Source organism: Providencia xihuensis (assembly GCF_041953405.1).
In the GTDB taxonomy this organism is placed as follows: Bacteria; Pseudomonadota; Gammaproteobacteria; order Enterobacterales; family Enterobacteriaceae; genus Providencia; species Providencia vermicola.
Genome location: NZ_CP169565.1, coordinates 57,672 through 115,342, shown reverse-complemented (window position 1 = coordinate 115,342; position 57,671 = coordinate 57,672). Strand labels below are relative to the sequence as shown.

Here is a 57,671-nt window from a genome sequence, read left to right as displayed (position 1 = left end):
TTATACCAAGCGTATAAATCCTTAAAAGAAAGTGCTGAGTTTAATTCACTTAGCCAATCACAACGTAAATCTATCGAAAACACCTTACGTGATTTCGAATTATCAGGTATCGGCTTACCTGCTGAAAAACAGCAACGTTACGGTGAAATTGTTGCACGTTTGTCGGAAATCGCGTCTAAATTCGGCAATAATGTGCTTGATGCCACCATGGGGTGGACTAAACTCATTAAAGATGAAAAAGAATTAGCGGGTATGCCAGAAAGCGCCATTGCCGCCGCAAAAGCCATGGCGGAAGCCAAAGGCGAAGAAGGCTACCTCTTAACTCTCGACATGCCAAGCTACCTGCCTGTCATGACCTACGCGGATAACGCAGAACTGCGCCGTGAAATGAGCCATGCATACAGTACTCGCGCCTCAGACCAAGGACCAAATGCGGGCAAATGGGATAATAGCGAGCTTATCGATGAGTTAATGGCGTTACGCCACGAGCTTGCCCAACTGCTTGGCTTCAAAAATTACGCAGATAAATCCCTAGCAACAAAAATGGCAGAATCACCAGAGCAAGTTTTAGGCTTCCTCAATGACTTAGCCGATCGCGCCCACCAGCAAGGTAAAGACGAACTGGCTGAGCTCACCGCTTTTGCTAAAGAACATTATGGTATTGAGTCTTTAGAATCGTGGGATCTAGCGTATTACAGCGAGAAACAAAAACAGCATAAATTCTCATTAAGTGATGAGCAATTACGCCCTTATTTCCCTGAACAACGCGTTCTAAATGGTTTGTTCGAAGTTGTTCACCGAATCTATGGTTTAACCGCCAAAGAACGTAATGACGTCGAAACATGGCATAAAGATGTGCGTTTCTTCGAACTGTATGATGATACTAATACCCTGCGTGGTAGCTTCTACCTTGACCTCTATGCACGTGAACACAAACGTGGCGGAGCTTGGATGGACGATTGTGTTGGCCGTATGGTGCATAAAGATGGTTCACTGCAAAACCCAGTGGCTTACCTGACATGTAACTTTAACCAGCCATTAGGCGATAAACCCGCTCTCTTCACCCATGATGAAGTCATCACCCTGTTCCATGAATTTGGTCACGGCTTGCACCATATGTTGACGCAAATCGATGTCGCTGATGTTGCAGGGATCAATGGTGTGCCTTGGGATGCCGTCGAATTACCAAGTCAATTTATGGAAAACTGGTGTTGGGAGCCTGAAGCGCTGGAATTTATATCTGGCCACTATGAAACTGGCGAACCATTACCAGCCGAAATGTTAAGTAGCATGTTAGCCGCGAAAAATTACCAATCCGCAATGTTTGTCCTACGCCAATTAGAGTTTGGTCTGTTTGATTTCACCTTACACGCAGAGTATGACCCTGCAAAAGGTGCGCAAGTCATGCCGACGCTATATGCGATTAAAGATAAAGTCGCGGTGGTACCTTCACCGAAATGGGCTCGCTTCCCACATGCCTTTAGCCATATTTTTGCAGGCGGTTACGCAGCAGGTTACTACAGCTATTTATGGGCTGATGTACTCGCAGCAGATGCTTACTCACGCTTTAGTGAAGAAGGCATTTTTAACCGCCAAACAGGCCAATCGTTCCTCGACAATATTTTAAGTCGTGGCGGCTCTGAAGAGCCAATGGCGTTGTTTGAACGTTTCCGTGGCCGTAAACCAGAACTTGATGCGATGTTGAAGAGCTACGGTATTCATGGCTAATCACATTAAGATCCAGTTGATCTGTGAAGAGGGTGCCGATCAAGGCACCCTTTCTCAACTTTCTGAAAAATGGCAGCTTTCCCATACACCAGATGCCACTATGGCACTGGTGCTTACCCCCGAAAATTTGCAGCTCCGCAAACTTGATGAACCCAAACTCGGTGGTATTTTTGTCGATTTTGTTTCGGGAGCAATGGCTCATCGCCGAAAATTTGGCGGTGGACGTGGTGAAGCAGTCGCAAAAGCGGTTGGGATTAAAAAAGAGTATTTGCCTGATGTAATTGATGCCACCGCAGGGTTAGGCCGAGACGCCTTTGTGCTCGCCGCTCTTGGTTGTCACGTTCGGATGTTAGAGCGTCACCCTGTGGTTGCGGCATTGCTAGACGATGGCTTACAACGTGGTTATCAAGATGCCGAAATCGGCCCGTGGCTACAAGAACGTATGTCCTTGATCCACACATCAAGTATAACCGCATTGAGTGAAATCACTCCTGCACCAGATGTTATCTATCTTGACCCGATGTATCCACATCGGCAAAAAAGTGCGTTAGTTAAGAAAGAGATGCGGGTATTTCAGTCGTTGGTGGGAGCAGATGATGATGCAGATGCATTATTAGCGCCTGCAATTGCCTTGGCAAAACGCCGTGTAGTGGTCAAACGCCCTGACTATGCAGAGCCCCTTGCGGGACAAAAAGCACCGTCAGCGGTTACAACAAAAAGCCATCGATTCGATATCTATCCGTGCATTAAAAATAACGATTAAACGTAACGGCGAAGGGCGTATGTACAGGTGAATTATCAGTATGATACAACCGCCCTTTCGCGTACGTTTTTTTGTCAGAGGATTACAACACACCCTGCCCAAGCATTGCATCAGCGACTTTTACAAAGCCCGCGATGTTCGCACCTTGAACATAGTTGGTTTGTTTTCCTTCACCACCAAACTCAACACAGTGGTGATGGATATCCAACATGATGTGGTGTAAGCGCGCATCGACCTTCTCTGCTTTCCAGCCAAGACGAGCCGCATTCTGCGCCATTTCCAAACCTGATGTTGCCACACCGCCTGCGTTAGCAGCTTTACCTGGAGCAAACAACACGCCAGCTTCAAGGAACAGCTCTGTTGCAGGGATCGTCGTTGGCATGTTTGCGCCTTCTGCGACCGCTTTAACGCCATTTTTGATTAACACTTTCGCTGCTTCAACATCCAGCTCATTTTGTGTTGCACATGGCAATGCGATATCAACAGGGACATTCCATGGTTGCTGACCCGCTAAGTAAGTTAAACCAAACTCTTTCGCGTATTCTTCAACACGGCCATAATTGTTTTTGATTTCTTCTAAGCGTGCGAGTTTTTCTGCAGTGAAGCCAGCCTCATCAACTACCGTACCGCTAGAATCCGATGCAGTAACCACTTTCGCACCCAGTTCCATACATTTTTCAATGGTGTACTGTGCCACGTTACCTGAACCAGAGACCGCAACTCGCATACCATCAAAGCTTAAACCATGGCGCTGTAACATTGCATTAGTGAAGTACACTAAACCGTAACCCGTTGCTTCAGGGCGAATTAAGCTACCACCAAAAGACAAGCCTTTCCCTGTAAATACACAAGAGGTGTCGTTAGACAGCTTTTTCATCATACCCGTCATAAAGCCAACTTCACGCGCACCCACACCAATATCGCCTGCAGGTACGTCAGTGTTTGAACCAATATGGCGATACAGTTCCGTCATCAATGCTTGGCAGAAACGCATGACTTCACCCGTGCTTTTTCCTTTCGGATCAAAGTCTGAACCGCCTTTACCACCGCCCATTGGTAAGGTAGTTAGTGCGTTTTTCAGTGTTTGTTCGAAGCCTAAGAATTTCAGAATGGATAAATTAACAGATGGGTGGAAACGCATACCGCCTTTGAATGGACCGATGGCTGAGCTAAATTGCACACGCCATGCGCGGTTAACTTGGACCTTGCCTTGGTCATCCATCCAACATACGCGAAATTGGATAACCCTTTCAGGTTCAACAAAGCGCTCAAGCAGTGCTTGGTCACGGTACTTTGCATTTTGCTCAAGGAAAGGCCAAAGGGAAGTGAATACTTCACGCACAGCTTGTAAAAACTCTGGCTGTGAAGGGTCTCTTTTTTGGACAGACTCCAAGAATGAAGATAGTGATTGTGTCATCTATGTCTTCCTTTTTAACATGTGGTTGTTGTGATGTGCCTCACTCTTTCTTGTCATTATTTTTAGGAAATGTGAGGTTGATTTGTGTTTTGCCTATTGAATATATCATTAGTTTGTATTCTAAATTCAAGGTTTTTTTTCACTATAATGCAAAAAAAATTGCTTGACCTGCCAATATCTACCCTAAATGTCATATTTTGACACAAAAAAAACGCCTGCATAAGCAAGCGTTTTTAGTGAATAATATTTCAAACAAGAGAGAATAGATTACTCTTCATCGTCATTTAACGGAACAATCAACATATCCACATGAACTGTATTGATTAACTGACGTGCAGATGACATCAGTTTGCTCCAAAAGTCTTGGTGATGACCACAGACCACTAAGTCCATGTCGTATTTTTTAATGGCATCAACCAGTACTTGACCAAGATCGCCGCTACCACTCAGCGTTTCTTGAATATCATAACCCGCACCTGCAGATAAATCTTTCAGCGCATTACGCGTCTCATCAGTGATACGCTGCTGCATATCACCCAAATTGACATCAATAAGTCCGGTGTACAGGTCTGAATAGTTAACATCAACATGGATCATGGATACTTTGGCACCGTAAGGTTTTGCCATAGAGACAGCCTTATCCAGTAATACTTTACTTTCAGGTGATAAATCTACCGCAACAAGAATATGTTTGTAAGCCATAAGTAAACTCCTTCCGAATGCTGATTAATCCAGTGGTTATGCCTTCACCACATCTTAATAATACTATACCTGCTAACTGTGATAATTAAGTGTTGCACTGATCACATCTAAGCAGATTAACCTTAAAACCATAAGTGTATATAACATTTTATAAAACAATAACATCATTCCTTCAATATTAATATATTCACCTAAGTAATTCGAGTTATGGCTACACTTCCACAGACAAGAAACAACATAATTTCACACTAAAGTGTGATATCCAATGATAAGCAGCAATGAAGTATTTTTTTCAATATAAACAAAAAGTAATCAAAAATTTGCAGGGATTGCACTTTTTTTAAACAATAATTTATCCTACAATGAAATGACTGAGTATAAATAAAATATCTTGCTGTATTTCCTTTTTGACAAGTGCTGTGAGCTGGGTTTCTAAGGAGGGGATTATGTTCAGTATGATTGCTTTATTTTGGGCACTCTGCATTTTATGCATCTTGAATATGATGCGTTATTTTTCGTCCATTCGTGTTTTATTATCTATTTTGCGGGATTCCGATCCGTTACTCTACCAATCCGTTGATGGGAATGGTTTTTTCACCACCCATGGTCAACTGAACAAACAACTTCGGCTTGTCCGATATATCAATAGCAAACAGTATCTTGAGCACTATGACCCTGAAGTCATTGCGCGTTGTGAACGAATCCGTAAACAATTTATGACAATAAGCCGGCTCAGTATTCTTGTTGTCGTGAGCTTAGTTTATCTTTTAATGACGGGTTAACCCGCTTTCTTGACGTAAAAAAATAGTGATGACCTTACGATCATCACTATTTTGTATTCTTATATCACTGTGTTCATGTCACTTTCGACGGCTTCACAACAGTGAAGCCAAGTGAAGTGCTGTTAGATAAACAGCAGAGATAACCAGTACAACCCACCAGATAAAACAATCGAGACAGGTAAAGTCAGTAACCACGCTAACGCAATACTTTTGATTGTTTTAGTTTGTACACCGCCGCCATCAACAACCATGGTTCCCGCAACAGCGGAAGATAAAACTTGGGTTGTTGAAACAGGCATACCCGTATAACTCGCCACACCAATTGACACTGCCGCAGTCACCTGCGCAGAAACACCTTGTGCGTAGGTCATGCCTTTCTTACCAATCTTCTCACCAATCGTGACTGCAACACGCTGCCAACCAAACATGGTGCCTAAAGACAGGGCTAAAGCAACCGCAATGATGATCCACAGAGGTGCATACTCAACAGTATACAGTAGGTCATTACTGAGTTTTTTCAGTAAACTTGCATCTTTCGAGCTCGTCTCTGGTAATTTAGCTACCGCATTCGCTGTATCAGAGATACACATCAATAAACGGCGCGCATGGTTACGCTGGTCAGGCGTTAGCTCTTCGTAGCTCTGAATGCCGTTTAGCATCGTCTGAGCTTGATTTAAAATTGCACCTGTACGTGAACTATCGCAATGGAATTCGCCACCAGGCTCATTACTACTTTCAGCAACTGCAGGGGCATTTTCTATCGCGTGGTTTAACGCAGGTTTATGTGTTTCATAGTATTGTTGCAGGTGGACTACAGCATCATGAGTTCTCGCGATATCATAACCGTTCGAGTTCATATTCATGACGAAACCAGCTGGCGCAACACCAATCAGCACAAGCATGATAAGACCGATACCTTTCTGCCCATCGTTCGCACCGTGCGAGAAACTGACGCCAACCGCGGATAAAATCAGCGCGGTACGGGTCCAGAATGGCGGCTTACGCTTACCATCCTTTTTCTCACGTTCTGCAGGTGTTAAGTGAATACGGCGACGTTTCTTTGTTCCGCTCCAATAACGGCGTAAAAAGAAAATCATCAAACCGGCAATCACGAAACCAATCGCTGGAGAAAGAATTAACGACATGAAAATACTGATCATTTTCGGTATATTCAGAGCGTCAACCACTGATGAGTCTGTCACTATCGCATTGGTTAAACCTACCCCGATAATGGCACCAATCAGTGTGTGGGAACTGGATGCAGGGATACCGAGGTACCACGTTCCAAGGTTCCAAATAATTGCAGCCAGTAGCAATGAGAAAACCATTGCAAGGCCGTGAGCAGAGCTCACATTAAGCAAGAGGTCTGTTGGTAAGAGGTGGACAATCGCGTAGGCAACGCTCAACCCTCCCAGCAAGACACCAAAAAAGTTAAAAACCCCTGCCATGACAACTGCGAACTGTGCCCGCATTGCTCTGGTATAAATAACCGTTGCTACCGCGTTAGCGGTGTCATGGAAGCCATTTATAGCCTCATAGACCAGCACAAATAACAGTGCTAGAACTAATAATAGACCTGTATGAAATTCTAAACCTGTAAAAAGATGTAGCATAGACGTTAAGCCATTATATGTTGGACATGAACGCGGCGCATTATCAGTGACAAACGCTGGCGGTGGAAGCAAAATCTAACCTTTTTTTGATTTAACTACCCATCAAAAAAGTACCTCATAGCAATTACCCCATAAATATCAATGCATTAGCTAAAACAAACTTATTCTGAATTTTTGAAACTTTTTTAACGATTTTTCCCGAAAATAAAAGTTATTTGCTCTTTTTGCGCGAATTTTTCTAATTATAATACGTCTTACACACTTTTCATCCGATCTCGCTCGAACCTTTACATTACAACCACCGCAAGATGACGTAAAATACCCATACTCATAATTTAATTGTGCTAAAAATCAAATAGCTATAGAGAAAGCCATTGTGAAAAACATCGACGTTATTATTTTAGGTGCAGGTGCCGCGGGTCTATTTTGTGCCTCACTCGCAGGTAAACGCGGACTCAACATACTTGTCCTTGATAACGGCAAAAAATTAGGCAGAAAAATATTGATGTCCGGAGGCGGACGCTGCAATTTCACGAATATGTACGCTGAGCACAGCAACTATCTTTCCACGAACCCACATTTTTGTAAGTCAGCACTTGCTCGCTATACACAATGGGATTTTATCGGGTTAGTTGCCAAATATAATATTCCTTATCATGAAAAAACCTTAGGGCAGCTTTTTTGCGACAATAGTGCGCAAGATATTGTCGATATGCTGCAAAATGAGTGTAATTTACCGAATATTTCGATCAAACTTCGCAGTGAAGTCACCGAGGTCGAAAAAACGCCAGAGGGCTTTCTCGTCACCGTGAATGGAAGCCAAGTAAGTGCTCGCTCACTAGTTGTAGCAACGGGTGGGTTATCGATGCCAGGTCTTGGTGCCACACCATTCGGCTACCGCTTAGCAGAACAATTTGGCCACTCGATTATTCCAACCCGTGCAGGCCTTGTCCCATTTACACTGCACAAGCCCCTTTTAGAAGCGCTGCAAGTGCTATCAGGGATCTCTGTCGCGGCAACTGTGACAGCGGCTGACGGAACGCTATTTAAAGAAAATATCCTCTTTACTCATCGCGGCCTCTCTGGCCCTGCTATCTTGCAGATTTCTAACTATTGGAACCCTGGAGAGTATGTAAGTATTAACTTACTTCCGACCCTTTCGCTCAGCGATTTTTTAATGGAAGAAAAACAAGAGCACCCGAATCAATCTTTAAAAAACACCCTCGCAAAATTATTACCTAAGCGGTTAATCGAAATCATGCAAGCGCAAGGGCAAATCCCTGAATGCGCCCTAAAGCAATTGAACCACCCACAAGTTGAAGCGCTGCATAACACACTACATGCTTGGCAAGTTCAACCTAATGGGACTGAGGGCTACCGTACAGCTGAAGTCACTCTAGGTGGTGTTGATACCCATGAAATATCATCAAAAACAATGGGTTCACTGAAAACAGAAGGGTTGTATTTTATCGGTGAAGTTGTGGATGTGACAGGTTGGTTAGGCGGTTATAACTTCCAATGGGCATGGAGCTCTGCGGCAGCTTGTGCAGAAAGTCTGCCAGTTAACCATAAATAATTTAAGGTTAATAGTTATCCGCAATGTTTTGTTGTTAACATCTTTTTAGGAAAAATCCCTTAATCCATTGAAAAATAATGGTTAATATTTAACTTCATAGAAATCATATAATTGCAGTATTAATTATAAGATATATTATTTTGGTTAAAAATAATGCTTTACAAACGATAGTGATAAGCATTATCATTATCATCACTTCCTCGATAAGGTTACTTAGTCACTTATTGTTGGGAGTACGACATTGCTCACATTGCTTCCAGTGTTTACTTTAGCCAGCCTTGTGCTGGCTATTTTTTTATCTGCATCAATTGGTTAATTGACTAAAACTCCCCCCGTCCCTTTCTCCATCCATTTTCTTAACTTATCTCAAATACACTTATTCAAATTTTTTGGATCCTATGGTTAATGGCGGCTACTTTTCTCTCTTAGCGAAACGGTTAAACTGTTTGCAATTGATTTAGAGAGAAGTTCAACCACGGTTGGGTATCCAACTAGGAGATAACACAATGATCTATTTACGCAAAGCAAATGAACGAGGTCATGCTAACCATGGTTGGCTTGATAGCTGGCACACTTTCTCATTCTCTAGCTATTATGATGAAAAATTTATGGGTTTTTCAGCTCTGAGAGTGATTAACGAAGACTTTATTGCCGCAGGCCAAGGCTTTGGTACTCATCCCCATAAAGACATGGAGATTTTGACCTATGTGCTTAATGGTGCCGTCGAGCACAAAGATAGCATGGGCAATATGGAGCAAATTCCAGCGGGTGAATTCCAAATCATGAGTGCAGGTACGGGCATTCGCCACTCAGAATACAACCCGAACAGTGATAAAGAGCTGCATCTTTACCAAATTTGGATCATTCCTGAGAAAACAGGTATTGAGCCACGTTATGAACAAAAACGCTTTGATTCACTTGATGGTAAACAGTTGGTTCTGTCACCAGACGCCCGTGACGGTTCACTGAAAGTGTATCAAGACATGGAATTATGGCGCTGGGCATTGCCTGCAAACGACGTACAAACCCACGAGATCGCCGAAAAACGAGTGGTGTGGATCCAAGTCGTCAAAGGCACCGTTGAAATTAACGGCCAAAAAGCCTCTACCAGTGATGGTTTAGCGATTTGGGAAGAAGCTCGCTTAGCCATCAAGGCAGATGAAGACAGCGAAATTCTGTTATTCGACCTGCCTTCTGCTGAGTAATCACTAACAAAAAAGGCGCTACAACGTAGCGCCTTTCTCTATAACACAAAACGCATTCGCAAATTACAGTTTTGGACCTGCTTTTACTAAAGCAGCACCTGCTGGCGTGTCTGTGTATTTATCGAAGTTATTCACGAAACGGTTCGCTAAATCCTTCGCCTTCTCATCCCACTGCGCTTTATCTGCATAAGTATTACGTGGGTCGAGGATATTGGTATCCACGCCTGGTAATGCTGTAGGGACTTCTAAATCGAAGACTGGCAGCTTAATGGTATCGGCTTTTTCGATGTCGCCACTTAAGATTGCATCAATGATGGCACGGGTATCTTTAATCGAGATACGTTTACCTGTTCCGTTCCAACCTGTGTTCACTAAGTATGCTTTTGCACCCGCAGCTTCCATACGTTTAACTAATACTTCCGCGTATTGTGTTGGGTGCAGTGATAAGAATGCTGCGCCGAAACACGCTGAGAACGTAGGAGTTGGTTCAGTAACACCGCGTTCTGTACCTGCTAATTTCGCAGTAAAACCAGACAGGAAGTGATACTGTGTTTGCTCTGGGGTTAAACGAGAAACAGGTGGTAACACACCAAACGCATCTGCCGTCAGAAAGATAACTTTTGTTGCATGACCTGCTTTAGAAACAGGTTTTACAATGTTTTCAATGTGGTAAATCGGGTAAGAAACACGCGTGTTTTCCGTTTTAGAACCATCATTGAAATCAACGGTACCATCTGCCAATACCATCACGTTTTCAAGTAGTGCATCACGCTTGATTGCGCCGTAGATATCTGGCTCAGCTTCTTTAGACAGATTGATAGTTTTTGCGTAGCAACCGCCTTCAAAGTTGAATACGCCGTCATCGTCCCAACCGTGCTCATCATCACCGATTAACTTACGTTTAGGATCGGTAGACAGCGTGGTTTTACCAGTACCCGATAAACCGAAGAAAATCGCAACGTCGCCTTTTTCGCCTACGTTCGCTGAACAGTGCATTGATGCGATGCCTTTTAATGGCAGCAGGTAGTTCATCATTGAGAACATCCCTTTTTTCATTTCGCCGCCGTACCAAGAGCCACCAATTAACTGCATACGCTCAGTTAAGTTGAACGCCACAAAGTTTTCTGAATTCAAACCTTGTGCTTTCCAGTTCGGGTTCGTACATTTTGCACCGTTCATCACGATAAAATCAGGCTCAAAGCCAACTAACTCTTCATCTGATGGGCGGATGAACATGTTTTTAACGAAGTGCGCCTGCCATGCCACTTCCGTAATAAAACGGACTTTCAGACGTGTATCTGCGTTCGCTCCACAGAATGCATCAATGATAAACAAACGTTTGCCAGACAATTGCTCTGTTACAATGTGTTTTAAATCACTCCACACTTCTTGTGACATTGGCTTATTGTCGTTCTTACCTTTACCTTGGTCTGCCCACCATACAGTATCGCGAGTGACATCATCACGAACGATATATTTATCTTTTGGTGAACGACCCGTAAAGATACCTGTATCTACTGCAACCGCACCTAATGTGGTGACCGTGCCGCGTTCATAACCTTCAAGTCCTGGCTTAGTTTCTTCCGTGAATAATAGCTCGTAACTTGGGTTATAAACCACTTCAGCTACATCATGAATACCGTACTTTTCAAGTTCCTTCAGGGTAATGCTTTTAGCGCTCATTATATTGCTCCTGGTAAACATAACTAATCTGCAGATGATCATAATTCTTTACGACTAATTAACAGCGATAGTTATCAAAGAATTGAAAATGTATAATTTTTTTTAATTCATAATGAGACTTAGAGCACGTAATAATGCTTTAAAATTATAAAAAAAAGGTGCAGAATTGCACCCTTGTCACATAATTAGGTTGCTAAATCGTATCAGTGAAGTTGCTGATTTCGCTCATCATTTAACCCTTCAATATCGGATTCAATAAATACGTAGTGTGAGCCACAAAATTCACATTCCATATCAATTTTTCCATCTTTGTGCAAAATATCGATAACATCTTCCTTTGGCAAAGTTGCTAATGTGCTTTCACAACGTTCCCTTGAGCAGGTGCAACGAAACTCCACAGATTGCGGGTCATATAAAGTGACATCTTCTTCATGATAAAGGCGATGTAAAACCTCTTTGACGCCCAGAGTGCTCAGCTCTTGGCCTTTAATAGTTGCCGTCAGTTGTACGAGGTGATCAAAGAAATCGTGGCTGGTGTCATCAGCGGCAGGTAAAACTTGCAGCAACATCCCACCCGCACTCATTTTGCCATCCACTTCACCCACACGAATAAATAAACGCGTTGGCAGCTGCTCTGATTGGCGGAAGTACGCATCAATACTTTCTTCGATGGAGTTGCCTTCAATCGCTACAATCCCTTGGTAACGTTCACCTTGATTAGGCGTTATCGTGATCACCATAAAGCCATCGCCAATCATTTGGTTCAGTGTGCTACCCGCAACAACGGGGCCATCAACACGCGCAACACCTCGCATTTGTTGTAGGTTATTACCGTTAATAACAGCCATTTTAACTGGGCCATCACCTTGAATTTGAACGGTAATATCACCATCAAATTTCAGTGTTGCTGTTAATAAACTGGTAGCAACAAGCAGTTCGCCCAATAAGCCTTTTACTGCAACAGGGTAGTCATGATTTTCTAAAATCTGCTCGTAGGTCTCATCGACACTAATCATTTCTCCACGAACGGAATGCTGTTCAAACAGAAAACGGTGGAGTTGGTCTTGTTTTGACATAATTTCTCTCTATTGCTCGGGCAGTTGCTCAGGCCATCATTCAGATGACTCATGAGAATTCGTTTGTTTAAATTTTAGCAGAGTTCGTCGCTCTTTTTTATCTGGGCGGCGCTCTGGATGGGGCATGGTTAACGCATTCATTTTGCGCGCTAACGCTATTTTTTCACGATGTTCAATACTTTCGGCGGTTTCACGGTAAAGTAATTGTGCTTCGGGCGCACCTCTACGCTGGCTACTGATTTCAAGGATCTCAATCGTTCTCTCATCATTCCCCTGCCTCAGCTTCACTAAAGCATGGAGTTCAACGATTTTTCCAGGCTTAGTTCTTTGTCCATTATAATGAACTTTGCCCCCATCAATCATTTCACGCGCCATGGAACGTGTTTTATAAAAACGCGCAGCCCAAAGCCACTTATCGAGGCGAACAGGTTCTATAGACGATTGATTCATGGTGCCTCCTCACTATCAGTCTGAATCAAACTCAATGAGGCTCCCACCATTTCGGGATAATGCTAATGACGATTGGAAGGGTTATTAGCCTCAAAGCATTTATCGTAATATTGAGTGATATTACGTAATCGCTTCTTATTATTCAAAATACGGAACACAATTAGTGAGCCGTTTAGTAATACACAAAAGATAAGAAACAAGATAAAAAACGCACTACAAACATATTGAGAGACGATATCTTCATTCGGCTCTTCATGTAACACGATATGCAAAGTGCCATTAGCATCTGTCGATAATTTAGTCACAATGCCTTCCACACTAAAGGGAGTATTGCTTAACAAATTCGATAAACGGTGGAGCTCTTTCCAACGTTCCAACTGTGATAATTCATTAAAATTAAAAGATGGCCCTATCATTAAATCCACCAGAGGCTTGTTTTCATCACTCACAAACAATACGCCACCTGGGGAAGGACTATTAATTTTACGCACTTCTTTGTCTATTTCTTTTCTGATAAAGTCATATGTGGTGTCTTCAACGATGTTTTCCAAGGCCTCGGCACTTCCTGCTCGTAATAAAACATGCGCACCACTTAATTTCCCCGATGACGCCTTACTCACTAAGGTCGGCCAATCATCTGTACTACCAAGGTTTGTCAGCGCATTTTTGAGTTTTAGGCAAGCGTTCTCATCATGACACAACTTGTTCGTTTCTATAATAATGGCTGAAAAATCAAAGATAATGTTCATCCCTGATTTCATAATATCGCGCTGTAACCTTGGGTTCACGCCAATAGAATTTTTATCAGGATGTAATTGATTTCTAACTATATTGAGCAAAGATATCGATAGATCAGCAATCTCAGACTGCGGCTCTGTCGACACATTGATGTTATTCCAATAGATGCCAGAGCAATCAAATGGGACAAAATTCGCCTGGTTAGTGTCATCTAAATTCGGTGGACGATAGCACATCCCCTGCCCCTGTGCTGTTAGGGTATCCCCCACATTGAGCTTATGAGAAACAAGCTCCGTCACTTCCGTTACATTAATTTTTTGTGTTCCGCCAAACCAAGCAAAACCCAACTTAATGGGTAGACTCATAGATTGGTATGAAAACACCAACACAATCACCAATAACGCACCAATAAACATCAGGACATTTTTTTTGTAACGCTTGTAAGGGTAATAACGTTCTTCTTCATGTAAAGAGAGGTACTGCCCATGACGAACAACCTCCCCCGTAGGGTAAAAATCAATATTAACGGGTTTATCTGATTCGTATTTTAAATACTCCTCCCAATGCAGAGGGTAATGTAAATCTGTCCCGCTAACGGAAGCACTCGTGGAATATTTTTTATCTAATTCACCATACAATTCCCAACGCTTCGGCTGTCCATAAATACATTGAATATCTTGGTACTTACGAGGGAACATTTTTGAACGAAAGAGCACTAATGTACCAATAATAAAAATCAGTACTGCACTCGCTAACCCCCATCCTTGCAAAATCCGAATCGAAATTAACGTGAGATAACCCAATACAAAACTTAAACAAATCAACCCTGCGCCTAACCACCCCGTGGAGTTGTGTAGACGATGTTCCTCCGCTGTTTCTTGGCGGACACGTAATAATTCTACATTCTGTTGTCCACGCTCTCGAATAGCCGCTTCAGGTAAGGTCGTAGTCGATGCTGAGTTACCGAGCCATTCATTACTAAAATCTCGAAGTGAATGGCTATTCATTGAAATAATCAATGGCAGATGATCTGTCTCCACAATCTCCATCACATTTTGTCGCTGTAGATATGGCTCCAACTGTGATGGAAGCTGCACTTCAATCGTATCGATAAAATAACGCCAGCTATTCCCTTGCTCCTGGCGTAAATTAAAACGCGTTACCGAATGACAAACTGTACCAATTGTCGAATTTCGCTTAATTTGCCAAGGACTTTGTGAAGAGGAATTCGAAGCTGTAGCGCAATAATTTAAATACTGAGTGATTGTTTGGTAATCTGAATCAATCATTTTGCGAAAGGAAGGTGCGGCTACCGAAGGTATCTGATAGATGCCAGAATGCCGCCCCCGCCTGAAATACAGGAAGGAAGCCATTATAGTTAGGCTAATAACAATTATAGCCGTTATAATGACATGGTTTAACATTGTTTCCCCAACAGAAAATTAATAAGAAAAGCATAGCAATCCTACTGCCTTCTCAAAATAAGCCGATTCCTATTCTATTTATACTTTTTTCTTTAACTTACAATACGTTGTAAAAAAATCTTTATTTATTTATCTGTGCTACATTTGTGCACGAAGCAAGTTAACAATATTTTATCTACTCGATCATCTCTATCATTTTTTTTTGATATAGGTCATAGTGACATAATGATGCCAACATACTGGCAACGCAGAGTAAATTTACCACATAAATAAATGAAACATGCTTTTAGCAAGAGGTTCCACCCATCTTGTTTGGAAATCGTTATGACAGAGCTAAAAAAACCAAAAATCTTGAATATTCAAGATGTTGCTCAATCAAAATTATTCAGTATCCAGTCAGTTGATCTCGAATTTAGCAACGGTGAAAAACGAGTCTATGAAAGAATGCGCCCAGCAAAACGCGAAGCCGTTCTTATTATTCCTATTATTGATGACCACTTAATTCTGATACGCGAATATGCCGTTGGGATTGAAAACTACGAACTCGGTTTCCCTAAAGGGGCTATTGACCCAGGCGAAATTGCGCTAGAAGCAGCACAGCGCGAGCTCAAAGAAGAAGTTGGCTATGGCGCAAACAGCATCATTCAGCTCGCTAAACTGACTATGTCACCATCTTATTTTTCCAGTAAAATGAACATATTAGTAGCACAAGACCTTTATAGCGAAAAGCTTGAAGGCGATGAGCCTGAACCACTGCAACAAGTTAAGTGGCCAATTGCGCGTATGATGGAACTACTGGAACACCCAGACTTCAACGAAGCGAGAAATATTAGCGCACTTTTCTACTTAGAACGTTACTTAAAAAGTAGTAAGTAATACTACTTGTTTTTTGTATTTTATATAAGCCACGTTTTTTTTCTACGCCTATTCTTATCGTTATCAGCTATTTTACACTCATTTAGTGTTTTTGAGCATAAAAAAACACCCCATGTTTTAATAACAATGGGGTGCTTATCACGATATTACTAAACGTATTTTCTTAGAACAACTCTTGGCTCAAACCGCCTTCTGTTGAAATGGTTGTTCCCACTTCTTGTACAGAATACTCTTTAGGCTCAGTCCCTTCGATAAAATATTCACGGCGTGAAGAGCCTAATTTGCCCGTACGACTATCAATTGACACAGAGATAACCCCTTTCGGCGGTTTCATCATTTTTACTGGAACACCTGTCAGGATGGATTTCATAAAATCATCCCACATTGGCTGAGCACTTTTCGCACCTGCTTCACCTCGGCCGAGTGTCCGTCTATTATCATCAAACCCGATCCACGCTGATGCCACAACATCCGGACCATAACCCGAGAACCAAGCATCTTTTGAACTATTAGTCGTCCCTGTTTTACCACCAATATCTCGGCGTCCACCTAAATCTCTTGCTGCGCGCCAGCCCGTTCCAGACCAGCCTGGTTCACCATAAATATTCGTCATCATCGCATCTCGAATTAAGAACGCAAGCGGCGTACTAATCACATGAGGCGCGTATTGAGGCTCTGAACTCACATTTTCGTCACCCGAGGTTGCCACTTCCATTGTTGGCTCTTGATTCACAACATTATGGCCTGATTGAGTGACTTCTTCTGTAGATTCATCATCAATCCCTTTTATTTCGATGGTACGTTCTGTGTCACCGTAAATGACTGGAATATTAGTACAATCAGGACATGCTAGCTTAGGATTCGCTTCAAAAATCACTTCATCATTGTGATTTTCAATTTTCAAAATATAGTACGGATCAACAAGATACCCGCCATTGACCATAACCGCATAACCACGCACCATTTGCATTGGTGTAAATGATGGCGCACCCAAGGCTAACGCCTCTGTGCGGTTAATATTTTCACGCGGAAAACCAAAACGCATCAAATAATCAGCTGCGTAATCGACCCCCATTGCGCGCATTGCACGAACCATTACCACGTTTTTTGACTGCCCTAACCCTTGACGTAAACGGATTGGACCATCATAGCGTGGAGGCGAGTTCTTCGGCCGCCAGTCAGAGCCAGCTCCCGCATCCCAACGACTAATAGGCACGTCATTCAGCAAAGAAGATAGTGTAAGGCCTTTATCCATTGCCGCAGTATACAAAAAGGGTTTTATATTCGAGCCCACTTGGCGCAGTGATTGTGTCACGCGGTTAAATTCACTCATATTGAAATCAAAACCGCCGACTAATGCGATAATCGCACCATCATTAGGGTTAAGTGCAACAAAAGCAGCATTTACATCAGGAACTTGCCCCAGCCACCAATTATCTTTCACTTTACGAACCCAAATTTGCTCACCCACTTGAACAACCGCATTCACCGCTCTTGGGGATGCGCCTTGTTGTGTATCAGAAATAAATTTACGCGCCCAGCGTACACCGGTCATCGTAATATCAATTTTTGAGCCATCTGCTAACATAACATTCGCTTCAGAACCCGTTGCGGATAGCACGACCCCAGGCATAAGCGGCCCGTAAACAGGGGATTTCTTCAGCTTTTCAATAATTTTTTCAGCTGCCCATGCCATTTCAGTGGGCTTCCACAGCACTTCTGCTGGGCCACGGTAACCATGGCGAGTATCGTAATCGATCAAGTTATTGCGAACAGCATCAGTTGCAGCTTCCTGATCTTTGCGGATCACCGTGGTATACACTTTGTAACCGTCGGTATACGCATCTTCGCCGTATTTATCATACAGCGTTTGGCGAGCCATTTCGGCAAGATAAGGTGCAGAAAAATCAATCTTTGGCGCATGATAAGACGCCACAATTTTTTCGTTTCTCGCTTGCTCATACTGGTCTCTCGTAATGTACTTTTCTTCCAACATACGAGAAAGCACGACATTACGACGATTGACGGCACGATCATAAGAATATAATGGGTTAAATGTTGAGGGTGCTTTTGGTAGCCCTGCAATCATGGCCATTTCGCTCAATGTGAGCTCATCCACTGTTTTCCCGAAATAAACGTAAGCCGCAGCCCCAACGCCATAAGCACGGTTACCCAAATAAATTTTATTTAGGTACAGCTCCATAATCTCATCTTTCGAAAAAAGCTGTTCGATGCGAATCGCTAAGAATGCTTCTTTGGCTTTACGCATTAAGGTTTTTTCGGGGCTTAAATAGAAGTTTCTCGCCAGCTGCTGAGTAATAGTACTCGCACCTTGTGACGCATGACCAGATGACGCCATCACTGATACCGCACGGAAAATACCAATCGGGTCAATACCGTGATGTTCATAAAAACGGCTATCTTCTGTCGCGATAAACGCTTTCACCATTAATGGTGGAATTTCCGCTAATGGGAGTGGAATCCGACGTTTTTCACCGTATTGGGCAATCAACTCGTTATCAGCGCTGTATACCTGCATTGGAATTTGCAGACGAATGTCTTTCATCGTTGCAACATCAGGTAACTCACCTTCGACATATTTATACATGCCATAAATCGAGGCGGTTCCCAAAAAAATGCAACAGAAAACAAGAATAAAAAAATATTTTACGAACTTCACCGGAAAATTCCCATGCTCGGCTAACAAGAGGGTTTAGATATCACTAACGCATAGTATAAAGCTTATACAGCACAATAGAAAACGTAATTTAACCGTTAATGATAAGGAAATTAACTATGTACACATCAAAATGGAACATTGGGATCGATATCTATCAAAATAAAATTCAATTAGTTGCCACAAAACAACGCCGTAAATACTGGTCTTTATGTGAATGTTGGCAACAGCAACTCCCTTTCGAAATAACTGAGAGTTCAGATCCAGAACAACACCAAATTCTACTGAAAGTTTTAACGCAGTGGCGTCAGAAATTACCGAAAAACTGTACCGTTTCTATCGCCTTGCCCGCTGTTCGTACGTTAAAACAGCAACTGTCATTGCCGAACCAAGTCCATCTGCAACAGCCTGAACTAAGCTGGTATCTGCAATCTCAAGCTAAAAAATGCTTTCCAATGAATGTTCATGAACTCGCCATTGACTATCGCGTGATCAATCAACACGTTTACCTTAATGGGGCTCGAAAAGCTGATATCACCTTTTGGCAAAACTTATTAACACAAAGTGGATTTAATTTACTGGCCATTGATGTCGCCCCTGTCGCATTGCGTTATGTTGCTCGCCATTGCCAGTTACCTGATGATGCATGGTTAGTTCATTATAGGCAAGGTGAATGGTTATGGTCAGGGCCCATTAGCCTACCTACAAATTATAATCATGTTCTAGATAATGAAATCACCTCCCTTTCACAGCTTTTACCTCATCTGAACGCAGAAAGTCACGCCTCAACTTTGCCTGTTTACCTCATTACCGATCATCCAAATATAGACCAACCACTCGATATCACAAATCCACAAACCGACCATGACTGCCATGCTCAATGGCAATCATACAGATGGGAATTACGACAAGCCTTTCAACACCATAATCTAAAACTGCCACGCCAATTAGGGGACTTTGTGATCGCAGCTGGGCTGGCGCTACGCCATGGGGATATTTAAGACATGAAAAACACAAATCTATACCAAGTCAATTTTTTACCTTGGCGGCAACAAAAAATAATGAAAAAAAAACGTGAGTTTATTCTTTTCACTAGCGCACTGTGCTGCTCCACACTTACTGCTTGTTGTTTTTTATATATATTTCAACAGATTGATCTTAATAACAAACAAGTTTCACTATATAGCACACAAGAAAAAAGCCAGCAAATCCAGCAATTAAGCCTGAAGATAGCGCATCAACAGGCTCAATTAAACCAGCTAATGGAAAAACAAAACAAATATAAAGTCATCGAACAAAACAACCGTGCACTACTGGTTTTACTGCGTAGCTTACCAACGATAACGCCGTCAAAAAGCTGGCTGACCTCTTTTCAGCTAATTAATGATCAACTTAATATCAAAGCTAATAGCTATGACTTTCAAAATATGGCTCTTTTTAGCCAACAACTGGAAAACCAAAAAAATTTAAGTGAAATTCAATTAAAACAACTCAGCCGAAATCAGCAATTAAATAGTCTGCACATTTCAGCAAAACATCAAGGAGAGGCAAATGAATGAAACATTCCATGCCTTTTGGTATCGCTCTTTTTGGCGACAAACCTTACCCGTTGTTGTCTTTATTGGGTTGTTTCTATTTGCGGGCTATTTTATTTATTGGGAAAAGTCTTCAATACAACTTATTGAATTAGAAAATGAAATAACTCATTTATCTGACTACATTCAAAAGGAAGAACAACGAATTCAACAACTGCCTGCACTCTATCAGTTAGCACAACAAATTGAAAATATTGAAAAACACACTGTGTTTGATAACCGCCATCTAGCACTATTTTCGCATTTTAATGCACTCATGAGTCAGTCCGCCGTTACACTCAATAAGCTTCAACCTATAAATAACAACGAAGGTTATTTTATGGAAATACAAGGCAGCTTCACCGATATCTATCATTTTATTCAAAAGCTGATTTCCTCGCCCTCTCCCCATAAATGGCACTACTCAGAGGTCACCCTTAACCCGAAAAAAAATTTATTGGTTGCCTCAATGACACTGTCATCAATAATTCATTTAACCACTCTCAAGGATGAAAATGGCCATGAATAACACCTTAATCCCCGCTGTAAGGCTAATAACTGTTTTTTTGATATTCATGTTTAGCTCTGCTGTTGCAGAGCAAATTCGCGACCCTTTTGTCCCACTATTGCCAATTGAGGAAAATATTTCCCCTCAAGCCACCAAACATTCTTTACCTTTAGAGACCAATAACGAGGTTTTGATTGAGAAAATTTTCAAATTAGTCTCAATAAAAGCGCAAGAGGTTCACCAATTACTAAAACAGCCCGAGATAGCTTTATTGTCAAAAAACGCAACCATTCATCACGAAGCGACAACAAATAGCGTGATCATCAAAGATAGCCAAGAACGCCTCACACTCATTGAAGAATGGATAAAACAAAAAGATTTACCTCAACAACAAGTTCAGATCACCGCGCATATTATTAGCAGTAGTAAAACGGCACTACAGGAGTTAGGCCTTGAATGGGGATTACTTGCAGGCAATACAACACACAGCCGGCTTAATCGCTATAATCGCTACCACTTTGCACCTGGGCAATTTTCATTTAACGTCTTAAAACTAAGCGAAGGTTTACTTGAAATGAAGCTCAATGCGTTAGAAAAAGAAAATTTATTATCTATTATTGCCAGCCCACGTCTCATGGCTTCACACCAACAAGCCGCTAGCATCCAGCAAGGCACCGAAATCCCTTATGTCACCAGTAGTGAAAAGAAGACCCATGTACAATTTAAGGATGCTGTCTTAGGTATGGATGTAACACCCACGATTATCCGTGATGAAAAAGTAGAGTTGAACCTAAAAATTAGCCATAACTCGCCAGATACCGCGCTCACTAGCAGTCAAAATCACCATTTAGCGATAAACAAACAAGAAATCGCCACCTCAGTCACCATTAAAAATAATGAAACCCTAATATTGGGTGGAATTTTTCAGCAAAAACAAGAAACAACACAAACGGGTCTACCCTTCCTTTCTCATGTCCCTCTTTTAGGAGCATTGTTTACAAATAGCGCAGAACATATCGACAGACGGGTTCTTGTCGTTTTTATTACACCAAAACTTATCAATATTTAGTATGAGTAAAATAACATCTATACTTCAATTAGTTGAATAGACAATAAGTCAAAGTGCACAAAAAAAAACTTTTTTTATGCCATAAACCTACCGGATAAATTTGACGCTGACGTCGTTTTAGCATACAAGGTTATCCATTGAATGTTCTAACTATCCTTAGATTAAAGAACAAGCTGTCAGTCGCTTATAAAACAGCCACAATAATTTTGCTCTACAATTAACAGAAATTATATGCACCTAATGGTATTCTAAATCTGTTAAAGACCATGCTAAACAATGCATTAGGCAATAACGACGGCTCAAATATAGAAACCTGTAATTGAAAATGTGGCACTTTGTTCGCTTAGTGCCACATTTATATAGTTGCAATCCTAGTTGATGTGTTGAGATAATTTTCCTATCTGATCTCACATCATCACTAATGAGGTTTCAGTTTAGGTCCCGCTGCTAATTTTTTATTGGCGGGGCGGGTTCATTAACGAATAATCGTAGTAATACCAAAAAACATGGCAGAGAAACGCAATATCTTTCTGGTTGGACCGATGGGCGCTGGCAAAAGCACTATTGGCCGTCAGTTGGCACAACAGCTTAATATGGAGTTTTTCGACTCTGATCACGAGATAGAAAAACGCACCGGCGCGGATGTCGGCTGGGTATTCGACCTTGAAGGCGAAGAAGGCTTTCGTGATCGCGAAGAAAAAATCATCAATGAACTCACAGAGAAACAAGGCATTGTATTAGCGACAGGTGGCGGTTCTGTTAAGTCTAAAGAAACCCGTAACCGTTTATCCGCTCGCGGTGTCGTTGTCTATCTCGAAACCACAATTGAGAAGCAACTTTCTCGTACACAACGTGATAAAAAACGACCACTGCTACAGGTTGATGAACCTGCGCGTGAAGTACTCGAGAAATTGGCTGACGAACGCAACCCTATGTATGAAGAAATCGCAGATATTACTATTCATACGGATGAACAAAGCGCCAAAGTCGTTGCTAGCCAAATCATCGAAATGTTAGAAAAAAACTAATATATCATCGTGTTATTTTGTCAGTAATGAATTCAAGGTAGAACAAGATGGAAAAGGTCACCGTTACGCTGGACGAACGCAGTTATCCAATCAATATTGCCCCTGGGTTATATAACCAAACAGGTGCATTTTGGCCATTAGCTGCAGGTCAACGAGCAATGATAGTGACAAACGAAACACTGGCACCCATTTATCTTGAGAAGATAAAACGTGTTCTAGAGGCTTCTGGTGTCAAAGTGGATTCCATCACCCTACCCGATGGCGAACAGTATAAATCATTGTTTATTATGAATGATGTATTTACTGCATTACTGGAAAAACACCATAACCGCGATACTACCCTCATCGCTCTTGGTGGGGGCGTTATCGGTGATTTGACAGGTTTCGCTGCTGCAAGCTATCAACGTGGTGTTCGCTTTATTCAGGTTCCAACGACATTGCTATCTCAAGTAGATTCTTCTGTCGGCGGTAAAACCGCAGTCAATCATCCATTAGGGAAAAATATGATTGGGGCATTTTACCAGCCTGCCTCTGTTGTCATCGACCTCGATTGCTTAAAAACACTCCCACCAAGAGAGCTAGCTTCTGGCCTCGCTGAAGTCATTAAATATGGCATCATCCTTGATGGTGAATTTTTCACTTGGTTGGAAAACAATATTGATTCACTGGTTGCTCTGGATAACCAAGCAATGGCTTACTGTATCCGCCGTTGCTGTGAACTCAAAGCACAAGTTGTGGCTGCCGATGAAAAAGAAACCAGTGGCCTTAGAGCATTACTTAACCTAGGCCATACCTTCGGCCATGCTATCGAAGCACATATGGGGTACGGTGTCTGGTTACATGGTGAAGCCGTCGCTGCGGGAATGGTCATGGCGGCTAAAACCGCTGAATTGATTGGCCAATTAACGCCAGCACAAACACAACGCGTTATTACACTGTTAGAACGCGCCTCACTCCCAGTCAAAGGCCCTTCACAAATGAAGCCGGATGATTACCTACCGCATATGATGCGTGATAAAAAAGTGATGGGGGGAAAATTACACTTAATCCTACCAACCACTATCGGGCACTCAGAAATGCGTTCAGATCTTGATTCGCAAACGGTAATTGCCGCAATAACATCCTGTACACCATAAAATTATGACAAAATGGCCTTGTGCATCGCCAAAAACAAAGAAAATGCCTAATTTATACTGGTGTTTTAAAATGTTACTGGTAGATGCAGTTCAAAGTCGTTAAATTATACGGTATGCCTACGCCTCTACACGAACTTCAAAAAAGCATACAAAAAATACCATTCGGGTTAGTATGGTATCGTGAAAGAATCTATGCTTTAAAAGTGAGCAATAAAGCTCTATTTGGTCGTTATAGGTTGTACTGATAAGAGACATTTTATCTCTACTATGGGCAAATTTTATTCGGGAGAGGAAAATGGACGAATTTAAACCAGATAACCAGCCACAAGGTCAAAATGACCTTAGGCCAGATACATCAGATAGGCCAACAGGGCGTTCTCGTCAATCGACGGCTGTAAAACCAAAAATTGCCTTATCACGCCAGCACATCATGATTGGTGTCGGTGTACTTGTTTTATTACTACTGATTATTGCCATCAGTTCTGCATTAAAAGCCCCGACAGAACACGAACGTCAGCAAACAACCAGTAATAATAGTGGGCAAAACATTGATTTATCGGGTTCTTCCTCGTTGACTAATTCTCAAGGTCAAACCCAGCAAGGACAAGCCCAAGAAATTACGGGTTCACAAATCACACCAACCCCAACCCAAGGTGAGCGCCAAACGCAGCCAAATGGTTTAGGTGAGCGAATCGAAATTCCAGGTGATGTTGTTGACGCCTTAAACCAAGGCCAGGTCTCTACACCAGACACAACGCAGCCACAGAATGTGACACCACTGAACCCACCTGTTATGAAGCCTGTTGAGCAACAGCCAACGGTAAAACCTGTGGCACCTGAAAGAACACCGCCTAAAACGGTAGAGCCGAAACAACCCGCTCAACCGAAGCAACCTACAAAAGCCGCTGCAACGACCAATAATCAAAGCAGTAATGTTATGTCTGCACCTGCTGGAAGCTATACGCTTCAATTAAGTAGCGCCAGCCGTTCAGACACATTGGAAGCTTTTGCAAAAGAAAACAAACTTGCCAACTACAAAGTTTATAAAACTATTCGTAATGGGCAAACTTGGTATGTTCTTATTCATGGTAACTATAATTCAGTCACTGACGCAAAAAATGCAATAGGGACATTACCTGCTGCTGTTCAAGCGAAAAAACCGTGGGTGAGAAATATGAAACAAGTCAAACAGGATCAAAAATAACAACGTTTTCCCCCGGGCGCATTATGTTGTCCTGACAGAGTAGAAATGCAGTTACTCTAAACGATTGTAATAATAAGACGGCATGAAAAAAAAACGCGCTTTTTTAAAATGGGCTGGGGGTAAATACCCCCTAGTGGAAGAAATTAAAAAACACCTTCCACTAGGCGATTGCTTAATTGAGCCTTTTGTTGGTGCAGGGTCAGTGTTTTTGAATACCAGTTATAATTCATACATACTGGCAGACATCAACAGTGACCTCATCAATCTCTATAATACAGTTAAACACCGAACTGACTTTTTTATTGAAGAAGCCCAGCGCATCTTCACACCTGAATTTAATACCTCAGAACAGTATTATTTGATGCGCGAAGCGTTTAATAACTCCGATGATACGGAAAAGCGCAGCGTGCTTTTTTTATACTTAAATCGCCACTGTTATAATGGTTTATGCCGTTATAATTCAAAGGGTGAATTTAACGTGCCTTTTGGCCGCTATAAAAAACCCTACTTCCCCAAAGAAGAACTTTTGTGGTTTGCCGAAAAAGCGCAACAAGCCACCTTTATCACCCAGCACTATGGTGAAACCTTGTTAAATGCAAGGGAGGGCTCCGTCATATATTGCGATCCCCCTTATGCACCACTGTCTGAGACCGCTAATTTTACGGCTTACCACACCAATTCATTTAGTGCGCTAGAACAACAAAATTTGGCGATTTTGGCACATAAACTATCAACAGAAAGCAAAATCCCTGTGTTGATATCAAATCATGATACCCCCTCAACCAGAGAGTGGTATCATCAAGCTCAATTACATATTGTTAAAGTACGTCGCACCATTAGTAGAAATATATTAAACCGTAGTAAAGTCAATGAATTACTGGCTTTATATACGAATGAACTTAATAGCCTTTCTCCTAGAAAAACGAATAAGAAAAAAACGCAACAACCTGTACCTAGCGCTGAATGGCTCTCAGATAACGACTAATACTCGGAGACAATAATGAAAAACTTCCTCATTGCCCCATCTATTTTATCTGCTGACTTTGCCCGTTTAGGCGAAGATACCGCCAAGGTTCTCGCGGCAGGTGCAGATATCGTGCATTTTGATGTTATGGATAACCATTATGTTCCTAATCTGACTTTTGGTGCGCCGATTTGTAAGGCATTGCGTGATTACGGTATTACCGCACCAATTGATGTGCATTTGATGGTAAAACCTGTCGACAGAATCATTCCTGATTTCGCAAAAGCAGGAGCAACACACATTAGCTTTCACCCTGAAGCCAGCGATCACGTTGACCGTTCATTGCAATTAATCAGAGAAAGCGGCTGTACAGCGGGCCTGGTATTTAATCCAGCAACCCCTCTGAGCTACCTTGATTATGTAATGGACAAAGTAGACATGATTTTACTGATGTCGGTTAACCCGGGCTTTGGTGGCCAATCCTTTATCCCACAAACCCTCAATAAATTGCGCCAAGTCCGTAAATTAATTGATGAAAGTGGTTATGATATTCGTTTGGAAGTCGATGGCGGAGTGAAAGTGAATAATATCGCAGAGATTGCCGCAGCGGGTGCCGACACGTTTGTCGCAGGCTCGGCTATTTTCGATCAACCAGATTACAAAACCGTTATCGATGCAATGCGTGTTGAATTACAAAAGGTATCTCAATGACTCAAGTTGTATTAGAGAATATCAAAGCCGTTGCTTTTGATTTAGATGGAACCCTTGTTGACAGTGCGGGTGGCTTAGCAGAAGCCATCGACAACATGCTAAACGATTTTGGTTTCCCCCCTGCGGGCAAAGAACGCGTCTCAGTTTGGGTTGGTAATGGTGTCGATGTCTTAGTTGAACGGGCGCTCACTTGGGCTAATGCCACCATCACCCCTGATTTGCAAAAACAAGCTCGCCAAAGCTTTGATAAATATTATGCTGTGTCTGTCACAACAGGCAGCGAGTTGTTTCCTGAAGTCAGAGAAACGCTCGAACAGTTGGCAAAACATGGGCTACCAATGGGAATTGTGACAAACAAAGCAACTCCCTTCATTGCCCCACTGCTAAAAAAACTGAATATCGACCACTATTTCTCCCTTGTGCTAGGCAGCGATGATGTTAAAGCCTTAAAACCGCACCCTGCTCCCCTTTATTTAACAATGGGGATTTTCGGTTTACGCAAAGAAGAATTGCTTTTTGTCGGTGATTCCCGTAATGATATTATCGCAGCGCGAAACGCTGAATGCCCGTGTGTCGGTCTGACCTACGGTTATAACTATGGTGAATCTATTGCATTGACTGAACCTGACTGCGTGTTAACCCATTTTTCAGGCCTATTACCTGCAATCGGTTTATCTGAAATAAAATAAGCAAGGACATAATTTAAAATGAGCACTCCCACTGAAAAACTAAAGCAATCCCAGAAACCTATCGTATTCAGCGGCGCACAGCCTTCCGGTGAATTAACCATCGGTAACTACATGGGTGCATTACGTCAGTGGGTACAGATGCAAGATGATTTTGACTGCATTTACTGTATCGTTGACCAACACGCAATCACCGTTCGCCAAGACCCAGTCGAACTGCGTAAAAGAACCCTCGATACCCTTGCGCTCTATTTAGCCTGTGGCATTGACCCGAAAAAAAGTACTATTTTCGTGCAGTCCCATGTGCCACAACACGCACAGCTCAGCTGGGCACTGAATTGCTACACTTATTTCGGCGAATTAAGCCGTATGACGCAGTTCAAAGACAAATCAGCGCGCCATGCCGAAAACATCAACGCAGGTTTATTTGATTACCCCGTATTGATGGCGGCGGACATTTTGATTTACCAAACTAATCAAGTACCTGTTGGTATCGACCAGAAACAGCACCTCGAACTGAGCCGCGATATCGCACAGCGTTTCAATGCCATTTATGGTGATATTTTCACAGTTCCAGATCCGTTCATCCCAACAGGTGGCGGTGCACGTGTCATGGCACTGCAAGATCCCACCAAGAAAATGTCCAAGTCTGATGACAACCGCAATAACGTCATTGCACTACTTGAAGACCCAAAATCGGTTGTGAAGAAAATCAAACGTGCCATGACAGACTCTGAAGAGCCGCCTCGCATTCGTTATGATTTAGAAAACAAACCTGGTGTTTCCAACTTGCTAGATATCATGGCTGGTGTGACAGGTAAGAAAATTGCAGAATTAGAGGCAGAATTTGAAGGTCAAATGTACGGTCATCTTAAAGGTGCCGTTGCAGAAGCGGTATCTGAGATGCTGACAGGCTTACAGGCGCGTTACCATGAGTTCCGTGATAACGAAGCATTGCTGAACCAAATTATGGATGAAGGTGCCACCAAAGCCGCTGCTCGTGCACAGGAAACCTTGGACAAAGTGTACGAAGCGATTGGCTTTGTAAAACGTCCTCAGCTGTAGTATTCACCGTTTAAATCGGGATCAATGGGGGAAACTATTCCCCCATGTTTATAAGCGCATTAAATACATCATTAGATATTTATGAAATTAATGATGTGCTTATTACACAACTTCGACAGATTAAAGGTCGAATACAATTGCAAATAGCCCGCCTTTATCATTCATAAAGGCGGGCTGATTTAATTTTGTAAGCTAAATGTGGCGCACTAACGTTCTGAATCTAATTGTTCATTATTTTTCAAAACGTCCTGCGCTTTGCTGTAGCTTTCGATCAGCAATTGATAAGCAGGGAAAATTTGTGTGTACGCCATCGCCCATTCCGCCGCGTCTTCACGGTTCCAAGTTCCTTGCAACTCAGATGCAACTGCCGCCGTATCCATCGGTACTACACCTGCTTGAACCACGCGCGCTAACGTAATTTCTTGCGCCATTTTGCTGTAAGTGCCTGATGCATCAATCACAACAAAAACTTGATAGCCATCCATCACTGCACTAATAGCAGGGAAAGCCATACAAACACTGGTGATGGTGCCTGCAATTATCAGCTGTTTTTTGCCTGTCACTTTCACAGCTGCAACAAATTCAGGGTTGTCCCACGCATTGATTTCACCACGACGCGCAATATATTGGGCATGTGGTGCATTTTGGTGAATTTCAGGGATCAGAGGACCATTTGGGCCTTGTGGTACAGAAGCCGTAGTAATCACTGGAATTTTTGCCAGTGAAGCCATTTTGGCAAGAACCGCGGCGCGAGCACGCAATTCAGTCATCGGCATATCACCGACAGTTTGAAAAAGCCCGCTTTGGTGATCAATTAATAACATCACTGCATCATCTGGGTTAATAACAGGACGCTGACCATTAAAATTCGCTGGAATACTCATAATAAAGCCTCTCAATCGATGAAGTAAGAAATCTATTTAGAATGAAAAATAGAACGATACTCGCTCTTTTTTCGTGTTATTTAGATTAATTCATCGATTTTAGGCTGAGTAGTCCGAGTTTTGATAAACACTATTCTATAAATAGAACAATACTCCTAACCCTAATTGTTCCTTTATTAGAACAATGAAACCTATTTTTGCTACTACTCGACGTTTTACCACTGCTTTATGATTGGCTCATCAAAACAGAATTAGGAGTCTCACCATGAAAAAAATTATTGGCATCTATCAATCTCCACGGAGCCATTGGGTTGGTGATGGTTTCCCTGTTCGCTCAATGTTTAGCTACAGCAACCACGGGAAATACCTAAACCCTTTCTTACTACTCGATAGAGCAGGGCCATTTGCATTCCCAAGCTCAGATGCCGCGAATCGTGGCGTCGGTGAACACCCACACCGTGGGTTTGAAACGGTCACGATTGTCTATGATGGGGAAGTCGCTCACCACGATTCTACGGGGGAAGGTGGCGTCATTGGCCCAGGGGATGTTCAGTGGATGACGGCAGCATCGGGTATTTTGCACCAAGAATACCAGTCTGATGACTTTATGAAAAAAGGCGGTACCCTTGATATGGTGCAATTGTGGGTCAATTTGCCTGCAAAAGACAAATCTGCCGCACCTGGCTACCAGCTACTGGAAAGCCAAACGATGCCGAACGTCACGCTGCCCAATGACGCAGGCACACTGCGCGTTATCGCAGGGGATTACTTAGGTCATAAAGGGGCAGCAAAAACCTTTACCCCATTAGATGTCTGGGATTTACAGCTCAATAAAGGCAAAACAGTTGGTATTCAGACTAAATCTGGTCGTAATGTAGGATTAGTGATGCTACGTGGCTCGATATTTGTTGATGGGCGTTCTGCCTTAAATGAAGGCGAGCTGATGATCCTTGATGATACGCAGAGCAACATTGTGTTAGAAGCAACAGAAGACGCATTGGTGTTGCTATTAAGCGGCGACCCTATTGATGAACCTGTTGTTGGTTATGGCCCATTTGTTATGAATAGCATGGAAGAAATTAATGAAGCGGTAAATGACTTCAACAGTGGTAAATTTGGTCGTATTCCTGAAACGCAATAAATAACGCATTATCCCTCGGTAGCACTAGGCTATCGGGGGATTTTTATTTCACTAACGGTGAAATATTATCTGCTAAATAATTTAATAATAATTGGATTGATGGCAGTAACCCTTTACGTGACGGATAAACCGCATGAATAATATCTTCAGGGAAACGCCATTCAGGCAACACTTCCACCAGCTCCCCCGACGCAATTTCCTTTTCCACCACCCCATAAGGTAATCTCGCAATACCAACACCTTTCAACGCCGCACGGTACAAGGTCAACACGTCAGTTGTGGCCAATTTAGGGGTGAAATGCTGCGTAAAGCTGAGATCATCGCTATTTTTTAAGGTCAGTGTGTAATTCTGTGAATGTTCTGTATTCGCCAAAATAGGGTAATCCACCAGCTTTTCAGGCTCAACGGGTGCACCTTGCTCTGCAAATAATTGTGGACTAGCCACCAATATTCGCCGTGAATACCCCAATACTTTCATCATTAGTCCTGAATCATCTAACGGTAATGAACGCACGCGAAGGGCTAAATCCAGCCCTTCACTAATGACATCGACGGGGCGGTTAACGGCTAAAATCTGTATATCGATATCAGGGTATTGCACCATAAAATCAATAAGTAATTCGTTGAGATAAACTTGTAATAACGCAACTGGGCACGATAGCTTTATCGTGCCTTTAGGGTGTGACTGAACAGAACAAATCAATTCATGGGCAACTTCCGCTTCATCCACCACATTTTTACACTGTTGATAAAAAACTTGCCCCACTTCCGTGACATGAAACTGGCGAGTAGACCGGTAAATTAATGAAACATTGAGCTTTTGTTCTAAATCGGCAATACGTCGGCTCAGCTTGGATTTTGGGATCCCTAATGCTAAACCTGCTTGGGAAAAGCCGCCATGTTCGACCACTTTGACGTAGTAATAGAGGTCATTTAAATCATATTGCATCTTACTTTCCCCAATCCTCTTGCGATGTCATTTCGTTATCTTACTCAAAACACAGGAAACGTCACTCTTTTCTGCCCTGCAAACAAAACAAATAGTCTGGTCAGCAAAACAACTAAATCCCTTAAATAAAGCTAAATAAATTACAGTGATAGATTCGCTATGGAGGTTTGTATGTACCGCGCACTTTGGACATTGCTTCGTCCCTACCGCTCAATTTTACTGGTTGCTGTGATTTTACAAGCCATCGCAGGTCTTTGCTCTCTCATACCATGGGTAGCCATCAGCCAAATTGCCGTATCACCCGTTCATCAATATATCCACTGGGTCATTATCGCCTGCATTGGGGGAATAAGCTGGTTAATTTGCCAAACGCTCGCCATGTACCTCACTCACCAAACAGACAACCGTTTGTGCCACCAGCTTCAATTACAACTAATTGATAAAATAGGAAAATTACCCTTAAATCACTTCACCCAGCAAGGGAGAGAGGGTATTTCACAGGTGATTGACCGTGATATGCGCTATCTCCACCAATTAACGGCTCACGCGCCTGCCGATCTCACCAAACTGATGATCGTACCCGTTGTTGCCATACTCATTTTGCTCTGGCAAAACGTATTACTCACACTTTTTTGCCTTATCCCTTTAGTTGTCGCAGTTTTTTTGTTCCGCGCAATGCAAGCACCACGCTACCAACACTTATATACCGCTCGCAATGAAACCATAAGGCACCTCTATAGCCAATATGCTGAATTAGCCGATAACCCTTTACTCGCTAGGCAATACCCAAACCAAGGGATACAAAAACGAGCATCACTCGCACTGAAAGATTTTGAAACCGCTTTTATGCGTTGGATTGGTAAAATTGGTGCATTAAGTTCACTCACCCAAATCGGTATCAGTGCCACCTTACTGTCTTTCTGGGTTATTTTGGGGGCGATATTGCTTCCCAGCCCCATTTCACTCGCGCAAGTTATTCTATTTATTTTATTAATACAAAGCATAGCTACACCCGTTGCAGCTATGGGGCACGGTGCTGATGCATTAAACCTTGCGGTCAGTGCCTCACAACGTATTGAAAAATTATTGAATGAGCCTGAAATGCACTACGGCAAAAAAACGCTCGATACTATAGCTTGCCACCTCCAACTGACTCAAGTTAGCGTTGTACTTAGTGACAAAACCCTTTTATCTCAAGTTGATATCGATATTGCTAATGGTGAACTCATCACGATAGTCGGGCCTTCGGGTGCAGGAAAAAGTACATTATTACAGCTCATGGCTCGTTTTTTAGACCCTTCACAAGGTACTGTTTTATTTAACCAAATACCGTTACCTGAACTCTCGTTAACCGCGTTAAATCAACAAGTTGCCATTGTAATGCAAAACCCGCAGCCAATGCCCTGCTCACTAAGGGAAAACTTACAGCTTTTCGCCCCTCACGCCACAGAAAGTGACATGAACCACTACCTTGAAGCCCTCAATTTATTGCCGCTGGTGCAACAATCCCCTAAAGGCCTCGATAGTGTGATTGGAAAAGAGATGCTGTTATCGGGAGGAGAATCTCAGCGGCTCGCCATTGCCCGAGCTTTATTATCTCCTGCACCATTATTGCTGTTCGATGAACCCACCTCTGCATTAGACCCACAAAATGCTCAACGAGTATTGTCACTACTGCAATCTGACGCGAGAACTTGCGTATTAGTGACTCATCATCTAGGCAGCTTAAACCTCGCTAATCGAGTCTTGCTACTGAAAGAAGGCCAGCTAATTGCCCAAGGTACCCACGAAGACTTAGCAAATACATCAATGGATTATCAGCAATTACTGCGTGCTTTGGAGGAAAACCATGCTTAAATCCTTATTGTATACGGTGCGCAGCGCCATTTTTTGGATGGTATTTGCGGCTATTTTAGATGGGATCTGCGGGTTATTACTGGTATATGTTATTTTCAGTTGGTCATCAGACATCATAGTACCGACGACTTTACTGACGGTATGCAGTCTGATGTCCGTCATGATCACCTTTATTGCCACCCAAAAAGGCTATTTAGCGGGGGGATTAGTGATGCGCTACCTTGCTAACGCGTTAATTCGCCACTTACCCTTGTCATTACAGCCAATAAAAAATGTCAATCACCTAGTGGCTGGGCCTGTTTCACACATTATGTCAGTTCCCGCTCATTTATTGCACCCCATAATTAGCGGACTAATCACGCCATTTACTGTCGTATTAGGCGTATTTCTCTACCAACCTATTTTTGGATGCATACTTTTATTTGTTGGGTTGGTTTTATTATTTACCTTACGCCTTTGCGGACAAAAAATGGCTTTTTTTGAGCAACAAACCCATGCATCTGAACAAGATGTTATTCGCCAACTCGACCAATTTGCGCTCCACCAGCCGCTAATCCGGCGAGCTGGGGTAAGCCAGAGACAACACCAACAACTCACCTGTGCATTAACGTCACAGTACCAAACACAAAAACAATTACAGCGCCAAAGTTTGCCATTCCATTTACTATTTTCAGGCACTATACAAGTCATTTTTATCGCTTTATTTTATTTAGGTATTCAAGAAATGAACCAGGGTGACATGCCATTGAGCTTATGGTTAGCTGGGATGGTGTTATTAGCACGGTTTATTGAACCTCTTTGGCTTCTTTCGCATTTAAATCAATCAGTAAGACAAGCAAAACAATCGATTAAACAGGTCGAATCCGCATTGATTACCCCTGAATTAACGTTTCCCTATCGAGCCCCTGCACCTGAAAGTAACGATATCCGTTGCCACCAATTATCTTTCTATAATGATGAAAAGAAACGAATTTTAAATAATCTTACTGTCAATTTTGCTCATAATACTTTCACAGCCATCGTTGGCCCATCTGGCGCAGGGAAAAGCACACTCTTAAGCTTACTCGCTCGTCTGCAAGATCCGACTCAGGGTGCCGTCAGTTACGGTAATAAAAACCTGATGGAGTTATCCCAAGAAGCATTATGTTCAAAGCGGGGGGTTTTATTGCAAAACAGCGCGCTATTTCGCGGTAATGTACGCCAAAACCTAACATTAGAAGAGCCTAATATTGATGACCGAGAGGTTAACACTCTGCTTTCACGGTTAAATTTTGAGGATATTCCTGATTTTTTAAACCGAGACGTCGGCGCGAGTGGTATGGCACTTTCAGGTGGGCAAAAACAGCGCCTATGTATTGCACGGCTACTTCTTCGCCATCCAGACATCATTTTAATGGATGAACCAACAGCAAGCCTTGATAACATCAATACTGCGTCAGTGATTGAACTCATTACTCAGGCCACACAACAAACACGTATTGTCGTCACCCATCACCCTCACCTTGCGTGTTTAGCAGATAACATCGTGTATATGGAAGATGGAGAGATTATTGCTCAAGGCAGCCATACGGAACTTATGACTGGTACGCCTTGGTACCAGCAATTTATCGGTCACTCCTAACTCCGTTTACCAAATAAACGGTGGCTAAATTCTTCAATACGATGATTATCGAGGCGGTTTTGCATCGTTAGGCTCCAACTGGCAGATAACCCCGCTGCACTGAGGAGTCTATGATATAGCTGTTCATCATAAGGGGCGTGAAATGCAATCATTATCGCCTCTTGTACTGAAACCTCACTGTTGCGGCTCAATAGGGTTATTGGTGAATTAGCACTGACATTCCCCGTTTTAATTACGCGATATAACCACCCACAACGGCCGTTGTCTTGCATGATTTGAGCGAAGTTTTCCACACCAGTTAGGCCGTTGAGCTTATAGCAAGGAGAGCGGGGTTGAGTAACCTGAATTCGCGCATCTCCCCATGCATAGATATCGCCAATAAATACATTCTCTTCGGTCATTCCCATCGTGGATATATTTTCACCAAATGTTGATGCCATAAACAAATCGTCTTGTTCAGGATACGCATTTAGCCAAAATTCATAATGGTCACGAGGATAGTGGCAAAGCGCTCTATCAGGCCCGCCATGAAAACGTGTTTCTGCTTGCTCATCGCCCTCTAACCCAAGCTGTCCCAACGCCAATAACCCATCTACCGCATGTTTATGAATCGCACTTCGACCGCAAGATTGCGTTGCTTGGACTTTACCGATAAAGACTTGGGGTAAGAATGACATGGGCGGCGCTCTCCACATAAATTGGTGACGAAGCCCTTATCATAAAGAATGCCAATCGAGATAACAATCAAATGGACAGGAAATAAAAAAGGCGCAGCACCATCGATGCTACGCCCACTTGTGACTTAATTAAAAAGTCTAATTATTTAGCTTTTGCTGCAAAACGTGCCGCTGCTTCGTCCCAGTTAACCACTGACCAGAACGCTTTGATGTAATCAGGACGACGGTTTTGGAATTTCAGGTAATATGCATGTTCCCACACATCTAAACCAATGATTGGGTAGCCTGAAGCGCCAGAAATCGCTTCACCCATTAATGGGCTGTCTTGGTTAGCAGTTGATACAACGGCTAATTTACCATCATCTTTCAGAACCAGCCACGCCCAACCAGAACCAAAGCGAGTTGCTGCGGCTTTCTCAAATAGCTCTTTGAATGCATCAACGCTACCAAAATCACGCTCGATAGCCGCTTTCAGGTCGCCTTTTAATTCAGTGTTTAATTTCAAACCTTTCCAGAACATGCTGTGGTTTGAGTGGCCACCCGCATTGTTACGCACAAAAGTACGTTGATCAGCTGGAATTTGGTCTAATTTTTGAATGAGAACGTCAATATCAAGACCTGCTAATTCAGGTAATTTTTCTAACGCCGTGTTGGTGTTAGTCACATAGGTTTGATGGTGCTTAGTGTGGTGGATTTCCATGGTTTGCTTGTCAAAATGTGGTTCCAACGCATCATAAGCATAAGGTAAAGCTGGTAATGTATAACTCATTTTATTGTCTCCAGTGACGTAAATACCACTATGTTTCTCATTTTCACCACAAGGTTCATAGGGTATGGCACTTGCGTAGTTTCGCACCTTGTGAATTTCTTTCTATTATAGTTATTTTACTGTTAATGAAAATCATTATCAAACCCATGTTAAAATTGTGGTCTTTTGCATTCCCTATGAGAATTAGTTTATACAGTAACTAATACCAATATCTGCACGATTTATTTTTCTTTACATCCAACAATTTCAATATTTTTAGGTTAATATTTCAATATGGGATTTAGCATCAAATGATAATCCTGCAAATCTCATTACAATTAATACGTGATCTTCCGCGCAAAAGAAAAACAAATTTATATTTCGTGCTTTAGTTAACTATTTTTTGACATAGTATTAACATCTGCAAGGAGATAATAATATGACTCAAATAACTAAACATCCCGTTCCTGCTGAAATTGCAAAAAATGCCCTGATTACAGAACAACAGTATAACGATGAGTACCGACGTTCGATTCAAGACCCTGAAGGATTTTGGGGCGAAAAAGGAAAAATCGTTGATTGGATTAAACCATATACCCGTGTCAAAAATACCTCTTTTGACCCTGGTCATATTGATATCCGCTGGTTTGAAGATGGCACTTTAAATTTAAGTGCAAACTGCTTGGATCGCCACCTGGCTGAAAAAGGCGATCAAGTAGCGATTATTTGGGAAGGCGATGATCCTTCATCGTCAAAAAATGTCACTTACCGCGAACTGCATCATGATGTGAGCCAGTTTGCGAACGTCTTAAAGAAACAAGGCATCCGCAAAGGGGATGTCGTGGCGATTTACATGCCAATGGTCGTCGAAGCGGCGGTCGCCATGCTAGCGTGTGCACGTATTGGTGCTATCCATACAGTCATTTTTGCGGGCTTCTCTCCTGAGGCGGTCTCTGGTCGCGTTATTGACTGTAAAGCGAAGCTGATTATCACCGCAGATGAAGGCTTACGCGCAGGGCGTGCGATTCCATTGAAGAAAAATGTGGATGACGCACTAGCTAACCCGCAAGTCACTACTGTTGCGAATGTCATTGTCTACCAACGTACAGGCAATGTTCCAAGCTGGGTAGAAGGACGCGACTTATGGTGGCATGATGTCACTCAAGGCGTTAGCGCTGATTGCCCACCAGAGGAAATGAGCGCGGAAGATCCGTTGTTCATTCTGTATACCTCTGGCTCAACAGGCAAACCCAAAGGGGTTCTTCACACCACTGGCGGTTATCTGGTTTATGCCACACTCACATTTAAATATACCTTTGACTACCATCCAGGTGAAGTCTACTGGTGTACTGCGGATGTAGGCTGGGTAACGGGTCATAGCTACTTACTCTATGGGCCATTATCCAATGGCGCAAAAACCGTGATGTTTGAGGGTGTGCCAAATTACCCATCCGTTAATCGAATGAGTCAGGTCGTTGATAAGCACCAAGTCAATATTCTTTATACCGCACCAACCGCTATCCGTGCATTAATGGCGGAAGGCGACAAAGCGATTGAAGGTACCGACCGTAGTTCATTACGTATTCTTGGTTCTGTTGGCGAGCCAATTAACCCTGAAGCATGGGAATGGTTCTACAAGAAAATTGGTAACAGCCGTTGCCCTGTGGTCGATACATGGTGGCAAACCGAAACGGGTGGTTTTATGATCACGCCGCTGCCAGGCGCAACGATGTTAAAACCAGGTTCCGCTACATTACCTTTCTTTGGTGTCCGTCCTGCACTCGTGGATAACCTCGGTGAACCTATCGACGGGGCAACCGAAGGTAACTTAGTCATTGTCGATTCATGGCCAGGTCAAGCCCGTACTTTATTTGGCGATCACGAACGCTTCGAGCAAACCTATTTCTCTACCTTTAAAGGCATGTACTTTAGTGGGGATGGTGCTCGTCGTGATGAAGATGGTTATTACTGGATCACAGGCCGCGTTGACGATGTATTGAATATCTCAGGTCACCGTTTAGGAACCGCAGAGATTGAATCCGCCCTCGTCTCACATCCAAAAGTAGCAGAGGCCGCTGTGGTTGGTATCCCTCATAATATTAAAGGGCAGGCAATCTATGCCTATGTCACATTAATATCGGGAGTTGAACCCTCTCCTGAGCTGTACACCGAAGTTCGTAATTGGGTACGTAAAGAAATAGGCCCAATCGCAACGCCAGATGTTCTTCACTGGACGGATTCTTTGCCGAAAACCCGTTCTGGTAAAATCATGCGCCGTATCCTACGAAAAATTGCATCAGGGGACACCAGCAACTTTGGAGACACCTCCACGCTGGCAGATCCAGGTGTTGTCGAAAAACTACTCGAAGAAAAACAGTCTATGAGTATGTCATAACGCCAAAAGGCCAACTCATAGAGGCGGCCTTACATACATCCCAACAAGATGGTTTACTCTAAATAATTCGAGGTGCAGCTAGGCGACAAGCGAACAAATCACGAGGAGCATACATAAGTATGTGACTCGTGTGAGTGAGTGAAGTCAACAAAGCTGCAACTTGAAGTATGACGAGTATAACAGAGGAGAACTCTGATGAATGCTACTGCTTACGAAAAGGTAGAGGATAACCCTCGCTTCAAAGAACTGGTTAGAAAACGTAGTCGCTTTTCATGGTTGTTATCAGTAATAACGCTTGTCCTGTATGTTGGTTTTATTTTTCTTATCGCTTTTGACCCTAGCTGGTTAGGTACACCAATTGCGGAAGGTTCATATATCACTAGGGGGATCCCTGTGGGTGTTGGACTGATCGTCATTTCGTTTGTGTTAACTGGGCTATACGTTATCCGTGCTAATGGTGAATACGACCGTTTAACGACCGAAATTTTAAAAGAGGTAGAAAAATGAAATCTTTGCTCTCACTCATTCTCTTTTTTACCTCATCAATGGCATTTTCCGATGCATTGACAGGGGATGTTGAACGTCAGCCTGTCAATATTCAAGCTATTGTGATGTTCTTGTTGTTCGTCGGATTTACGTTATATATCACTTATTGGGCGTCGAAAAGAACGCGTTCTCGCTCTGATTACTATACAGCAGGTGGGAAAATTACAGGCTTCCAAAATGGGATGGCAATTGCTGGGGACTTTATGTCCGCCGCCTCCTTCTTAGGGATCTCTGCGCTGGTTTATACTTCTGGTTATGATGGGCTGATCTACTCAATTGGTTTCTTAATTGGCTGGCCGATCATTCTATTCTTAATTGCTGAGCGCTTACGTAATTTAGGTCGATACACTTTCGCAGACGTTGCATCCTATCGACTAAAACAAAGACCGATTCGAATTTTATCTGCAGTAGGCTCACTGGTCGTCGTCGCACTCTATCTCATTGCCCAAATGGTAGGTGCAGGTAAATTAATCGAATTATTATTCGGTCTAAATTACCATGTTGCTGTTGTGATTGTCGGTATATTGATGGTGCTATATGTCCTGTTTGGTGGAATGTTAGCGACCACATGGGTACAAATCATCAAAGCAATTTTATTATTAGCGGGTGCCACATTCATGGCAGTAATGGTCATGAAGCACGTCGGCTTTAACTTTAATACCTTATTTAAAGAAGCCGTTGCCGTTCATAAAAATGGCATTGCTATTATGAGCCCAGGAGGACTCGTTTCCGACCCAATATCTGCTTTATCACTCGGCTTAGCCTTGATGTTCGGTACGGCAGGTCTTCCTCATATTATTATGCGCTTCTTCACAGTTAGTGATGCAAAAGAAGCCCGTAAGAGCGTGTTCTATGCAACAGGATTTATCGGTTACTTCTACATATTAACCTTCATTATTGGTTTCGGTGCGATTGTCCTTGTCAGCTCAAACCCTGCATTTAAAGATGCAGCAGGCGCGCTGATTGGCGGTACCAATATGGCAGCAGTTCACCTTGCTGATGCCGTTGGTGGTAACTTCTTCCTTGGCTTTATTTCTGCAGTTGCTTTCGCCACTATCCTTGCGGTTGTTGCAGGTTTAACGCTTGCTGGTGCTTCAGCGGTATCTCATGACCTTTATGCGATGGCAATGAAGAATGGTAAAGCAGACGAAAAAGACGAATTACGCGTCTCAAAAATTACAGTCGTGATCTTAGGTTTTGTTGCAATTGGCCTAGGTATTTTGTTTGAAAAACAAAACATTGCCTTCATGGTTGGTTTGGCATTTTCCATTGCAGCCAGTTGTAACTTTCCGATTATTTTACTGTCCATGTACTGGCGCAAACTCACCACTCGCGGTGCATTAGCAGGCGGTTGGTTCGGGTTAATTACCGCGGTTGTCTTGATGATTTTAGGACCAACCATCTGGGTCAGTATCCTTCATCATGAAAAACCAATCTATCCTTATGAATACCCTGCTATTTTCTCCATGGCTGTTGCTTTCATTGCTTCATGGTTATTCTCTGTGACTGATAATTCAGAACAAGGAAAAATGGAAAGAGAACGCTTTAAAGAGCAGTTTATTCGCTCACAAATTGGTTTGGGTATCGAACAAGGTAAATCACACTAGCATCACCTAATTGCCACCCAAAACGGCTCAGAATATCGAGCCGTTTTTTTATTTAAGGCTTTAACCAGTTTAGTGGCTGTGTAAATACCATATTGTCTTTTCGCCGAAATTCAGACGGAAAGTGATTTTTAATAATATTCGCTCAAGAGCAGGTGAGATTTTACGAGACCTTTGTAAGTATAAAGGCGTTGAAATAATCGAAGGCCATCTGATGCCAGATCATGTTCATATGCTAGTCAGTATCCCCCTAAGCTAAGTGTTTCAAGCTTTATGGGGTATTTGAAGGGTAAAAGTTCATTGATGATCTTTGATAGACATGCGAATTTAAAATATCAATTTGGCAATAGGAAGTTTGGTCAGAAGGCTACTATGTAAGTACGGTAGGGCTAAATGAAGCAACAATTCAGAAGTATATCAAAGAGCAAGAAAAGCCAGATTTAATCTCAGATAAACTGAGTACGAAAGAGCATATAGACCCCTCAAGGGTAAGACAAAGTAACAAAGACACACAACTAGAAGCGTCATTTAGACGCTGTCGGTAACAAGCCTTTATAGGCCTAGAGCAAACTACCCTCTATGTAGGTGGTTATAATTTTGTCCTTACCTCTTTAAGTTTATAGCCTGAATAAAATCCATAGTAAGTTCACCAAAGCAAAAAAAATCCTTCTTTCTACATAGAGAAGAGAAGGATATTGATAATATTTAAGGACTTATTTTTGTTTTCGTTATTCGTTGTTATCTTGCGTAGTGTTGTCTTTCTACATCCGCCCAATTTTCTACAAGTGAATAAAACTCAGCCGAATTTGTTTTTCTCTCTTCTTGTAATTTTTTGAATTCTTGTTTATTTTTCGGCGTATAACGAGAAAGTAATTGGTCTAATACAACATGTTTATCTGCAAATAGGGAACCTAATTTTAGCATTTTAAACAATGCTACTGTGATAATCCCACTGATTGCTAACATACCCACAACGGACGCAAAACTATACTCAATTCCAAGGAAGCCTCTCGCAGCATTTAGCAGTAAAAAGGGTACAAAAAACATCACTAATAAAGAAAGAATCGTTGCACCATCTTGGCCATTGTTAAATTCTTTCTCTTTCTGATTATTCACAGAAAGGATTTGATCAAAAATTTTATGGTTAGCGCTTTTTGTTTTATTCATGTGATCCACCTTTGGTACAGAGGTTTTGTTTACAAGAAATACAACGCATAAGAAGGTATAACTTGCTTAGTCGGTCTATCTTTCGTATCAGAACGCGAGTTTCTTTCCTTTGAGAATTTCATTTATAAGCAAACTTCATCGATAACATGATAACTAGATACACCATTAACGACTTTGAATCAGTATAAATGCAAGTAAATGAAACATCAATTTAACAATTTTTATATAAAAAAATAAACAATTGCCTGCTTTTTTACTCAATATTCGCTCACAGAATAAGGTTTTATCATATGAGTAAAATTGATTAATATTCTTTTATTTATTGATTTTTATAGCTTTACCGTTTAAAAAATGGACATTTCTGACCTATTAATTAAAACCATAAAAACCATAAAATTGATAAATATTATATAACGGGATCAGAACAAACAAGCCAGATAATTACGTTAAGTCATTATTATTTTTAATAGATCATAATTTATCTATTACTAATGAGATAAAAAGTAGCCGTAAATGAAAGCCACCTATCTTTTAACCTACCTACTCCATAAATAGATTTATCGCTATAGCGACTATCTATGCATAGACGCAATCAATTGAATGGTAAAAAGCAGAATAAAAGCGTGGGAACAATAAGCAATGTGATAACCCCTGTTAATTGCTAAGCCGATTATTGATTAACGATGATAAAAAGAGTTATAGATAACAAATTAATTGCTAAGTGAACTACTGATTGGCTTATAACTAGCTGACGAGGGGCTTTGTCGCTTCATCTCCATACTTTACCAGCGTTGAAAAAGACAGAGCCAACAATAGGAATCCCCGCTAATCTTTATCGAATCCACTTACGCAGCACAGTATCATCAAAAAACACGTTAATTGCTGAGTGGATTATTGATTAACTTATGGCTTTTGAGTCTCTTCCTCTTTCAACCATAAAAATAGCGGGCAGAGTAAACAAAGCGAAGCATACCGAACGACTCAACCACCGTAAACTGCGTCATTTTTATTTCCCCAAACGCAAAAAAGCCACCCAATGGGTGGCTTTTTCACTAATTTAATGTCTGGCAGTTCCCTACTCTCACATGGGGAGACCCCACACTACCATCGGCGCTACGGCGTTTCACTGCTGAGTTCGGCATGGGGTCAGGTGGGACCACCGCGCTATTGCCGCCAGACAAATTCGGTTTGTTCGCGTTTAGCTCAACACACTTTCGGTATCTTGCTAAACCCAAACTTCAATCTTGAACAAGCTGCTGTGTCCTTCACCTTTCGGCTTCTCACTCACATTCGAAAACTATCTCGTCTCTCTAAAACACCTTCGGTGTTGTCAGGTTAAGCCTCACGGTTCATTAGTATTGGTTAGCTCAACGTATCGCTACGCTTACACACCCAACCTATCAACGTCTTAGTCTTAAACGTTCCTTTAGGACCCTTAAAGGGTCAGGGAAGACTCATCTCAAGGCAAGTTTCCCGCTTAGATGCTTTCAGCGGTTATCTTTTCCGCACTTAGCTACCGGGCAATGCCATTGGCATGACAACCCGAACACCAGTGGTGCGTCCACTCCGGTCCTCTCGTACTAGGAGCAGCCCCTTTCAATCTTCCAACGCCCACGGCAGATAGGGACCGAACTGTCTCACGACGTTCTAAACCCAGCTCGCGTACCACTTTAAACGGCGAACAGCCGTACCCTTGGGACCTACTTCAGCCCCAGGATGTGATGAGCCGACATCGAGGTGCCAAACACCGCCGTCGATATGAACTCTTGGGCGGTATCAGCCTGTTATCCCCGGAGTACCTTTTATCCGTTGAGCGATGGCCCTTCCATTCAGAACCACCGGATCACTAAGACCTACTTTCGTACCTGCTCGAGCCGTCACTCTCGCAGTCAAGCTGGCTTATGCCTTTGCACTAACCGCATGATGTCCGACCATGCTTAGCCAACCTTCGTGCTCCTCCGTTACTCTTTGGGAGGAGACCGCCCCAGTCAAACTACCCACCAGACACTGTCCGCACCCCGGATAACGGGGCAACGTTAGAACATCAAACATTAAAGGGTGGTATTTCAAGGTTGGCTCCACGCAGACTGGCGTCCACGCTTCAAAGCCTCCCACCTATCCTACACATCAAGGCTCAATGTTCAGTGTCAAGCTATAGTAAAGGTTCACGGGGTCTTTCCGTCTTGCCGCGGGTACACTGCATCTTCACAGCGAGTTCAATTTCACTGAGTCTCGGGTGGAGACAGCCTGGCCATCATTACGCCATTCGTGCAGGTCGGAACTTACCCGACAAGGAATTTCGCTACCTTAGGACCGTTATAGTTACGGCCGCCGTTTACTGGGGCTTCGATCAAGAGCTTCTCCTTACGGATAACCCCATCAATTAACCTTCCAGCACCGGGCAGGCGTCACACCGTATACGTCCACTTTCGTGTTTGCACAGTGCTGTGTTTTTAATAAACAGTTGCAGCCAGCTGGTATCTGCGACTGGCTTCAGCTCCATGGGTAAACCACTTCACCTAATGCCAGCGTGCCTTCTCCCGAAGTTACGGCACCATTTTGCCTAGTTCCTTCACCCGAGTTCTCTCAAGCGCCTGAGTATTCTCTACCTGACCACCTGTGTCGGTTTGGGGTACGATTAATGATAATCTAGAGCTTAGAGGCTTTTCCTGGAAGCGGGGTATGAGCTACTTCGCCACCGTAGTGACTCGTCATCAGACCTCAGCATATAGTGAACCGGATTTGCCTAATTCACCTGCCTACATCCTTAAACCGGGACAACCGTCGCCCGGCCAGCCTAACCTTCTCCGTCCCCCCATCGCAATTATCACCAGTACGGGAATATTAACCCGTTTCCCATCGACTACGCATTTCTGCCTCGCCTTAGGGGTCGACTCACCCTGCCCCGATTAACGTTGGACAGGAACCCTTGGTCTTCCGGCGTGCGGGTTTTTCACCCGCATTATCGTTACTTATGTCAGCATTCGCACTTCTGATACCTCCAGCATACCTCACAGTACACCTTCACAGGCTTACAGAACGCTCCCCTACCCAACAACATCTAAATGTCGCTGCCGCAGCTTCGGTGCATAGTTTAGCCCCGTTACATCTTCCGCGCAGGCCGACTCGACCAGTGAGCTATTACGCTTTCTTTAAATGATGGCTGCTTCTAAGCCAACATCCTGGCTGTCTGAGCCTTCCCACTTCGTTTCCCACTTAACTATGACTTTGGGACCTTAGCTGGCGGTCTGGGTTGTTTCCCTCTTCACGACGAACGTTAGCACCCGCCGTGTGTCTCCCGTGATAACATTCTTCGGTATTCGTAGTTTGCATCGAGTTGGTAAGTCGGGATGACCCCCTAGTCGAAACAGTGCTCTACCCCCGAAGATGAGTTCACGAGGCGCTACCTAAATAGCTTTCGGGGAGAACCAGCTATCTCCCGGTTTGATTGGCCTTTCACCCCCAGCCACAAGTCATCCGCTAATTTTTCAACATTAGTCGGTTCGGTCCTCCAGTTAGTGTTACCCAACCTTCAACCTGCCCATGGCTAGATCACCGGGTTTCGGGTCTATACCCTGCAACTCATTCGCCCAGTTAAGACTCGGTTTCCCTACGGCTCCCCTATACGGTTAACCTTGCTACAGAATATAAGTCGCTGACCCATTATACAAAAGGTACGCAGTCACACCCTAAAGGGTGCTCCCACTGCTTGTACGTACACGGTTTCAGGTTCTATTTCACTCCCCTCGCCGGGGTTCTTTTCGCCTTTCCCTCACGGTACTGGTTCACTATCGGTCAATCAGGAGTATTTAGCCTTGGAGGATGGTCCCCCCATATTCAGACAGGATAACACGTGTCCCGCCCTACTCGTCGAGTTCACAACACTAACACCTTCGGATACGGGGCTATCACCCTTTACTGCCAGCCTTTCCAGACTGTTCTCCTGATGCTAATGCTGATTAAGACTCTGGGCTGCTCCCCGTTCGCTCGCCGCTACTAGGGGAATCTCGGTTGATTTCTTTTCCTCGAGGTACTGAGATGTTTCAGTTCCCTCGGTTCGCCTCGTTTGACTATGTATTCATCAAACGATAGTGCAACGAATTGCACTGGGTTTCCCCATTCGGATATCGTCGGTTATAACGGTTCATATCACCTTACCGACGCTTTTCGCAGATTAGCACGTCCTTCATCGCCTCTGATTGCCTAGGCATCCACCGTGTACGCTTAGTCGCTTAACCTCACAACCCGAAGGTGTCTTCTGATAACGAGTGACTGTGCTTCATGATTTCGGCGTTAGTCCGTGCGCGCAATGCTCACGTACCTTAAGTACGCTGCGCTTGCTGTGCGCGGGCTGCCTTGAACTCATTTCGCTCGTCGACTCGATAGGTCAAAATACACTATTCAAGTTGAGATTTTTGAGAGACTCTCACATTGTTTAAGCGATAAACAATGTGCGTTGTTTTCAATTTTCAGCTTGTTCCAGATTGTTAAAGAGCATAATTGTTAAACCAACTATTTGCATAATTGGCTTAATCATTATTGGGGACATCGTCTTTCACTCGATATCGGCGCAATTGGCGTCCCCTAGGGGATTCGAACCCCTGTTACCGCCGTGAAAGGGCGGTGTCCTAGGCCTCTAGACGAAGGGGACACGAAAATCACAAAAACTTTTTGCGCTTTTCATGTAAGCCCTATTCTTGCGAATAAGTCTCCCACGTATAGCCTATTGCTCTACTTTCTATCAGACAATCTGTGTGAGCACTTCACAAAAACACTTCAATGGTAAGGAGGTGATCCAACCGCAGGTTCCCCTACGGTTACCTTGTTACGACTTCACCCCAGTCATGAATCACAAAGTGGTAAGCGCCCTCCCGAAGGTTAAGCTACCTACTTCTTTTGCAACCCACTCCCATGGTGTGACGGGCGGTGTGTACAAGGCCCGGGAACGTATTCACCGTAGCATTCTGATCTACGATTACTAGCGATTCCGACTTCATGGAGTCGAGTTGCAGACTCCAATCCGGACTACGACGTACTTTATGAGTTCCGCTTGCTCTCGCGAGGTCGCTTCTCTTTGTATACGCCATTGTAGCACGTGTGTAGCCCTACTCGTAAGGGCCATGATGACTTGACGTCATCCCCACCTTCCTCCGGTTTATCACCGGCAGTCTCCTTTGAGTTCCCGACCGAATCGCTGGCAACAAAGGATAAGGGTTGCGCTCGTTGCGGGACTTAACCCAACATTTCACAACACGAGCTGACGACAGCCATGCAGCACCTGTCTCAGAGTTCCCGAAGGCACCAAAGCATCTCTGCTAAATTCTCTGGATGTCAAGAGTAGGTAAGGTTCTTCGCGTTGCATCGAATTAAACCACATGCTCCACCGCTTGTGCGGGCCCCCGTCAATTCATTTGAGTTTTAACCTTGCGGCCGTACTCCCCAGGCGGTCGATTTAACGCGTTAGCTCCGAAAGCCACTCCTCAAGGGAACAACCTTCAAATCGACATCGTTTACAGCGTGGACTACCAGGGTATCTAATCCTGTTTGCTCCCCACGCTTTCGCACCTGAGCGTCAGTCTTTGTCCAGGGGGCCGCCTTCGCCACCGGTATTCCTCCACATCTCTACGCATTTCACCGCTACACATGGAATTCTACCCCCCTCTACAAGACTCTAGCTGACCAGTCTTAGATGCCATTCCCAGGTTAAGCCCGGGGATTTCACATCTAACTTAATCAACCGCCTGCGTGCGCTTTACGCCCAGTAATTCCGATTAACGCTTGCACCCTCCGTATTACCGCGGCTGCTGGCACGGAGTTAGCCGGTGCTTCTTCTGTCGGTAACGTCAATCGTTGATGATATTAGCATCAACGCCTTCCTCCCGACTGAAAGTACTTTACAACCCTAGGGCCTTCTTCATACACGCGGCATGGCTGCATCAGGCTTGCGCCCATTGTGCAATATTCCCCACTGCTGCCTCCCGTAGGAGTCTGGGCCGTGTCTCAGTCCCAGTGTGGCTGATCATCCTCTCAGACCAGCTAGGGATCGTCGCCTAGGTGAGCCATTACCTCACCTACTAGCTAATCCCATATGGGTTCATCCGATAGCGCAAGGACCGAAGTTCCCCTGCTTTGCTCCTTAGAGATTATGCGGTATTAGCTACCGTTTCCAGTAGTTATCCCCCTCTATCGGGCAGATCCCCATACATTACTCACCCGTCCGCCGCTCGTCAGCGGGAAGCAAGCTTCCCCTGTTACCGCTCGACTTGCATGTGTTAGGCCTGCCGCCAGCGTTCAATCTGAGCCATGATCAAACTCTTCAATTAAAAAGCTTGATGCTCAAAGAATGTTTACTGTCGTATGTCTTCTTACGAAAACATATTACCTATTAGTTCATATATATGAATTAACGTGTTAGTCACTCTTCAAGACTTAAAATCAAATATTTTTTTGATAGTGTCCTGTGAGTGCCCACACAGATTGTCTGATAAATTGTTAAAGAGCGTTGCAGCATTTCGTCGTGAAATTTGACCTTCTGGGTCGTTGCTGCGAGGAGGCGTATAATACGTTTTCCTCCGTGAGAGTCAAGCAATTTTTTGCTTTTTCTTTTCAGAATCTCTCGCTGCCGTTTCAGTGTTCACCGCGCTTTGCGTTGTCTTGTTCCCGGTCAGTGGATGCGCATTATAGGGAGTCAGAAAAATCTGGCAACCCCTTTTTTGCATTTTTTTTTCGTTCGCGTTTTTTTTAGCCAAAAAAGAAGTTATAAGCTAAATTGCACCCGATGATTGACTATTTCAGCAGCAATTTGTCCTTTACTCACGTAATATAGATATCCAAGAAATAAGATTTGAGATGAATTATGGAATTAAGTAAGCAACAAACGGCTTCGCAAAAAAATCGTTCTTATATTATTGCAGAAAATCTGGGCCAACAGATTTTAACAAGTGCCTATTTGCCCGATTCCATTTTACCAAGTGAATTAGAGTTATCAGAAAAGTACCAAGCCAGCCGAACTGCAATAAGAGAAGCCATCAAAATATTAGCTGCTAAAGGCATGGTATTAGCACGTCCTAAAATAGGAACTCGTGTTATGCCCTCATCAAATTGGAATTTTTTGGATCAAGATTTATTAACTTGGTGGGCAAATAGCGAAGAACAATCCGTTGTGATTAAACATTTCAAAATTGTTCGCCTCGCAATTGAACCCCAAGCTTGTTATCTTGCAGCTATACATGCAACACCCGAACAGAAGCAATCTTTACAGCTTTTAGCGAATGAAATGTTGTTACTCGCAAAAGAGTTCGATAGAGAACGTTGGGTAAAAGTGGATTACTATTTTCATTTAACAATTTATAAAGCCTGTGCAAACCCTTTTCTAATCTCTTTTGCTAATTTATTTCGTTCTATTTATCAACGTTATTTTGATGTCATTACTGACAATGAAGTTATCGAAGTTGATATCCACCAGCAATTAGCGAATGCCATTATCCAAGGTCAAAGTGCCAAAGCTCTCGATTTTTGCTATAAGCTATTAACAGTGAACGAAAAATAACCTAACAAGATAACTTATCCCAGCGGGCTTTAACTTTTTAGATAGGTACTCGATGTTCAAAACAGCCAAAAATATGTCTGGCCTTCCATGGATTGCGGCAATGGCCTTTTTCATGCAGGCGCTTGATGCCACTATTTTGAATACGGCTTTACCTGATATTGCGAAAAGCCTTCATCATTCACCCCTTGCAATGCAATCTGCCGTTGTTAGCTATACATTGACGGTTGCATTGCTAATTCCTATTAGTGGATGGTTTGCTGATCGGTTTGGTACTCGCCGTATCTTTATTTTAGCCGTTTCATTATTTTCTTTCGGTTCTTTACTTTGCGCCCTTTCCCCATCATTGAATTTTTTAGTGACTTCCCGAGTTATTCAAGGAATTGGTGGTGCAATGATGATGCCCGTTGCTCGATTAGCATTAATAAGGGCGTATCCACGTAGTGAGTTATTACCGATATTAAACTTTGTGACCATCCCAGGATTAGTCGGACCAATATTAGGTCCACTGTTAGGTGGTATATTGGTTACTTATGCCACATGGCATTGGATATTCATTATTAATATTCCTATTGGTGTTTTAGGTATTTTTTATGCTCTAAAACACATGCCTGATTTTAAAATGCCAAAACGAAAATTTGATACGCTCGGATTTTTATTATTTGGTTTTGGTTTAGTCATGCTTTCCGTTAGCTTGGATTTATTTGGCGATAAAGCGCTACCTGCATCTATTCCTGCAGCGATTACTGTTGGCGGTTTTCTTTTCTTATTATTGTATGTTTTCCATGCAAGACGTATTAAGCATGCAATCATCCCATTAAATTTATTTAAAACTCGAACATTTTCGATTGGTATCAGCGGTAATATTGCTACGCGTCTAGGTACAGGCAGTATTCCATTTTTAATGCCATTAATGCTACAAGTTGGATTTGGTTATGAAGCGGTTGTCGCTGGAATGATGATGGCACCATTGGCTTTTGGCTCAATAATAGCAAAATCAGGGGTCACAAAAATCCTCACTAAATATGGATACCGTAATACGTTATTTGTGATCACTGTAATTATTGGGTTAATGATTGCCCAGTTCTCATTGCAATCCCCGAGTATGTCTATTTATTTATTAGTTGTGCCATTATTCATATTAGGAATGGTCATGTCAGTTCAGTTTACTGCGATGAATACCATTTGCTTAGCAGATTTAACAGACAATAATGCAAGCGCAGGAAATAGTATGTTAGCCGTCACCCAACAACTATCCATTAGTTTTGGCATTGCCGTGAGTGCCGCGATATTGAATTTCTATGATGGCCAACCTAATAGTAATACCGTGGATAATTTCCACTATACCTTTATTACTATTGGTGTGGTTACACTGGTTTCCGCTTTTGTCTTCTTATTATTAAGTAAAACCGATGGTGATAACTTAATTAAAGGAAAAACCAAAAAAGCTAAGAATTCACCTTCTTAACAGACTGGCGCTCGATAAGCTCAGGGGTGAGTACTAACACACTGGTCTCTGCCTCTGGGTTATCCATTCGATAAATCAGTTGATTAACAGCTTGTTGCCCTAACTCATCTTTTGGTTGATGAATGGTTGTTAATGGTGGGATCATATAAGAAGAAAGATCGATATCATCATAACCGACAATCGAAATATCATCAGGCACTTTCATCCCCTTTTGGAATATTGCCTGATAAGCCCCAACTGCCATGGCATCATTACCCGCGAAAATAGCTTGAGGTGGGATAGGTAATTCAAGTAATGCATTCATTGACTCAAAACCACCAGCGAATTCAAAATCACTGAAAATCAGATAATCTTCATCAATTTTAATGCCGGCGTCATTCATAGCTTGAATAAAACCTTGGTGACGGGCTCTTGCTGGTGATTTATCTTGCGGCCCTGCAATGCAAGCAATACGAGTGAACCCTGCATTAATTAAGTAGCGAGTAGCCATTTCGCCCCCTAAAAATGAGTTATCTTGGATAACATCACCGCCAGATTCAAATGGCGACCAGTCCATCATTACCGTCGGTACCGCAGGATAACGAGCCAGTACCTCTTTTGATGGCCCTTGAACTTCAGTACACATGATCAATAACCCATCTACCCGCTTTTGTAATAGGGTCTCTAAACTATGATTCATCCGTTGAAGGTCACCTTCTGTGTTGCACAAAATCAAGCTATAACCACGCTCGTAGCAACTCCGTTCTACACCTCGCACCACTTCCGCATAAAATGGGTTGTTACTGGTTGTTAGCAACATTCCAATTGTATTCGTGCGATTCATTTTTAAGCTTCTCGCCAATGCCGAAGGGGCGTAATTTAGCTCTTCAATTGCATTTTTAACGCGCAGAGTAATACTCTCACTAACGTAGCGATTTTGATTGATAACGTGAGAGACGGTGGATGTCGACACCCCCGCAAGGCGTGCCACATCTTTCATTGTTGCCACAAGTTAATCCTATTGAGCTAAAAATTGGTCAATTTCTTTGCGCCATGGAACTGAAGGCTGAGCACCTGGGCGCGTTACTGCTATCGCCGCCGCCGCATGGGCAAAAATAATAGCATCTTCATCAGCCTTACCTTCTAGTAAAGCGGTAACGTATGCCCCATTGAATGTATCACCTGCCGCAATAGTATCCACTGCTTTTACGCGAAACCCCGCAATTATTTTACCTTGTACGCCTTTTTCACTATACCAAACCCCGCGAGCCCCTAAAGTAATCATCACTTTACTGATCCCTTTTTGGTGTAATACTTCTGCCGCTGCTTGGGCACCTTGGTCATCATTAACGGCAATCCCCGTTAAATGTTCCGCTTCCGTTTCATTCGGGGTGATAATATCCACCAGCGTTAGTAATGAGTCTGGTAATGATTGCGCTGGAGCTGGGTTTAAAATGACTTGAGTATTGTTTTTCTTTGCAATTTCAGCAGCCATCTGAACAGTTTCAATCGGTGATTCAAGCTGCATTAAGACGGCATCTGCCTCAATAATTTTTTGCTGATATTGTGCAAGTCTCTGCGTTGTTAGTTGCGCATTGGCACCCGCATTGATACCAATGATGTTTTCCCCTTGTTGATTGACATAAATCAGAGCAACACCTGTCGTTTCCTCTTTAATCGCATCAATGCATTCCGTTTTAATATTATCGAGATGAAGCTGTTTTTTTATACTTGCACCGATATCGTCATCACCCACACAGGCTATAAAGGTTATGTCAGCACCACTACGACCAGCAGCTACAGCTTGGTTTGCACCTTTTCCACCAAAGGCAACTTGGTAACTGTCGCCACGAACAGTTTCACCTGGCTGTGGGAATTGCTTAACATTCAAAATATGATCAGCATTAATACTACCTAGAACTACCAGTTTTGCTGTACCCATAACATTTATATCCTTTTTATTGTGACTTTATAACCACAAAACCAATAAACCGCCGCAAATGCTGTCGCGGCGGTTACTTTATCTTATTGTTTTACCACTAATTCCAATTCAACAGGAACAGTTGCTTCAACTTTTTCGCCTTTTAAGACTTTATCGGCAATCTGCACGCCGACAATACCAATTTGATCAGGACGCTGTGCGATTGTTGCGCCTAATTTACCGCCTTCTACGGCTTTAATGCCATCATTCGTGCCATCGAATCCTACAACTAAAACATCAGTACGACCCGCAGTTTGCAGTGCTCTTAATGCTCCCAGTGCCATTTCGTCATTTTGAGCAAAGACGGCTTGAACCGCTGGGTGTGCAGTAAGCAGGTTTTGCATGACGTTAAGGCCTTTGGTTCTGTCGAAGTCCGCAGGCTGACTCGCCAGTAAATTAAATTTGTGCTCTTTCGCACCCGTATTAAAGCCTTCACCACGTTCACGCGCGGCTGAAGTACCTGAAATTCCTTCTAGTTGAATAACTTTGGCTTCGCTACCTGTTTTTTGTGCAATATAATCCGCCGCCATTTTACCGCCCATACGGTTATCTGAAGCAACGTGACTGACTACCTCACCTTTATTCGCAGCTCTATCTAAGGTAATGACAGGGATTTTTGCTTTGTTTGCCATTAAGATAGAGTTACCCACTGCATCAGAATCTGTTGGGTTGATTAGCATCAATTTAGTTCCACGAACCGTTAAGTCCTGAACGTTTGCCAATTCTTTGGCAGGATTATCTTGTGAATCTAAGACAATCAGTTCATAGCCCAGTCTGTCCGCTTCTTTTTGTGCACTATCTTTCATCGTGACAAAGAAAGGGTTGTTCAATGTTGAAATCACTAACGCAATACTGTCTTTTGCCATCGCATTAACACTAACGGTTGCACTCAGTGCAACAGCTGATAACAATGTAGCTAATTTATTCAGTTTCATAATCGTTTTCCTGTAGGGTTATTTTTTATTATCAACAAGTACCGCAAGTAAGATGACGACCGCTTTGACAATCATCTGATAGTTAGACGAAATACCTAATAAGTTTAAGCCATTGTTTAAGAAACCTAGGATCAATGCACCAATCAACGTGCCGACAATACGCCCTTTTCCGCCTGCAAGGCTTGTACCACCGAGTACAACCGCTGCGATAGCATCCAATTCATACCCATTACCTGCCATGGGTTGAGCCGATGACAAACGTGCAACTTCAATCACACTTGCCAGTGCCGCCAGTAAACCACATAAGGCATACACAATAATTTTGATGCGATCGACGTTAATGCCTGATAAGCGAGTTGCTGCTTCATTGCCACCTAGCGCATAGATATAACGGCCTAATCGAGTGTGATGCAACATGTACCATGCCGCAGCAAAAACAATGATCATTAACCAAACTGGGGTAGGAATACCTAATGGACGACCAATACCAAACCAACCAAATAAATCTGCATTATCACTAAAACCTGTATTAATTGGGCTTCCATCGGTATACACACGAGTAACACCGCGCAATAAAAGCATCATCACTAATGTTGCAATAAAGGCTTGAACTTTCCCTTTCGCGACAATGACCCCAGTGCATGCACCAATAGCCGCGCCAAGTGCTAGAGCGCCAGCAACAGCAACTAAAGCATTAACTTCAGCGCCCACCATTGATGCGGCGACTGCGCCAGTCAGTGCAAGTAATGAGCCCACCGACAGGTCAATCCCTGACGTTAAGATAACCAACGTCATGCCTACCGCCATAATGGCGTTCACTGACGTTTGCTGCAAAATATTGAATAGGTTATTCACCGTAAAAAAATTAGGGCTTAATGTTGATACGATAGCAATTAAGACTAATAGCGCAATTAACGATTTTTGCTCCATTAGCCAAGCTTTGCTGAACCAGCGTTTTGATGATGCAGTTGTTGAACTCATACTGATAACTCCTGAACTGAGCCGTAATTTTTACCCACTGCGGCAGCCATTAAGGCTTCCTGAGTCGCGTCTTTGGCTGTGAACTCACCGCTGATATGACCTTCGTGCATCACCAATATGCGGTCACTCATTCCAATCACTTCAGGCATTTCTGAAGACACTAAAATGATGCTCAGCCCTTCTTTCTTAAATTGGTTAATTAGCTGATAAATTTCTTTTTTTGCCCCCACATCAACACCACGCGTTGGTTCATCAAGGATCAACACCTTTGGTCTAGTCATCAATCCTCGGGCGATAGCCACTTTTTGTTGATTTCCGCCAGAAAGGTTGCCAATGATTTGGTCCATTGATGGGGTTTTTATATTGAATAACCTAATGAAATCACTGACCGTTTGTTGCTCTTCACCATGTTTCAGGCTTCCACCTGCACGGCTGAAATATCGTAATGCCGTTAATGACATATTTTCCTTAACTGACATGCCTAGGACTAAACCGTCCCGTTTACGGTCTTCAGAAATATAAACAATGCCATTATTAAGGCCATCTTGCGGGGTTTTTAACGTGATAGGTTTACCATCAAGGCTGATAGTGCCTGCTTTCTTTGGTGCGGCGCCATAGATGATTTTCATTAATTCTGTACGACCTGCTCCCATCAAGCCTGAAACGCCTAAAATTTCACCACTTTTCAAAATAAAACTGGCGCTTGTTACTCCAGGGCCTGAAACACTTTCGAGCTGTAAACGAGTATCGCCTGCTTGAACATCTACGCGTGGGTATTGGTCTTCAAGTTTTCTTCCCACCATCATTTCAATCAGTTTTTCTTCTTCTAATTCGCTAACGGGTTTTTCGCCAATAAACTGGCCATCGCGAAAAACAGTCACATCATCGCAAATTTCAAAAATTTCTTTTAAACGGTGAGAGATATAAACAATACCGCAGCCTTGTGCTTTTAAGTCTTCAATAACGCGAAATAATGATTCAGTTTCCGTATCAGTGAGCGCATCTGTCGGCTCATCCATGATGATCACTTGGGATTGAAAGCTGAGAACCTTGGCAATTTCCACCATTTGTTGCTCACCAATAGAAAGCTCTGCAATGGTTTGGTGGCTATCATAATCAAGGTTAAGACGTTTTAGCAGTTTGTCCGATTCACTGAACATTTTTTTCCAGTCTATTTTGCCAAACGCACTGACAAACTCGCGTCCAAGGAAAATGTTTTCTGCAATAGTCAGCTCAGGGATCAGGTTTAATTCTTGGTGAATAATACCAATACCCGCTTCTTGGGAACTTTTAGGCCCATTAAACGCCACTTCTTTGCCAAGAAAGCGAATTTTACCTGCGTCTTTTTGATAGATCCCCGTAAGCACTTTCATCATGGTTGATTTGCCAGCCCCATTTTCCCCCACCAGCGCCATGACTTTTCCAGGATAGACATTTAATGTCGCACCACTGAGCGCTTTCACACCTGGAAATGATTTATCGATACCGATAAGTTCTAATAAAGGTTGCATAGTCACCTCAGAAAGTCACACCAGAACAAAGGATTATATTAGCAAATGGCGAACATTCCCCTGTTCTAATGACCGCTTTGCTGTCATGCGTCAGCTGTTTAAAGCGCTCATGACTACAATAGATAATTTCGATTTGATTGCCTTGCACAGTTTGTAGGTCATTCAAATGCGTTAAAATTGCCGTTTCCATGGTGGGATTCATCGCGCTAATTTCTTCAGCAATAATGGCTTTTTCTACCTGCATTTCTTGCGTAACGACCCGCAAAACAGCCATGAAATCGGGTAATCCTTGCGTTATTGCTAAATCAATCCGCTCAGGCCCTGTTGAAATGGGCAAACCTGCATCTGCCAGTGTGATTTGATCTGTATGACCTAATTTAGCAATCACTGAGGTAATATTGGCATTAAGCAGAACACCTTTTTTCATTTTTTCACCGCCATTCCTGATAAGCGAAACGTTTCGCTCACCTAATCATAGTTTAGATGAGTCACAACTCAATATTGATGATTGATATTTGTGATCGGTATCGAAACGTTTCGTTGGCGTTAAAGAAATAAAAAAGGATAACTAATTGAATAGTTTATAGCTGAATCGTTTCTATTGATTCATAAATAAACACACAAAAAAACATTCACAAACAATCAAAAACCCTTAAACACAATTATTGATAATAAATGCCATTGAATTTCATTTTCCCCCTAATTTATGTTGGTATATCAACTGTAATTTAAGATAAGTTGAATTATTTATCTTTAATAGTTGCAACAAGGAATAAAAAATGAATATGACATCGTCAATAAAATCAGTTAATCCAGCAACAAACAAAGTAGAAAAGATTTATGAAGAAATGAGTGCGGAGCAAGTCGATACAATTCTCACCAAAGCAGATACCGCCTACCTGACTTGGAAAAAAACCTCATTTACAGAGCGAGCGGCAATTTTACATAACATAGCAAAAGTTATGCGAGATAAAAAAGAACTTCTCGGAAAAATATGTACAACAGAAATGGGAAAGCTATTAAGTG

At 42.8% G+C, this 57,671-nt stretch carries 45 protein-coding genes, 1 tRNA gene, 3 rRNA genes and 1 pseudogene (2 of these 50 cut by a window edge); 27 read left to right on the top strand and 23 right to left on the bottom strand.

Going from position 1 to position 57,671, the window contains the following annotated elements:
* Nucleotides 1-1,728: the 3' portion of an oligopeptidase A gene (prlC, locus tag ACE2AL_RS00475; RefSeq protein ID WP_272538857.1), read on the top strand. The gene continues 315 nt to the left of window position 1, outside the view; the window shows 1,728 of its 2,043 coding nt (coding positions 316-2,043); its start codon lies off the left edge, out of view; the stop codon is at nt 1,726-1,728.
* Entirely contained in the window at nt 1,721-2,491 is a 771-nt protein-coding gene (gene rsmJ, locus ACE2AL_RS00470; RefSeq protein WP_206085190.1) for a 16S rRNA (guanine(1516)-N(2))-methyltransferase RsmJ, read from the top strand. The genes prlC and rsmJ overlap by 8 nt, the downstream gene beginning before the upstream one ends.
* 82 nt (nt 2,492-2,573) lie before the next feature.
* On the opposite strand, the gene gdhA is transcribed toward rsmJ, so the two are convergent.
* Nucleotides 2,574-3,908: an NADP-specific glutamate dehydrogenase gene (gene gdhA, locus ACE2AL_RS00465; RefSeq protein ID WP_206085191.1), complete on the bottom strand. Its 1,335-nt coding sequence runs from the start codon at nt 3,906-3,908 to the stop codon at nt 2,574-2,576.
* 267 nt (nt 3,909-4,175) lie between these two features.
* Nucleotides 4,176-4,610, bottom strand: coding sequence for a universal stress protein UspA (gene uspA / locus ACE2AL_RS00460; protein ID WP_206085192.1), 435 nt, complete (start codon nt 4,608-4,610; stop codon nt 4,176-4,178).
* A gap of 446 nt (nt 4,611-5,056) precedes the next feature.
* Here uspA and uspB point away from each other — a divergent pair, with 446 nt between their 5' ends.
* The gene (uspB, locus tag ACE2AL_RS00455) at nt 5,057-5,392 is read left to right on the top strand and encodes a universal stress protein UspB (protein ID WP_206085193.1); all 336 of its coding nucleotides are present in this window, start codon (nt 5,057-5,059) and stop codon (nt 5,390-5,392) included.
* 122 nt (nt 5,393-5,514) lie between these two features.
* On the opposite strand, the gene pitA is transcribed toward uspB, so the two are convergent.
* The gene (gene pitA, locus ACE2AL_RS00450) at nt 5,515-7,005 is read right to left on the bottom strand and encodes an inorganic phosphate transporter PitA (RefSeq protein WP_206085233.1); all 1,491 of its coding nucleotides are present in this window, start codon (nt 7,003-7,005) and stop codon (nt 5,515-5,517) included.
* A 376-nt stretch (nt 7,006-7,381) separates the two neighbouring features.
* Here pitA and ACE2AL_RS00445 point away from each other — a divergent pair, with 376 nt between their 5' ends.
* Together ACE2AL_RS00445 and ACE2AL_RS00440 are read left to right on the top strand one after the other, a co-directional pair.
* The gene (locus tag ACE2AL_RS00445; protein WP_272574367.1) at nt 7,382-8,581 is read left to right on the top strand and encodes an NAD(P)/FAD-dependent oxidoreductase; all 1,200 of its coding nucleotides are present in this window, start codon (nt 7,382-7,384) and stop codon (nt 8,579-8,581) included.
* 506 nt (nt 8,582-9,087) lie between these two features.
* Complete coding sequence (locus tag ACE2AL_RS00440; protein ID WP_272538854.1) at nt 9,088-9,786, top strand: pirin family protein; 699 nt, start codon at nt 9,088-9,090, stop codon at nt 9,784-9,786.
* 63 nt (nt 9,787-9,849) lie between these two features.
* Here the strand turns inward: ACE2AL_RS00440 and pckA are convergent, their stop codons facing one another.
* From pckA to ACE2AL_RS00420, 4 genes are all read right to left on the bottom strand, one after another.
* On the bottom strand, nt 9,850-11,469 hold the full coding sequence (pckA, locus tag ACE2AL_RS00435; RefSeq protein ID WP_206085196.1) for a phosphoenolpyruvate carboxykinase (ATP): 1,620 nt from the start codon (nt 11,467-11,469) through the stop codon (nt 9,850-9,852).
* A gap of 203 nt (nt 11,470-11,672) precedes the next feature.
* Nucleotides 11,673-12,545 carry an Hsp33 family molecular chaperone HslO gene (gene hslO / locus ACE2AL_RS00430; protein WP_206085197.1) on the bottom strand — a complete coding sequence of 291 codons (873 nt, stop codon included), beginning with the start codon at nt 12,543-12,545 and terminating at the stop codon, nt 11,673-11,675.
* Nucleotides 12,546-12,581: 36 nt separating this feature from the next.
* The gene (hslR, locus tag ACE2AL_RS00425) at nt 12,582-12,995 is read right to left on the bottom strand and encodes a ribosome-associated heat shock protein Hsp15 (protein ID WP_047756490.1); all 414 of its coding nucleotides are present in this window, start codon (nt 12,993-12,995) and stop codon (nt 12,582-12,584) included.
* 62 nt (nt 12,996-13,057) lie between these two features.
* Nucleotides 13,058-15,157: an IgaA/UmoB family intracellular growth attenuator gene (locus ACE2AL_RS00420; RefSeq protein WP_272538853.1), complete on the bottom strand. Its 2,100-nt coding sequence runs from the start codon at nt 15,155-15,157 to the stop codon at nt 13,058-13,060.
* 324 nt (nt 15,158-15,481) lie between these two features.
* Here ACE2AL_RS00420 and nudE point away from each other — a divergent pair, with 324 nt between their 5' ends.
* On the top strand, nt 15,482-16,033 hold the full coding sequence (gene nudE, locus ACE2AL_RS00415; RefSeq protein ID WP_206085199.1) for an ADP compounds hydrolase NudE: 552 nt from the start codon (nt 15,482-15,484) through the stop codon (nt 16,031-16,033).
* Nucleotides 16,034-16,196: 163 nt separating this feature from the next.
* Here nudE and mrcA read toward each other — a convergent pair whose 3' ends face one another.
* Nucleotides 16,197-18,713 carry a peptidoglycan glycosyltransferase/peptidoglycan DD-transpeptidase MrcA gene (gene mrcA / locus ACE2AL_RS00410; protein WP_206085200.1) on the bottom strand — a complete coding sequence of 839 codons (2,517 nt, stop codon included), beginning with the start codon at nt 18,711-18,713 and terminating at the stop codon, nt 16,197-16,199.
* Nucleotides 18,714-18,829: 116 nt separating this feature from the next.
* Here mrcA and pilM point away from each other — a divergent pair, with 116 nt between their 5' ends.
* The 11 genes from pilM (at nt 18,830) to trpS (ending at nt 28,655) form a co-directional block, all read left to right on the top strand.
* Nucleotides 18,830-19,711: a pilus assembly protein PilM gene (gene pilM / locus ACE2AL_RS00405; protein WP_206085201.1), complete on the top strand. Its 882-nt coding sequence runs from the start codon at nt 18,830-18,832 to the stop codon at nt 19,709-19,711.
* 3 nt (nt 19,712-19,714) lie between these two features.
* Nucleotides 19,715-20,269 carry a PilN domain-containing protein gene (locus ACE2AL_RS00400; protein WP_272538852.1) on the top strand — a complete coding sequence of 185 codons (555 nt, stop codon included), beginning with the start codon at nt 19,715-19,717 and terminating at the stop codon, nt 20,267-20,269.
* Entirely contained in the window at nt 20,262-20,813 is a 552-nt protein-coding gene (locus tag ACE2AL_RS00395; RefSeq protein ID WP_375083823.1) for a hypothetical protein, read from the top strand. Before ACE2AL_RS00400 ends, ACE2AL_RS00395 begins: the two co-directional genes overlap by 8 nt.
* Nucleotides 20,806-21,861, top strand: coding sequence for a secretin N-terminal domain-containing protein (locus ACE2AL_RS00390; RefSeq protein WP_375083822.1), 1,056 nt, complete (start codon nt 20,806-20,808; stop codon nt 21,859-21,861). The genes ACE2AL_RS00395 and ACE2AL_RS00390 overlap by 8 nt, the downstream gene beginning before the upstream one ends.
* A 506-nt stretch (nt 21,862-22,367) precedes the next feature.
* Nucleotides 22,368-22,889: a shikimate kinase AroK gene (gene aroK, locus ACE2AL_RS00385; RefSeq protein ID WP_047756505.1), complete on the top strand. Its 522-nt coding sequence runs from the start codon at nt 22,368-22,370 to the stop codon at nt 22,887-22,889.
* Nucleotides 22,890-22,936: 47 nt separating this feature from the next.
* Nucleotides 22,937-24,025, top strand: a complete 1,089-nt coding sequence (gene aroB, locus ACE2AL_RS00380; RefSeq protein ID WP_206085205.1) for a 3-dehydroquinate synthase — start codon at nt 22,937-22,939, stop codon at nt 24,023-24,025.
* Nucleotides 24,026-24,320: 295 nt separating this feature from the next.
* Complete coding sequence (locus ACE2AL_RS00375; protein ID WP_349416052.1) at nt 24,321-25,229, top strand: SPOR domain-containing protein; 909 nt, start codon at nt 24,321-24,323, stop codon at nt 25,227-25,229.
* Nucleotides 25,230-25,311: 82 nt separating this feature from the next.
* Nucleotides 25,312-26,214: an adenine-specific DNA-methyltransferase gene (gene dam / locus ACE2AL_RS00370; RefSeq protein WP_206085207.1), complete on the top strand. Its 903-nt coding sequence runs from the start codon at nt 25,312-25,314 to the stop codon at nt 26,212-26,214.
* Between the two features lie 15 nt (nt 26,215-26,229).
* On the top strand, nt 26,230-26,904 hold the full coding sequence (gene rpe, locus ACE2AL_RS00365; RefSeq protein WP_206085208.1) for a ribulose-phosphate 3-epimerase: 675 nt from the start codon (nt 26,230-26,232) through the stop codon (nt 26,902-26,904).
* Nucleotides 26,901-27,593 (top strand): phosphoglycolate phosphatase, encoded by a 693-nt coding sequence (locus tag ACE2AL_RS00360; RefSeq protein ID WP_206085209.1) that lies wholly within the window; start codon nt 26,901-26,903, stop codon nt 27,591-27,593. The genes rpe and ACE2AL_RS00360 overlap by 4 nt, the downstream gene beginning before the upstream one ends.
* An 18-nt stretch (nt 27,594-27,611) precedes the next feature.
* A complete protein-coding gene (gene trpS / locus ACE2AL_RS00355; protein ID WP_206085210.1) occupies nt 27,612-28,655 on the top strand; it encodes a tryptophan--tRNA ligase in 1,044 nt (347 codons plus the stop codon).
* A 206-nt stretch (nt 28,656-28,861) separates the two neighbouring features.
* Here trpS and ACE2AL_RS00350 read toward each other — a convergent pair whose 3' ends face one another.
* The gene (locus ACE2AL_RS00350; protein WP_375083821.1) at nt 28,862-29,539 is read right to left on the bottom strand and encodes a hydrolase; all 678 of its coding nucleotides are present in this window, start codon (nt 29,537-29,539) and stop codon (nt 28,862-28,864) included.
* A gap of 265 nt (nt 29,540-29,804) precedes the next feature.
* Here ACE2AL_RS00350 and ACE2AL_RS00345 point away from each other — a divergent pair, with 265 nt between their 5' ends.
* Complete coding sequence (locus ACE2AL_RS00345) at nt 29,805-30,680, top strand: pirin family protein (protein WP_206085212.1); 876 nt, start codon at nt 29,805-29,807, stop codon at nt 30,678-30,680.
* A 43-nt stretch (nt 30,681-30,723) separates the two neighbouring features.
* On the opposite strand, the gene ACE2AL_RS00340 is transcribed toward ACE2AL_RS00345, so the two are convergent.
* Complete coding sequence (locus ACE2AL_RS00340; RefSeq protein ID WP_206085213.1) at nt 30,724-31,629, bottom strand: LysR substrate-binding domain-containing protein; 906 nt, start codon at nt 31,627-31,629, stop codon at nt 30,724-30,726.
* A gap of 171 nt (nt 31,630-31,800) precedes the next feature.
* On the opposite strand from ACE2AL_RS00340, the gene ACE2AL_RS00335 reads away from it, so the two are divergent.
* Together ACE2AL_RS00335 and ACE2AL_RS00330 are read left to right on the top strand one after the other, a co-directional pair.
* Entirely contained in the window at nt 31,801-33,486 is a 1,686-nt protein-coding gene (locus tag ACE2AL_RS00335) for an ABC transporter ATP-binding protein (RefSeq protein ID WP_375083820.1), read from the top strand.
* Entirely contained in the window at nt 33,479-35,107 is a 1,629-nt protein-coding gene (locus ACE2AL_RS00330; protein ID WP_375083819.1) for an ATP-binding cassette domain-containing protein, read from the top strand. Before ACE2AL_RS00335 ends, ACE2AL_RS00330 begins: the two co-directional genes overlap by 8 nt.
* Here ACE2AL_RS00330 and yiiM read toward each other — a convergent pair.
* Both yiiM and sodA read right to left on the bottom strand, forming a co-directional pair.
* Nucleotides 35,104-35,784 (bottom strand): 6-hydroxyaminopurine reductase, encoded by a 681-nt coding sequence (yiiM, locus tag ACE2AL_RS00325; RefSeq protein WP_272538844.1) that lies wholly within the window; start codon nt 35,782-35,784, stop codon nt 35,104-35,106. The genes ACE2AL_RS00330 and yiiM overlap by 4 nt on opposite strands.
* Nucleotides 35,785-35,926: 142 nt before the next feature.
* On the bottom strand, nt 35,927-36,553 hold the full coding sequence (gene sodA, locus ACE2AL_RS00320; protein ID WP_206085217.1) for a superoxide dismutase [Mn]: 627 nt from the start codon (nt 36,551-36,553) through the stop codon (nt 35,927-35,929).
* A gap of 418 nt (nt 36,554-36,971) precedes the next feature.
* On the opposite strand from sodA, the gene acs reads away from it, so the two are divergent.
* From acs to tnpA, 4 genes and pseudogenes are all read left to right on the top strand, one after another.
* Entirely contained in the window at nt 36,972-38,927 is a 1,956-nt protein-coding gene (acs, locus tag ACE2AL_RS00315; protein WP_272538843.1) for an acetate--CoA ligase, read from the top strand.
* A 195-nt stretch (nt 38,928-39,122) separates the two neighbouring features.
* Nucleotides 39,123-39,434: a DUF485 domain-containing protein gene (locus ACE2AL_RS00310; protein WP_206085219.1), complete on the top strand. Its 312-nt coding sequence runs from the start codon at nt 39,123-39,125 to the stop codon at nt 39,432-39,434.
* Entirely contained in the window at nt 39,431-41,080 is a 1,650-nt protein-coding gene (gene actP, locus ACE2AL_RS00305; protein ID WP_206085220.1) for a cation/acetate symporter ActP, read from the top strand. Before ACE2AL_RS00310 ends, actP begins: the two co-directional genes overlap by 4 nt.
* A gap of 76 nt (nt 41,081-41,156) precedes the next feature.
* Nucleotides 41,157-41,622 (top strand): annotated as a pseudogene (gene tnpA, locus ACE2AL_RS00300) (IS200/IS605 family transposase).
* Nucleotides 41,623-41,815: 193 nt separating this feature from the next.
* On the opposite strand, the gene ACE2AL_RS00295 reads toward tnpA, so the two are convergent.
* The 5 genes from ACE2AL_RS00295 to ACE2AL_RS00275 form a co-directional block, all read right to left on the bottom strand.
* Nucleotides 41,816-42,244, bottom strand: a complete 429-nt coding sequence (locus tag ACE2AL_RS00295; RefSeq protein WP_375083818.1) for a hypothetical protein — start codon at nt 42,242-42,244, stop codon at nt 41,816-41,818.
* Nucleotides 42,245-43,306: 1,062 nt separating this feature from the next.
* A 5S ribosomal RNA gene (gene rrf / locus ACE2AL_RS00290) occupies nt 43,307-43,422 on the bottom strand.
* A 153-nt stretch (nt 43,423-43,575) separates the two neighbouring features.
* Nucleotides 43,576-46,482 (bottom strand): 23S ribosomal RNA (locus tag ACE2AL_RS00285).
* Nucleotides 46,483-46,819: 337 nt separating this feature from the next.
* Nucleotides 46,820-46,895: transfer RNA gene (locus ACE2AL_RS00280), tRNA-Glu, on the bottom strand.
* Between the two features lie 132 nt (nt 46,896-47,027).
* A 16S ribosomal RNA gene (locus ACE2AL_RS00275) occupies nt 47,028-48,567 on the bottom strand.
* Together the 16S, 23S and 5S rRNA genes with 1 tRNA gene alongside form the textbook arrangement of a ribosomal RNA operon.
* Nucleotides 48,568-49,100: 533 nt before the next feature.
* On the opposite strand from ACE2AL_RS00275, the gene ACE2AL_RS00270 reads away from it, so the two are divergent.
* Together ACE2AL_RS00270 and mdtD are read left to right on the top strand one after the other, a co-directional pair.
* Complete coding sequence (locus ACE2AL_RS00270) at nt 49,101-49,793, top strand: FadR/GntR family transcriptional regulator (protein ID WP_375083817.1); 693 nt, start codon at nt 49,101-49,103, stop codon at nt 49,791-49,793.
* Between the two features lie 52 nt (nt 49,794-49,845).
* On the top strand, nt 49,846-51,258 hold the full coding sequence (gene mdtD, locus ACE2AL_RS00265; RefSeq protein WP_375083816.1) for a multidrug transporter subunit MdtD: 1,413 nt from the start codon (nt 49,846-49,848) through the stop codon (nt 51,256-51,258).
* Here mdtD and rbsR read toward each other — a convergent pair.
* The 6 genes from rbsR to rbsD form a co-directional block, all read right to left on the bottom strand.
* Complete coding sequence (gene rbsR, locus ACE2AL_RS00260) at nt 51,239-52,246, bottom strand: ribose operon transcriptional repressor RbsR (RefSeq protein WP_371007462.1); 1,008 nt, start codon at nt 52,244-52,246, stop codon at nt 51,239-51,241. The two genes, mdtD and rbsR, sit on opposite strands and share 20 nt — an antisense overlap.
* 9 nt (nt 52,247-52,255) lie before the next feature.
* Nucleotides 52,256-53,179, bottom strand: a complete 924-nt coding sequence (gene rbsK, locus ACE2AL_RS00255) for a ribokinase (RefSeq protein WP_206085484.1) — start codon at nt 53,177-53,179, stop codon at nt 52,256-52,258.
* An 83-nt stretch (nt 53,180-53,262) separates the two neighbouring features.
* Complete coding sequence (gene rbsB / locus ACE2AL_RS00250) at nt 53,263-54,153, bottom strand: ribose ABC transporter substrate-binding protein RbsB (RefSeq protein WP_206085485.1); 891 nt, start codon at nt 54,151-54,153, stop codon at nt 53,263-53,265.
* An 18-nt stretch (nt 54,154-54,171) separates the two neighbouring features.
* Nucleotides 54,172-55,134 (bottom strand): ribose ABC transporter permease, encoded by a 963-nt coding sequence (rbsC, locus tag ACE2AL_RS00245; RefSeq protein ID WP_047756542.1) that lies wholly within the window; start codon nt 55,132-55,134, stop codon nt 54,172-54,174.
* The gene (gene rbsA / locus ACE2AL_RS00240) at nt 55,131-56,645 is read right to left on the bottom strand and encodes a ribose ABC transporter ATP-binding protein RbsA (RefSeq protein ID WP_206085487.1); all 1,515 of its coding nucleotides are present in this window, start codon (nt 56,643-56,645) and stop codon (nt 55,131-55,133) included. Before rbsA ends, rbsC begins: the two co-directional genes overlap by 4 nt.
* Before the next feature lie 7 nt (nt 56,646-56,652).
* Nucleotides 56,653-57,072: a D-ribose pyranase gene (rbsD, locus tag ACE2AL_RS00235; RefSeq protein ID WP_206085496.1), complete on the bottom strand. Its 420-nt coding sequence runs from the start codon at nt 57,070-57,072 to the stop codon at nt 56,653-56,655.
* 352 nt (nt 57,073-57,424) lie between these two features.
* Between rbsD and ACE2AL_RS00230 the strand changes: the two genes are divergently transcribed.
* Nucleotides 57,425-57,671, top strand: the 5' portion of a protein-coding gene (locus ACE2AL_RS00230; RefSeq protein WP_206085498.1) for an NAD-dependent succinate-semialdehyde dehydrogenase. It continues 1,148 nt past the right edge of the window; only the first 247 of its 1,395 coding nucleotides appear in the window; the start codon lies at nt 57,425-57,427; the stop codon falls past the right edge of the window.

What these genes read in the sequence shown, in the direction of transcription:
- ACE2AL_RS00340 (WP_206085213.1), bottom strand. Translation starts at nt 31,629, where the DNA reads ATGCAATATGATTTAAATGACCTCTATTACTACGTCAAAGTGGTCGAA.
- aroK (WP_047756505.1), top strand. Translation starts at nt 22,368, where the DNA reads ATGGCAGAGAAACGCAATATCTTTCTGGTTGGACCGATGGGCGCTGGC.
- rsmJ (WP_206085190.1), top strand. Translation starts at nt 1,721, where the DNA reads ATGGCTAATCACATTAAGATCCAGTTGATCTGTGAAGAGGGTGCCGAT.
- ACE2AL_RS00420 (WP_272538853.1), bottom strand. Translation starts at nt 15,157, where the DNA reads ATGTTAAACCATGTCATTATAACGGCTATAATTGTTATTAGCCTAACT.
- yiiM (WP_272538844.1), bottom strand. Translation starts at nt 35,784, where the DNA reads ATGTCATTCTTACCCCAAGTCTTTATCGGTAAAGTCCAAGCAACGCAA.
- ACE2AL_RS00335 (WP_375083820.1), top strand. Translation starts at nt 31,801, where the DNA reads ATGTACCGCGCACTTTGGACATTGCTTCGTCCCTACCGCTCAATTTTA.
- uspB (WP_206085193.1), top strand. Translation starts at nt 5,057, where the DNA reads ATGTTCAGTATGATTGCTTTATTTTGGGCACTCTGCATTTTATGCATC.
- dam (WP_206085207.1), top strand. Translation starts at nt 25,312, where the DNA reads ATGAAAAAAAAACGCGCTTTTTTAAAATGGGCTGGGGGTAAATACCCC.
- ACE2AL_RS00350 (WP_375083821.1), bottom strand. Translation starts at nt 29,539, where the DNA reads ATGAGTATTCCAGCGAATTTTAATGGTCAGCGTCCTGTTATTAACCCA.
- rbsK (WP_206085484.1), bottom strand. Translation starts at nt 53,179, where the DNA reads ATGGGTACAGCAAAACTGGTAGTTCTAGGTAGTATTAATGCTGATCAT.
- uspA (WP_206085192.1), bottom strand. Translation starts at nt 4,610, where the DNA reads ATGGCTTACAAACATATTCTTGTTGCGGTAGATTTATCACCTGAAAGT.
- sodA (WP_206085217.1), bottom strand. Translation starts at nt 36,553, where the DNA reads ATGAGTTATACATTACCAGCTTTACCTTATGCTTATGATGCGTTGGAA.
- pckA (WP_206085196.1), bottom strand. Translation starts at nt 11,469, where the DNA reads ATGAGCGCTAAAAGCATTACCCTGAAGGAACTTGAAAAGTACGGTATT.
- ACE2AL_RS00295 (WP_375083818.1), bottom strand. Translation starts at nt 42,244, where the DNA reads ATGAATAAAACAAAAAGCGCTAACCATAAAATTTTTGATCAAATCCTT.
- rbsD (WP_206085496.1), bottom strand. Translation starts at nt 57,072, where the DNA reads ATGAAAAAAGGTGTTCTGCTTAATGCCAATATTACCTCAGTGATTGCT.
- hslR (WP_047756490.1), bottom strand. Translation starts at nt 12,995, where the DNA reads ATGAATCAATCGTCTATAGAACCTGTTCGCCTCGATAAGTGGCTTTGG.
- acs (WP_272538843.1), top strand. Translation starts at nt 36,972, where the DNA reads ATGACTCAAATAACTAAACATCCCGTTCCTGCTGAAATTGCAAAAAAT.
- ACE2AL_RS00360 (WP_206085209.1), top strand. Translation starts at nt 26,901, where the DNA reads ATGACTCAAGTTGTATTAGAGAATATCAAAGCCGTTGCTTTTGATTTA.
- rpe (WP_206085208.1), top strand. Translation starts at nt 26,230, where the DNA reads ATGAAAAACTTCCTCATTGCCCCATCTATTTTATCTGCTGACTTTGCC.
- mdtD (WP_375083816.1), top strand. Translation starts at nt 49,846, where the DNA reads ATGTTCAAAACAGCCAAAAATATGTCTGGCCTTCCATGGATTGCGGCA.
- ACE2AL_RS00375 (WP_349416052.1), top strand. Translation starts at nt 24,321, where the DNA reads ATGGACGAATTTAAACCAGATAACCAGCCACAAGGTCAAAATGACCTT.
- ACE2AL_RS00395 (WP_375083823.1), top strand. Translation starts at nt 20,262, where the DNA reads ATGAATGAAACATTCCATGCCTTTTGGTATCGCTCTTTTTGGCGACAA.
- gdhA (WP_206085191.1), bottom strand. Translation starts at nt 3,908, where the DNA reads ATGACACAATCACTATCTTCATTCTTGGAGTCTGTCCAAAAAAGAGAC.
- nudE (WP_206085199.1), top strand. Translation starts at nt 15,482, where the DNA reads ATGACAGAGCTAAAAAAACCAAAAATCTTGAATATTCAAGATGTTGCT.
- ACE2AL_RS00390 (WP_375083822.1), top strand. Translation starts at nt 20,806, where the DNA reads ATGAATAACACCTTAATCCCCGCTGTAAGGCTAATAACTGTTTTTTTG.
- rbsB (WP_206085485.1), bottom strand. Translation starts at nt 54,153, where the DNA reads ATGAAACTGAATAAATTAGCTACATTGTTATCAGCTGTTGCACTGAGT.
- pitA (WP_206085233.1), bottom strand. Translation starts at nt 7,005, where the DNA reads ATGCTACATCTTTTTACAGGTTTAGAATTTCATACAGGTCTATTATTA.
- pilM (WP_206085201.1), top strand. Translation starts at nt 18,830, where the DNA reads ATGTACACATCAAAATGGAACATTGGGATCGATATCTATCAAAATAAA.
- rbsA (WP_206085487.1), bottom strand. Translation starts at nt 56,645, where the DNA reads ATGCAACCTTTATTAGAACTTATCGGTATCGATAAATCATTTCCAGGT.
- actP (WP_206085220.1), top strand. Translation starts at nt 39,431, where the DNA reads ATGAAATCTTTGCTCTCACTCATTCTCTTTTTTACCTCATCAATGGCA.
- ACE2AL_RS00400 (WP_272538852.1), top strand. Translation starts at nt 19,715, where the DNA reads ATGAAAAACACAAATCTATACCAAGTCAATTTTTTACCTTGGCGGCAA.
- ACE2AL_RS00330 (WP_375083819.1), top strand. Translation starts at nt 33,479, where the DNA reads ATGCTTAAATCCTTATTGTATACGGTGCGCAGCGCCATTTTTTGGATG.
- trpS (WP_206085210.1), top strand. Translation starts at nt 27,612, where the DNA reads ATGAGCACTCCCACTGAAAAACTAAAGCAATCCCAGAAACCTATCGTA.
- ACE2AL_RS00310 (WP_206085219.1), top strand. Translation starts at nt 39,123, where the DNA reads ATGAATGCTACTGCTTACGAAAAGGTAGAGGATAACCCTCGCTTCAAA.
- rbsC (WP_047756542.1), bottom strand. Translation starts at nt 55,134, where the DNA reads ATGAGTTCAACAACTGCATCATCAAAACGCTGGTTCAGCAAAGCTTGG.
- ACE2AL_RS00270 (WP_375083817.1), top strand. Translation starts at nt 49,101, where the DNA reads ATGGAATTAAGTAAGCAACAAACGGCTTCGCAAAAAAATCGTTCTTAT.
- ACE2AL_RS00345 (WP_206085212.1), top strand. Translation starts at nt 29,805, where the DNA reads ATGAAAAAAATTATTGGCATCTATCAATCTCCACGGAGCCATTGGGTT.
- hslO (WP_206085197.1), bottom strand. Translation starts at nt 12,545, where the DNA reads ATGTCAAAACAAGACCAACTCCACCGTTTTCTGTTTGAACAGCATTCC.
- ACE2AL_RS00440 (WP_272538854.1), top strand. Translation starts at nt 9,088, where the DNA reads ATGATCTATTTACGCAAAGCAAATGAACGAGGTCATGCTAACCATGGT.
- aroB (WP_206085205.1), top strand. Translation starts at nt 22,937, where the DNA reads ATGGAAAAGGTCACCGTTACGCTGGACGAACGCAGTTATCCAATCAAT.